45 protein-coding genes and 1 tRNA gene are annotated in these 57671 nt (G+C 63.7%); 19 read left to right on the top strand and 27 right to left on the bottom strand.

Features of this window, described 5'->3' with window-relative positions:
• Positions 1–80 precede the first annotated feature (80 nt).
• The 3 genes from GTP41_RS21875 to GTP41_RS21865 are packed head-to-tail and all read left to right on the top strand — an operon-like array spanning position 81 to position 1742.
• Positions 81–896 carry a class I SAM-dependent methyltransferase gene (locus GTP41_RS21875; RefSeq protein WP_161027710.1) on the top strand — a complete coding sequence of 272 codons (816 nt, stop codon included), beginning with the start codon at positions 81–83 and terminating at the stop codon, positions 894–896.
• Complete coding sequence (locus tag GTP41_RS21870; RefSeq protein ID WP_161027709.1) at positions 897–1181, top strand: hypothetical protein; 285 nt, start codon at positions 897–899, stop codon at positions 1179–1181.
• Between the two features lie 36 nt (positions 1182–1217).
• The gene (locus tag GTP41_RS21865) at positions 1218–1742 is read left to right on the top strand and encodes a transporter substrate-binding domain-containing protein (protein WP_161027708.1); all 525 of its coding nucleotides are present in this window, start codon (positions 1218–1220) and stop codon (positions 1740–1742) included.
• Positions 1743–1932: 190 nt separating this feature from the next.
• On the opposite strand, the gene GTP41_RS21860 is transcribed toward GTP41_RS21865, so the two are convergent.
• The 3 genes from GTP41_RS21860 to GTP41_RS21850 all read right to left on the bottom strand — a co-directional run bounded on the left by GTP41_RS21860 (position 1933) and on the right by GTP41_RS21850 (position 14161).
• Complete coding sequence (locus GTP41_RS21860) at positions 1933–3546, bottom strand: serine hydrolase (RefSeq protein WP_161027707.1); 1614 nt, start codon at positions 3544–3546, stop codon at positions 1933–1935.
• The gene (locus tag GTP41_RS21855) at positions 3543–5384 is read right to left on the bottom strand and encodes a M1 family metallopeptidase (RefSeq protein WP_161027706.1); all 1842 of its coding nucleotides are present in this window, start codon (positions 5382–5384) and stop codon (positions 3543–3545) included. Before GTP41_RS21855 ends, GTP41_RS21860 begins: the two co-directional genes overlap by 4 nt.
• 122 nt (positions 5385–5506) lie before the next feature.
• Positions 5507–14161: a GH36-type glycosyl hydrolase domain-containing protein gene (locus tag GTP41_RS21850; RefSeq protein WP_161027705.1), complete on the bottom strand. Its 8655-nt coding sequence runs from the start codon at positions 14159–14161 to the stop codon at positions 5507–5509.
• 281 nt (positions 14162–14442) lie between these two features.
• Between GTP41_RS21850 and GTP41_RS21845 the strand changes: the two genes are divergently transcribed.
• Positions 14443–16641, top strand: coding sequence for a TonB-dependent receptor plug domain-containing protein (locus GTP41_RS21845; RefSeq protein WP_161027704.1), 2199 nt, complete (start codon positions 14443–14445; stop codon positions 16639–16641).
• Positions 16642–16741: 100 nt separating this feature from the next.
• Here GTP41_RS21845 and GTP41_RS27200 read toward each other — a convergent pair whose 3' ends face one another.
• Complete coding sequence (locus tag GTP41_RS27200; protein ID WP_202419838.1) at positions 16742–17326, bottom strand: PEP-CTERM sorting domain-containing protein; 585 nt, start codon at positions 17324–17326, stop codon at positions 16742–16744.
• Between the two features lie 176 nt (positions 17327–17502).
• Positions 17503–19464 carry an aminotransferase class V-fold PLP-dependent enzyme gene (locus GTP41_RS21835; RefSeq protein WP_161027703.1) on the bottom strand — a complete coding sequence of 654 codons (1962 nt, stop codon included), beginning with the start codon at positions 19462–19464 and terminating at the stop codon, positions 17503–17505.
• A gap of 100 nt (positions 19465–19564) precedes the next feature.
• On the opposite strand from GTP41_RS21835, the gene GTP41_RS21830 reads away from it, so the two are divergent.
• Together GTP41_RS21830 and GTP41_RS21825 are read left to right on the top strand one after the other, a co-directional pair.
• The gene (locus GTP41_RS21830) at positions 19565–20050 is read left to right on the top strand and encodes an Lrp/AsnC family transcriptional regulator (protein WP_161027702.1); all 486 of its coding nucleotides are present in this window, start codon (positions 19565–19567) and stop codon (positions 20048–20050) included.
• A gap of 31 nt (positions 20051–20081) precedes the next feature.
• Positions 20082–21272 (top strand): HPP family protein, encoded by a 1191-nt coding sequence (locus GTP41_RS21825; protein WP_161027701.1) that lies wholly within the window; start codon positions 20082–20084, stop codon positions 21270–21272.
• Here the strand turns inward: GTP41_RS21825 and GTP41_RS21820 are convergent.
• Positions 21214–21843 (bottom strand): retropepsin-like aspartic protease family protein, encoded by a 630-nt coding sequence (locus GTP41_RS21820; protein WP_161027700.1) that lies wholly within the window; start codon positions 21841–21843, stop codon positions 21214–21216. The two genes, GTP41_RS21825 and GTP41_RS21820, sit on opposite strands and share 59 nt — an antisense overlap.
• A 91-nt stretch (positions 21844–21934) precedes the next feature.
• Here GTP41_RS21820 and GTP41_RS21815 point away from each other — a divergent pair, with 91 nt between their 5' ends.
• A complete protein-coding gene (locus GTP41_RS21815; protein ID WP_161027699.1) occupies positions 21935–24142 on the top strand; it encodes a DUF1631 family protein in 2208 nt (735 codons plus the stop codon).
• A 1-nt stretch (position 24143) separates the two neighbouring features.
• Here GTP41_RS21815 and GTP41_RS21810 read toward each other — a convergent pair whose 3' ends face one another.
• Genes GTP41_RS21810 through GTP41_RS21800 form a run of 3 tightly spaced genes read right to left on the bottom strand, consistent with a single transcriptional unit; the run spans position 24144 to position 25876 of the window.
• Positions 24144–24488 carry a DUF3703 domain-containing protein gene (locus tag GTP41_RS21810; RefSeq protein ID WP_161027698.1) on the bottom strand — a complete coding sequence of 115 codons (345 nt, stop codon included), beginning with the start codon at positions 24486–24488 and terminating at the stop codon, positions 24144–24146.
• Entirely contained in the window at positions 24485–24961 is a 477-nt protein-coding gene (locus GTP41_RS21805; RefSeq protein ID WP_161027697.1) for a cupin domain-containing protein, read from the bottom strand. The genes GTP41_RS21810 and GTP41_RS21805 overlap by 4 nt, the downstream gene beginning before the upstream one ends.
• Positions 24962–25876 (bottom strand): ADP-ribosylglycohydrolase family protein, encoded by a 915-nt coding sequence (locus GTP41_RS21800; protein ID WP_161027696.1) that lies wholly within the window; start codon positions 25874–25876, stop codon positions 24962–24964.
• A gap of 120 nt (positions 25877–25996) precedes the next feature.
• Between GTP41_RS21800 and GTP41_RS21795 the strand changes: the two genes are divergently transcribed.
• From GTP41_RS21795 to GTP41_RS21765, 7 genes are all read left to right on the top strand, one after another.
• Positions 25997–26242 carry a hypothetical protein gene (locus tag GTP41_RS21795; RefSeq protein WP_161027695.1) on the top strand — a complete coding sequence of 82 codons (246 nt, stop codon included), beginning with the start codon at positions 25997–25999 and terminating at the stop codon, positions 26240–26242.
• A 633-nt stretch (positions 26243–26875) separates the two neighbouring features.
• The gene (locus GTP41_RS21790; RefSeq protein WP_161027694.1) at positions 26876–27511 is read left to right on the top strand and encodes a DUF1877 family protein; all 636 of its coding nucleotides are present in this window, start codon (positions 26876–26878) and stop codon (positions 27509–27511) included.
• Between the two features lie 138 nt (positions 27512–27649).
• Positions 27650–28084 carry a hypothetical protein gene (locus GTP41_RS21785; RefSeq protein WP_161027693.1) on the top strand — a complete coding sequence of 145 codons (435 nt, stop codon included), beginning with the start codon at positions 27650–27652 and terminating at the stop codon, positions 28082–28084.
• Between the two features lie 126 nt (positions 28085–28210).
• Complete coding sequence (locus tag GTP41_RS21780) at positions 28211–28600, top strand: DUF6367 family protein (RefSeq protein WP_371867381.1); 390 nt, start codon at positions 28211–28213, stop codon at positions 28598–28600.
• 108 nt (positions 28601–28708) lie between these two features.
• Entirely contained in the window at positions 28709–29314 is a 606-nt protein-coding gene (locus GTP41_RS21775) for a hypothetical protein (RefSeq protein ID WP_161027691.1), read from the top strand.
• A 131-nt stretch (positions 29315–29445) separates the two neighbouring features.
• The gene (locus GTP41_RS21770) at positions 29446–31263 is read left to right on the top strand and encodes a DUF885 domain-containing protein (RefSeq protein WP_161027690.1); all 1818 of its coding nucleotides are present in this window, start codon (positions 29446–29448) and stop codon (positions 31261–31263) included.
• Positions 31264–31357: 94 nt separating this feature from the next.
• The gene (locus tag GTP41_RS21765; protein ID WP_161027689.1) at positions 31358–31915 is read left to right on the top strand and encodes an outer membrane beta-barrel protein; all 558 of its coding nucleotides are present in this window, start codon (positions 31358–31360) and stop codon (positions 31913–31915) included.
• On the opposite strand, the gene GTP41_RS21760 is transcribed toward GTP41_RS21765, so the two are convergent.
• The 3 genes from GTP41_RS21760 to GTP41_RS21750 are packed head-to-tail and all read right to left on the bottom strand — an operon-like array spanning position 31912 to position 34462.
• Positions 31912–32565, bottom strand: coding sequence for a porin family protein (locus GTP41_RS21760; RefSeq protein ID WP_161027688.1), 654 nt, complete (start codon positions 32563–32565; stop codon positions 31912–31914). The genes GTP41_RS21765 and GTP41_RS21760 overlap by 4 nt on opposite strands.
• Complete coding sequence (locus GTP41_RS21755; RefSeq protein WP_161027687.1) at positions 32565–33188, bottom strand: response regulator; 624 nt, start codon at positions 33186–33188, stop codon at positions 32565–32567. Before GTP41_RS21755 ends, GTP41_RS21760 begins: the two co-directional genes overlap by 1 nt.
• Positions 33185–34462 (bottom strand): sensor histidine kinase, encoded by a 1278-nt coding sequence (locus tag GTP41_RS21750; RefSeq protein ID WP_161027686.1) that lies wholly within the window; start codon positions 34460–34462, stop codon positions 33185–33187. Before GTP41_RS21750 ends, GTP41_RS21755 begins: the two co-directional genes overlap by 4 nt.
• A 124-nt stretch (positions 34463–34586) precedes the next feature.
• Here GTP41_RS21750 and GTP41_RS21745 point away from each other — a divergent pair, with 124 nt between their 5' ends.
• Positions 34587–35330, top strand: coding sequence for a hypothetical protein (locus GTP41_RS21745; protein ID WP_161027685.1), 744 nt, complete (start codon positions 34587–34589; stop codon positions 35328–35330).
• Position 35331: 1 nt separating this feature from the next.
• Here the strand turns inward: GTP41_RS21745 and GTP41_RS21740 are convergent, their stop codons facing one another.
• Positions 35332–35775: an acyl-CoA thioesterase gene (locus GTP41_RS21740; RefSeq protein WP_161027684.1), complete on the bottom strand. Its 444-nt coding sequence runs from the start codon at positions 35773–35775 to the stop codon at positions 35332–35334.
• A 144-nt stretch (positions 35776–35919) separates the two neighbouring features.
• On the opposite strand from GTP41_RS21740, the gene GTP41_RS21735 reads away from it, so the two are divergent.
• Positions 35920–37341, top strand: coding sequence for a sensor histidine kinase (locus tag GTP41_RS21735; RefSeq protein ID WP_161027683.1), 1422 nt, complete (start codon positions 35920–35922; stop codon positions 37339–37341).
• On the opposite strand, the gene GTP41_RS21730 is transcribed toward GTP41_RS21735, so the two are convergent.
• Positions 37285–37596 (bottom strand): Mpo1-like protein, encoded by a 312-nt coding sequence (locus tag GTP41_RS21730; protein ID WP_161027682.1) that lies wholly within the window; start codon positions 37594–37596, stop codon positions 37285–37287. The two genes, GTP41_RS21735 and GTP41_RS21730, sit on opposite strands and share 57 nt — an antisense overlap.
• Positions 37565–38200: a winged helix-turn-helix domain-containing protein gene (locus GTP41_RS21725; RefSeq protein WP_161027681.1), complete on the bottom strand. Its 636-nt coding sequence runs from the start codon at positions 38198–38200 to the stop codon at positions 37565–37567. Before GTP41_RS21725 ends, GTP41_RS21730 begins: the two co-directional genes overlap by 32 nt.
• Positions 38201–38342: 142 nt before the next feature.
• Between GTP41_RS21725 and GTP41_RS21720 the strand changes: the two genes are divergently transcribed.
• Together GTP41_RS21720 and GTP41_RS21715 are read left to right on the top strand one after the other, a co-directional pair.
• Positions 38343–41114, top strand: a complete 2772-nt coding sequence (locus GTP41_RS21720) for a M16 family metallopeptidase (protein WP_161027680.1) — start codon at positions 38343–38345, stop codon at positions 41112–41114.
• Between the two features lie 27 nt (positions 41115–41141).
• Positions 41142–41513, top strand: coding sequence for an MmcQ/YjbR family DNA-binding protein (locus tag GTP41_RS21715; protein ID WP_161027679.1), 372 nt, complete (start codon positions 41142–41144; stop codon positions 41511–41513).
• A 7-nt stretch (positions 41514–41520) separates the two neighbouring features.
• Here GTP41_RS21715 and GTP41_RS21710 read toward each other — a convergent pair whose 3' ends face one another.
• Both GTP41_RS21710 and GTP41_RS21705 read right to left on the bottom strand, forming a co-directional pair.
• Positions 41521–43125: a M64 family metallopeptidase gene (locus tag GTP41_RS21710; protein WP_161027678.1), complete on the bottom strand. Its 1605-nt coding sequence runs from the start codon at positions 43123–43125 to the stop codon at positions 41521–41523.
• 97 nt (positions 43126–43222) lie between these two features.
• Complete coding sequence (locus GTP41_RS21705) at positions 43223–44116, bottom strand: helix-turn-helix domain-containing protein (RefSeq protein WP_161027677.1); 894 nt, start codon at positions 44114–44116, stop codon at positions 43223–43225.
• Positions 44117–44309: 193 nt separating this feature from the next.
• Between GTP41_RS21705 and GTP41_RS21700 the strand changes: the two genes are divergently transcribed.
• A complete protein-coding gene (locus GTP41_RS21700; protein ID WP_161027676.1) occupies positions 44310–45170 on the top strand; it encodes an endonuclease/exonuclease/phosphatase family protein in 861 nt (286 codons plus the stop codon).
• 94 nt (positions 45171–45264) lie between these two features.
• Here GTP41_RS21700 and rpoC read toward each other — a convergent pair whose 3' ends face one another.
• The 10 genes from rpoC to GTP41_RS21650 all read right to left on the bottom strand — a co-directional run.
• Entirely contained in the window at positions 45265–49488 is a 4224-nt protein-coding gene (rpoC, locus tag GTP41_RS21695) for a DNA-directed RNA polymerase subunit beta' (RefSeq protein WP_161027675.1), read from the bottom strand.
• Positions 49489–49624: 136 nt separating this feature from the next.
• On the bottom strand, positions 49625–53734 hold the full coding sequence (gene rpoB, locus GTP41_RS21690) for a DNA-directed RNA polymerase subunit beta (RefSeq protein WP_161027674.1): 4110 nt from the start codon (positions 53732–53734) through the stop codon (positions 49625–49627).
• Positions 53735–53924: 190 nt separating this feature from the next.
• Positions 53925–54299, bottom strand: a complete 375-nt coding sequence (rplL, locus tag GTP41_RS21685; RefSeq protein WP_161027673.1) for a 50S ribosomal protein L7/L12 — start codon at positions 54297–54299, stop codon at positions 53925–53927.
• 64 nt (positions 54300–54363) lie between these two features.
• Positions 54364–54861, bottom strand: coding sequence for a 50S ribosomal protein L10 (rplJ, locus tag GTP41_RS21680; RefSeq protein WP_161027672.1), 498 nt, complete (start codon positions 54859–54861; stop codon positions 54364–54366).
• 243 nt (positions 54862–55104) lie between these two features.
• A complete protein-coding gene (gene rplA, locus GTP41_RS21675; protein ID WP_161027671.1) occupies positions 55105–55794 on the bottom strand; it encodes a 50S ribosomal protein L1 in 690 nt (229 codons plus the stop codon).
• A gap of 2 nt (positions 55795–55796) precedes the next feature.
• Positions 55797–56228 (bottom strand): 50S ribosomal protein L11, encoded by a 432-nt coding sequence (gene rplK, locus GTP41_RS21670; RefSeq protein WP_090436078.1) that lies wholly within the window; start codon positions 56226–56228, stop codon positions 55797–55799.
• 89 nt (positions 56229–56317) lie between these two features.
• Positions 56318–56917 carry a transcription termination/antitermination protein NusG gene (gene nusG, locus GTP41_RS21665; protein ID WP_161027670.1) on the bottom strand — a complete coding sequence of 200 codons (600 nt, stop codon included), beginning with the start codon at positions 56915–56917 and terminating at the stop codon, positions 56318–56320.
• Positions 56917–57300, bottom strand: a complete 384-nt coding sequence (secE, locus tag GTP41_RS21660; RefSeq protein ID WP_161027669.1) for a preprotein translocase subunit SecE — start codon at positions 57298–57300, stop codon at positions 56917–56919. Before secE ends, nusG begins: the two co-directional genes overlap by 1 nt.
• Before the next feature lie 36 nt (positions 57301–57336).
• Positions 57337–57412: transfer RNA gene (locus tag GTP41_RS21655), tRNA-Trp, on the bottom strand.
• 80 nt (positions 57413–57492) lie between these two features.
• Positions 57493–57671: EF-Tu C-terminal domain-related protein (locus GTP41_RS21650; protein ID WP_161027668.1), on the bottom strand; the 179-nt coding region annotated here is incomplete at its 5' end.

The raw sequence follows: 57671 nt of genomic DNA, 5'->3' as shown, positions 1-57671 counted from the left end.
GGCGGACGGCTTGCCCGATCATCAAGGCCGGACGACCGGACCCGCCGCGTCGTCTGTCCAACGAAAAAGGAGACTCCTGCATGAAACAGTACGTCCTGGCCGGCCTGCTGGCCGTTGGCTTCACCAGTTTTTCCGGTGCGGCCCTGGCCGATCCTGCCCTGAAAGCGGCTGTCGCCAGCCCGACCCGCAATGCGGATAACGTCAAGCGCGACCAATACCGCCATCCCTACGAGACCCTGACCTTCTTCGGCATCAAGCCGAACATGACCGTGGTCGAGCTGTCGCCCGGCGGCGGCTGGTACACCGAAATCCTGGCGCCCTACCTGCGCGACCAGGGTAAGCTGATCACCGCCGGCGCCACCCCGGATTCGGCCAGCGAGAACGTGCGCAAGGGCGCGGCCCGCTTCCAGGAATTCCTGGGCAAGCAGCCGGGCCGCGACAAAGTGGTGCTGGGCGCCTTTGAACCGGGCAACGGCGTGTACAACTACGCGCCGAAGGGCAGCGCCGATATGGTGCTGACCTTCCGCAACATCCACAACTGGATCGGCACCGGCGACGAGAACATGAAGAAGCTGATGGCCAGCATTTACGACAGCCTGAAACCGGGCGGCGTGTTCGGCGTGGAAGAGCACCGCCTGCCGGCCGCCATGACCCAGGATGCGAAAGCCAGCAGCGGCTATATGCACGAGGCCTATGTGATCAAGATGGCCGAGCAGGCCGGCTTCAAGCTGGTGGCCAAGTCCGAAATCAATGCCAACGCCAAGGACACCGCCAACCACGAGAACGGCGTGTGGGCGCTGCCGCCGACCTTCACCAACAAGGACAAGGACCGCGCCAAGTACGCCGCCATCGGCGAGAGCGACCGCATGACCCTGAAGTTCGTCAAGCCGCAGTAAGTGCTACGGACGTTGCAACGCGCTGCCGCCGGCCTGCTGCTGGCGGCGGCATCCACCCTGGCCACGGCGGCCGCGCCGCCAATGCGCTTCGTCCTGCCCTCTGTCGCGCCGGGCGCGGAAGCGCAGGCCAACTATTTTCCGCAATTGCTGCGCCTCGCGCTGGAGAAGACCGAAGGGCCTTTCAGCATCGAGTTCTACCCGCACGGGCTGACCACCCCGCGCCGCGCGCTGGAAATCAAGCGCAATGGCGTCATCAACATCATGTGGGACGGCACCGACGCCTAGCGCGAACGCGAGCTGCTGCCGATCCGCATTTCGCTGGTGCGCGACCTGAACGACTACCGGGTATTCCTGATCCGCAAAGAAGACGCGGCGCGCTTCCGCTCCGTGCAATCGCTGGACGATCTGCGCCAACTGAGCGCCGGCGCCGGCGTCAACTGGCCTTCGGTGGCGGTGCTGCGCCACAATGGCCTGAAAGTGGAAACCGCCATCAACTACAACTCGCTCTTTCCCATGCTGAAGGCGAAGCGCTTCGACTACATGCCGCGCGGCGTGCATGAGGCGTGGGCGGAGGAGCAGCAGTACGGCCAGCAGGGACTGATGGTCGAGCCGACCATTTTCCTGCACTATAAGGTGCCGTTTTATTTCTTTATGAGCCGGGAAAACCGGCCGATGGCGGAGCGGGTGGAGCGGGGATTGAAGCTGGCGATGGCGGACGGCAGCTACGACAAGCTATTGAACGGCTACCCTGCTTTCCGGCGCGCCCTGACGGAAATCGCGGCGCGCAAGCGCAAGGTGTTCGAGCTGGAACTTCCTAGCGCGACTGCAAATGGCTCATCAAGGTAACAAAGCCATACACAGTGACAAACAGGCCGCCGCACACGACGGCAATCGACAGGATGAGGCTACTCATTGGGACTCCCAGAAACAGGACTGGCGCCATTATGCTGCATCGCCCACAAAAGAGCCTCTCCGAACCTCACCCCTTTGTATAAAAATTGTCAGGCGCCGTGCGCAGCGCCTGCTGGTAAAAAAGTCAAGGCTTCTTGGCTGGCGTGAACGACAAGTCGGCGAAGTCGTAGCTGAAGTCGGTCTCGGTCGACACCGGCGCCATCTTCATGCGCTCGATGCTGCCGTCCGGGTTGAGCGAGAAGGTCACGTAGGCATCGGCGTTGAAGTTGCGCTCCTTCCAGCGCACGATGAAGGTGTCGTGCTGGAAGTGCTCCATGGTGCCCGTCAGGTCCGGCGTGCGGCTGAAGGTCATCACCTGCTTGCCGCCTTCCTGCTTGATGTTCACCGTGCCGTACCAGGCGTCGTTGTAGTCGCCGTTGTAGGACGCCAGCGGCAGCGAAGGCTTGGAGGCCGCCGCGCGCGCCGAAGTCAGCTTGCCCTGGCGCGCCAGTTCCGCCTTGTGCATTTCCGCTTCCATCTCGGCGTAACGCTTGATCCAGTCGGTCGGTGCCGCGCCCATGTAATGGTCCAGGATGCGCCACTGCAGCGCCGTCATCGCCGGGCCGTTCTCCGCGTTGGTGAAGATCGCCACGCCCAGCTTCTCTTCCGGCACCAGCACGATGCGCGAGTAGAAGCCCTGCAGCGCGCCGCCGTGCATGGCCAGCTTGCGGCCGCGATAATCGCGCAGCTGGAAGCCCAGGCCGTAGGCCGCGAAATTCGGCTTGGTGGCGGCCAGCGGCGGCTTGGGCTCGCTGATTTTCATGGGCGTCTGCTGCGTCCACATCTCGCGCGCCTGCTTCACGCTGAACAGCTGCTTGCCGTCCGCCAGCTTGCCTTCGTCCAGCAGCACCTGCATCCACTTGGCCACATCCTCGGCGTTGGTCTGGATGCCCACCGCGCCCACCGCGTTCTGCACCGGCATCGGCTTCACCGCGGCGGCCTTGCCGTTGATCTTGCTGTGCGGCGCGGAGTAGTCGGCGCTCTTCAGCATGTCCGCCACGTCGGTGGTGGAGCCGTGCATGCCGACAGGCGCCAGCAGGCGTTCGCGGGTCGCCTCTTCCCAGCTCTTGCCGGACTTCTGCGCGATGATCTTGCCCGCCACAATGTAGAGCAGGTTGTCGTAGGCGTAGTTGTTGCGGAAGCTGGTGGCCAGCTTCACATGGCGCAGGCGGTCGATGATCTCGTCGGTGCTGAAGGTGGTGGTCGGCCACCACAGCAAATCGCCGGCGCCCAGCCCCAGGCCGCTGCGGTGCACCAGCAGGTCGCGCACGGTCATCGCGTGGGTCACGTACGGGTCGGCCATCTGGAAGTTGGGCAGGTGCCTGGTGACCGGGTCGTCCCATCCCAGCTTGCCCTCGTCCACCAGTTGCGCCAGGGCGGCGGCGGTGAAGGCTTTGGAGTTGGACGCGATCTCGAACAGGGTCTTGGCGGTGACCGGCGCCGGCTCGCCCAGCTTGCGCACGCCGAAGCCCTGGGTCGCCACCACGTTGCCGTCCTTGACGATGGCAATGGCGATGCCCGGCACATCGAAAGTCTTCAACGCCAGGTTGACGTCGCGCGCCAGGTCGAACGCGGGCGCGGTTTCCGCGCTGGCGGCGAGCGTGCCCGCCGGCGCCGCATGGGCTGGAGCGGCGATGGCGGCGCTGGCGGCAAAGGCCAGCACCAGCAAGGTGGCGAGTGGTTTCTTCAGCATAGTCATTTCTTCATCAGTTTATCGACGGAGCCCTGGGTCTCAGGGTGGTAGCGCGGGCGGGCCTTGGCGAAGACCGCCTTGGCCCACGCGGCCTCGTTCGGGTTGGCCAGCAGGGCTTTGTACAAAGGCACCACGAACTTCTGGCGGCCCACGCTCATGAGGAAGGCGTTCAGCGGCTCGCGCACGCCGTAGCCGGCATGCACCGACGCCAGGTAGAAGCGGAAGCCGATCTCGTTGTTCCCGGTCGCGCGCAGTTTGAAGGCCTCATCCAGCTCCTTCATTTGCGCCGCGTTGGCCTTGCCGTCGATGCCGTTCAGGAAGTGCATCCATTCCAGCGCGATCCAGGCTTGCGGCTCCAGCGCGCTGGTGGCCAGCTCGCCCTTCAGCCAGGCGTCACGCTTGGCGTCCAGCGCGCTCAGGCGCGGCGAATCGACGCGCTGCGCGCTGGCCGGGATGCCGCTGCCGTGCAGCCACTCTTCCAGCTCGGCGTCGCCCATGATGGCGGGATTCTTCGCCAGCAGGTTCTTGCGCAGGTAATCGACGAATTGCTCCGTCGTCGCCGACTTGAACGCGTGCTGGTCGAACCAGCCGCGCAGGAACGGATCGAACACCTCGCGCCCGGCGCGCTGCTCCAGCGTGTGCAGCAGCCAGGCGCCTTTCGGGTAGGCCAGGCCTTCGTCGGTATAGGTATCGGGATTGTCGTCGGCATCCTTGGTCAGCAAGGCTTGCTTGGCGGCCGGGATATCCTTCAGCGAGGCCAGGGCCTCGGCCTGCTCGACTTGCAGGTTCAGCTCCGCCACTTCCTTGCCGTACAGGCTTTCCAGGATGCGCGTGGTGACGTAGGTGGTGAAGCCCTCGTTCAGCCACCAGTGCTTCCACGAGGCGTTGGTGACCAGATTGCCGGACCAGCTGTGCGCCAGCTCGTGCGCGATCAGGTCGTTCAGGCTGCGGTCGCCCGCGATCATGGTCGGGGTCAGGAAGGTCATGCGCGGGTTTTCCATGCCGCCGATCGGGAACGACGGCGGCAGCACCAGCATGTCGTAACGCCCCCAGCGGTAGGGGCCGTACAGCGCTTCGGCCGCGTTCACCATTTTCTCGGTATCGGCCAGCTCCCAGGCGGCGGCATCGATGCGGCCCGGCTCCGCGTACACGGCGGTGCGCGGGCCCAGGTTGCGCAGCTCGATCTCGCCGATGGCGATGGCCAGCAGGTAGGCCGGGATCGGCTGCGGCATCTTGAACTTCCAGCCGCCCTTGCCCGTCGCGTGCTGGTCGCCTTCCGCGCTCATCACCACGCGCAGGCCGGCCGGCGCATCGATGCGCGCGCTGTAGGTGAAGCGCACGGCCGGCGTATCCTGCACCGGCGCCCAGGAGCGCGCCTCGATCGCCTGCGACTGGCTGAACATGAAGGGACGCTTGCCCGACAGCGTTTGCGCAGGGTTCATCCACTGCAGCGCGCTGGCGCTTGGCGCGGTGCGGTAATGGATACGGACTTTGCCCGGCTGCTCTTGCAGGGCGATGCGCAGCGCGCGGCCTTTTTTCGCATCGGTCTTGTCGAGCATGAAGGACGCCGGCGCCCAGCTGCCATCGGCGCGCTGCACCTGCACCCGCGCGATCTTCAGCTCGCGCGTATCGAGCACCAGGGTGCGCGCCGACTTGTCGAGCCAGTTCAGGGACAGCTCGGCAAAGCCACCCAGCGTCTTGCGCGCGAAATCGGCTTTCAGGTCCAGGTGCAGGTCGGTAGTGCGCACCTGGTCGTAGCGTGCATAACTTAGTGGATCCTGCGCCCAGGCGGGCAGCGCGAACGCTGCAGCCAGCGCTGCCGCAGGCAAAGACAGTCGGAACATGGCATCTCTCTGTTGTTACAAGCGCGCAGAGGATAGCACACCAAATTCGGGGTCAGGTCTGACAATCGGACAAATGGTGCCTCAAGGCACCATTTGTCCGATTGCCAGACCTGACCCCGACTTTACGCCTTGATGTCGAGCTCGTAGGTGGCGCCGTCATCCAGCAAGGTGATCTCGGTTGGCGTGGCGCGCTGCTCGCCGCGCGTGATGCGCAGGATGTAGGTGCTGCTGCCGTGGCGGTAGCGCAGGGTGAAGCCGGGCCAGGCGGCAGGCAGGCGTGGCGCCAGCAGCAGCTTGTCGCCGCGCTTGGTCACGCCGAGCAGGGACTCCAGCAGCAGGCGGTACATCCAGCCGGAGGAGCCGGTGTACCAGCTCCAGCCGCCGCGTCCGACGTGCGGTTCGACGGCGTACACGTCGGCCGTCACCACATACGGTTCGACCTTGTAGCGCGCCACGCTGTCGGCATCGGCGCCGTGCCGCACCGGGTTGATCATGCGCATCAGCTCCCAGGCGCGCTCCACATCGCCCATGCGGGCGAAGGCCATCACGGTCCAGATGGCGGCGTGGGTGTACTGGCCGCCATTCTCGCGCACGCCCGGCACGTAGCCGCGGATGTAGCCGGGATTGAGGTCGGCCTTGTCGAACGGCGGGTCGAGCAGCTGGATCAGGCCGAAGTCGCGCCGTACCAGGCGCGCTTCCACCTGCTCCATGGCGCCGGCCACGCGCGCCGGGTCGGCGGCGCCGGTCAGCACGCCCCAGCTTTGCGAAATCGAGTCGATCTGGCATTCCTCGTTCTGCGCCGAGCCCAGCGGGGTGCCGTCGTCGAAATAGGCGCGGCGGTACCACTGGCCGTCCCAGGCGTTGGCTTCGATATTGGCCGCCAGCCGCGTGGCCTGTTCGCGGCATTCGACGGCGAAGGCGCTGTCGTTGCGCCCTTCGGCCACTTCGGCGAAGCGCTGCAGGACGTCGATCAGGAACCAGGCCAGCCACACGCTCTCGCCCTTGCCATGCTCGCCCACCTTGTCCATGCCGTCGTTCCAGTCGCAGGAGCCGATCAGCGGCAGGCCATGCGCGCCGAAACGCAGGCCGTTGCGGATGGCGCGCACGCAGTGTTCGTACAAGTCGCCCGAGTGTGCCGAGCGGGCCGGCATGTCGTAGTAGGAGTCCTCCTCCGGCGCCACCGGACGCCCTTCCAGGTAGGGCACCATCTCATCCAGCACCGACATGTCGCCGGTGCTGAAGACATAGCGCCAGGCGGCGAGCGGCAGCCACAGATAGTCGTCCGAGCAGTGCGTGCGCACGCCGCGGTCGGACGGCGGGTGCCACCAGTGCTGCACGTCGCCTTCCACGAACTGGTGCGCGGCGGACAGCAACAGGTGCTCGCGCAAAATATCAGGGCGCGTGTGCACCATGGCCATCGCGTCCTGCAACTGGTCGCGGAAGCCGAAAGCGCCGCCGCTCTGGTAGTAGCCGCTGCGCGCCCACATGCGGCAGGCGATGGTCTGGTACATCAGCCAGCCGTTCACCAGCACGTCGAGCTCCGGCTCGGGCGTCTGCACCTGCACCGCGCCCAGCACGCTCTGCCAGTGCGCAGTCACCTGGGCCAGGGCCTGCATGGCGGCGCCGCGCCCGCCGTGGCGCTGCACCACATTGGTCACGTCGGCGTTGCGCCGGCCGCCGATGCCCAGCACGAACACGATTTCGCGCTCCTGCCCCGGCAGCAGTTCGAACGGTGCCTGGATCGCGGCGCAGGCATCGAGTCCGGCGCCGGCCTTGCCCGACAGGCGCATGCGGCGCAGGGCCGCCGGCCGCGCCAGGCTGCCGTTGCGGCCGATGAACTCCGCGCGGTCGCAGGTCACGGTGCGCACCGAGGCGTCGGCGTTGAAGAAGGCCACGCGCCCGGAGAACTCGGTGTTGTAGGCGTTGCGCGCGAACAGGGCGCCGCTCACCGGGTCGATCTCGGTCACGATGTGCATGCCGGACTTGGAGCGCATATCGCCCAGCACCCATTCCACATAGCCGGTCACCGACAGCTTGCGCGCGGCGTCCGACTGGTTGCGCACGCGGATCACGGTGTAGCGCACCGGCGCGTCCAGCGCCACGAAGGTGGTCATGCTGCTGGCAATGCCCGCCTCGGCGTACTCGAAGGTGCTGTAGCCGAAGCCGTGGCGCGTCAGGTAGCTGCCGGCGCCGGGCGCGGGCAGCGCGCTGGGCGACCAGAAGCGGCCCGTGGCTTCGTCGCGCAGGTAGAAGGCTTCGCCGCTCAGGTCCGACACCGGGTCGTTATGCCACGGCGTCAGGCGGAATTCATGCGCGTTCTCTTGCCAGGTGTAAGCCTGGCCGCTTTCCGACACCACGCTGCCGAAGTGCGGGTTGGCCAGCACGTTCGACCAGGGCAACGGCGTGCGCTGCCCCGCCCCGCTGGCGATCACGTACTCCTTGCCGTCCGCGGTGAAGCCGCCCAGGCCGTTGGCCAGCAGCAGGTCGGGCGGCAGCGGCACGCCGGCGGCGGCATCGCGCGCCGCTTCCGGACGCGGTTCGGTCAGCAGCGGCGGCATGCGCAAGGTGGGCGCCACGCCGCGCTTGAGCTGCTCGGCCAGCGTGCCGCGCTCGTCGCTCAGGAAGGCGCGCGCCACCGTCTGCAGCAGCACCCGGTCTTCCGGCGCAATGCCATCGGTCGGCCGCACAAAGATGCCGCCCGGGCGGTCGATGGCCTGCGCATCCAGGCCGGAAGCGATCAGGCCCATGATCTGGTCGTGCAGGGCCTGCCGGTAGCCGGAGCGGTCCTCGTACCAGATCACCAGGTCCACCACCAGCCCTTTCAAGCGCCAGTAGGCGTGCGCCTGCACCAGCTGGCGCGCCAGCTCGATATTGGCCGCGTCGCGGATTTCCATCAGCACGATCGGCAGGTCGCCGGAAATGGCGTAGGCCCACAGGCCCGACTGGCCGCGCTGGTTGCGCGCCAGGATGCCCGGCTCGGCGCGCAGGGCGGCATTCGGGTAGATCACATGGTTGGCCAGGCGCGCGTACAACTGCGCCTCGGCCTCGCTGGCATTCAGTTGGCGCAGCACCACTTGGCTGTGGGTCCAGGCCAGCTCGAACACGCGGTCGGCCATGTGGCGGTCCTGGTACTTGTCGATCAGGTATTGCGCCGCCTCGCGCGTGTCGGTCATGCCGGTCGCCACGTCGATCACCGAGACCTGGCCCGGCTCCAGGGCAATGCGGTAGCGGATCGCCACCACCGGGTCCAGCACCGAGCCCTGGCTGCCGGACAGCGGGCCCGCCTTCTGCAGCGCCAGCGGATTTTGCGCCGTGTTGCCGCGCCCGATGAAGCGCGCGCGGTCGGTTTCATACGACACCTGCTGGACCTGGGCGTCGTGCACCGTCGTCACATGCAGCAGATAGGGCGTCTGCTCACCCTTGCCGCGCGGGCGGCGCGTACACAGGATGGCGCTTTCGTCCGGCACCACCTCGGTCTGCACGAACAGCTTGCTGAACGCCGGGTGCGCGGCGTCGGCCGGCGCCGGCGCCATCACCACTTCGGCAAAGCTGGTGATCTCAATGATGCGGCGGCGGTCGGAATGGTTGCTGATGCGCGTGCGGCGCATTTCGATATCGTCCTCGGGCGACACCACCATCTCGGTGTACAGCTCGATCTCGTGGTCGCTGCGGCGGAATTCGGCGCGCCCTTCGGAGAAGATCACCTCCAGCCGCGCCGGCTCGGCCAGGGTCGGCTGGTAGGTGGTGGACCAGAAGGCGCCATCCTCCACGTCCTGCACATAGCAGAACTGGCCCCAGTTGTCGCGCGTGCTGTCTTCGCGCCAGCGCGTCACCGACAGGTTGTTCCAGCGGCTGTAGCCGCCGCCGGCGCTGCTCACCATCACATGGTAGCGGCCATTCGACAGCAGCTGCGTCTCCGGCACCGGCGGCGTGTGCTGGTGCAGCAGACGCATGGGCGCCGCCTGCTCCGGCACTGCGCTGCGCACCGAGGCCTGCTCCGCGCTGGCGGAGTGGAAGGCGCCGATGCGCGGGCTGCGCTCCTGCAGCACCAGCAGGGTCGATTGCAGCAGCGGGTCGGCCTCGAAGCGGCGCTGCATGGGGCGGTCGTTCAGCACATAGCTCAGGGCCAGCAGGCCCATGCCCTGGTGGTGCACCATGAAGGACTTGATGATGGCGAACTGCTGACCGCGCGGCAGGCGCGCCGCCGTGTAGTCGATCGCCTCGTAGAAGCCGTAGCGTCCCATGAAGCCCAGCGCGGCCATTTTCTGCAGGTTCTGGCAGGACGCATCGGGATCGACCATCAGCCCCAGCATGGTGGCGTAGGGCGCGATCACCAGGTCTTCCGCCAGGCCGCGTTTCAGGCCGATGCCCGGCACCCCGAAGGCGCGGTACTGGTAATTCAGCGCGGCGTCGGTGGTGTTGTAGCCCGATTCGGAAATCCCCCACGGCACATTGCGCTGGCGCGCGTACTCGATCTGCGCCGCCACCACCGAGCGGTAGGTCTGGTCCAGCAGCGTGCTGGAGTACGTCGGCATCACCAGCAGCGGCATCAGGTACTCGAACATGGAGCCGCTCCAGGACAGCAGCACCGGCTGGCCGTGCACCATGCACAGCTGGCGCCCCATGGCGAACCAGTGCTCCTGCGGCAGCTGGCCCTGGGCGATGGCGACAAAGCTGGCCAGCCGCACCTCGGAAGCCAGCAAGTCGTAGCAGCTGGCGTCGAGCCGGCGCTCGCTCAGGTTGTAGCCGATGGCCAGCAATTTGGTGGTGGGGTTGTACAGGAAGCCGTAGTCGACCTGGGCGAACCCGTTGGCCTGGTGCGACAGGCGGTTGAGCATGTCCAGCCGCTCGCGCGCACGCGCCGCGCCCTGCGCCACCAGCGCCGCGATGTGCTGCTGGCGTTCGCGCTCGTCCGGTGCCAGGTCGCTCTGCGCCGCGCCGGCCACCGGCCAGGCGGCCAGCTCGCGCAGGGTCGGCACACGGTCCAGCACGGAATCGTACAGGTCCTGCGGCGCACTGGTGATCCACGGCGCCAGCTCGTCCAGTTCATCCAGCGCGGCGCGGCATTGGCCGTGCAGCGCCGCGCCCCACGCCGCCAGTTGCGGGTCGAGCGGGGCCGTGCACTGGCGCAGGAACTGCTCGCAGCCTTCGCAGGCGCGCAGCAGCCAGGCGCGCTGCTGGCGCAGGCTGGCCGGCTGCGGCTGCGGCGGCGGCGGCGGCGGCGCGATAGCCTGCTCCAGCGCCGCCAGGGCATCGGCCGCCGCGCCGCCGGCGGACACCGCCGCCTCGCGCAGCAGGGCGCACGTGGTGGCCAGGCCGCGCGCCAGCTGCGGATGCACGATGGGCTGCTCGCCCACGGCCACCAGGCCGGCCTGCAAGGTCAGCAAGTGGCCGGCCAGGTTGCCGCTGTCCACCGTCGAAATATAGATCGGGTGCAGCGGCTGCATGCTCTGCGTGTCGTACCAGTTGTAGAAGTGGCCCTGGTGGCGCTCCAGCTGGGCCATGCTGTCCAGGGTGCTGGCGGTGCGCGCCGCCAACTGGCTGGCCGTCAGGTAGCCGAAGTCGAACGCCGTCAGGTTGGCCAGCAGGGTCATGCCCATATTGGTGGGCGAGGTGCGGTGCGCCACCACCTGGCTCGGGTGCTCCTGCATATTATCGGGCGGCAGCCAGTTGTCTTCCGGCCCGACAAAGGTTTCGAACCAGAGCCAGGTCTTGCGCGCCAGCTTGTGCAGGAACAGGCCCTGCTCCTCGTCGAGCGGCTTGTGCAGGCGCGCGATGGGCAGGCTGATCCACCATGCCACCAGCGGCGCGGCGCCCCAGGCCACCAGGAAGATCAGGGCCGCCTCGAAGGCGCGCGGGCGCAGCAGGGCCAGCGCGGCGCCCGCGCCCAGCGCCAGCAGCGGCGAAATCCACATGGTGCGCCAGTTGCTGGCCAGGCTGGTGCCGGCGCGCGACAAGGCGGAGGCGCGCCACTGCAGCAGGCGGCGGCGCGTGACCAGCAAACGCCAGCCGGTGCGCACCACCGCGTCCAGGCTGACATACGCCTCGTACGGCAGGAACACCAGCGTCAGCACGGCGTGCGCGAAATGCAGGCCGCTGCGTTCCAGCGAGGCCGGCAAGTGCTGGCTCCACAGCGTGTCGTCCGGCTTGCGCAGCAAGTCGACCAGCGCGCTGGCCAGCGGCGGCAGGAAGATGATGGCCAGCACCGCGCCGGTCCAGAACCAGGGGTGCGGCAAGGCGGCGAAGGCCATCAGCAGCGAGACGGTCAGCACCGGCGCCACCAGGCTGCGGCGCAGGTTGTCGAACAGCTTCCAGCGCGACAGGGCCGACAGCGGGTTGGGCTCGCGCCGCCCGCCGCGCAGCGGCACCTTGCGCAGCAGCCATGGCAGCAGCTGCCAGTCGCCGCGCATCCAGCGCTGGCGCCGGCTGATGTCGTCGCGGTAGCGCGCCGGGTAATGCTCGTACAGCTGCGCGTCGCTCAGCAGACCGGCGCGCAGGTAGCAGCCTTCCAGCAGGTCGTGGCTGAGGATGCGGTTGTCCGGCAAGCGCTCGCCCAGCACCTGCTCGAACACGTCGATATCGTAGATGCCCTTGCCGATGAAGGAGCCTTCGGCAAACACGTCCTGGTACACGTCGCTCACGGTGCGCGTGTAGGGGTCGATGCCCGGCTCGCCGCCGCACAGCTTTTCGTAGCGCGAGGCGTCGCGGCTGGGCAGGCTGACCGCCACCCGCGGCTGCAGGATGCCGTAGCCGGCCACCACGCGCCGCAGGCGCTGGTCGACGCGCGGCAGGTTGAGCGGGTGGCGCATGGTGGCGATGAACTGGCGCGCCGCGTCGCGCGGCAGCTGGGTATCGCTGTCCAGCGTGATCACGTACTTGAAGGACGCCAGGTCGTCGATCTCGCCCACCACCAGCGCGAAGGCGTGCGCCGCGCCGCCGCGCATGAAGCGGTTCAGGTCCGACAGCTTGCCGCGCTTGCGCTCCTCGCCCATCCAGGCCCGCTCGGCCGGGTTCCAGCGGCGCGCCCGGTGCAGCAGCAGGAAGGGCGCGGCGGCGCCCGGCTCCGTGTATTTGAGGTTGAGGCGCGCGATATTGGCGGCGGCGCGCTCGGTCAGCGCCGCATCGGTGGGCAGGCTTTCCTCCGGCGCGTCGGCGAAATCGGTCAATAGGCAGAAACGCAGGTTGGGGTCGCGGTTGGCCAGGAACCGCACTTCCAGCTGCTCGCACAGTTCGTCCACGTTTTCGCGGCTGAAGAGCAGGGTCGGCACCACCACCATGGTGCGCGCATCGGGCGGCACGCCGTGGCGGAAGTCCAGGCGCGGCAGCGGGCGCGGCTCCACAAACAGGGTGGCGGCCCAGTTCACCAGGGCCAGCGCCAGCTGGCTGCTGCCCATCAGGCCGAGGATGGCCAGCACCAGCAGGGCCCACGGCGCCACGCCGTCGCGCCAGGCGCGCTCCAGCATCAGGGCGGTGGCGATCACCGACAGCGCGCCGATGGCGCCAAGGTAGGACAGCAGCGGCGCGGTGCGCAAGGTGCGCTTGAGCGAACGCAAAGGCGGCAGGCGCACGCCCACCTGGCGCTCCAGCAGCAAGGCGCCCTCGCCCACCAGGTAGTAGCCGACATGGTGCAGGCGCGCGTCGTGGTCGCCGGCGCGCGCTTGCGCCAGCGCCAGCGCCTGCTGCGCCACCTCCTGTTCGCTGGCCGGCGAGTAGCGCGCCATGCGCTCGACGCAGTGGCGGTACTGGTCGCGCGTGGAAAAGTCCATGTCGGAATAGGTGCGCGAGGGATCCTGGCGCAAGACCTGCTCCACCACGCTCATGGTTTCGACAAACTCCTGCCAATCCATCGTGCCGAGGAAACGCAGGCTGCCGATGCTGTTGGCGATCGAGACCTGCTCCGCCGCCTGCATATGGATCTCGGCCTGGATTTGCTGCTCGATGGTCTGGCCCGACTCCGCCAGGCGGTAGGTGATCCAGTTCAGCGCCAGGGTCAGCACCGGGCTCTGGCCCTGCAGGCGGCGCGCCAGCTCGGCCACGAAGGCACTGGTGATGGGCGGCTCCGAGCGCGCCATATCGGCGACCAGCAGGATCAAGCCGCTCGGGTTCTTGTCCGCGATCTCGATCATCTGGTCGGCCCAGCTGTTGGCCAGGTCGCGCTGGAAGCGGTTCTCCGCCACGCGCGCCGCCACCCGCCGCAGGTTCTCGATCAGCGCCAGGCGCAGCATGATGGGGATGGCCCACAGCTCGCCCAGCTTGAGGGTGGCCTGCTCCTGGTAGGCCTCGACGAACCGGCACAGGCTTTCGGGATCGACGCGGCCGTCGCCGTGGGCAATGATTTCCAGTGCAATCTGGTAGACGCGCGGCGTGCCCTCGGGCGCCCCTTGCGCCAGGCGCGGCAATTCCTTGCTATAGCCCTTGGGCAGGTGGCGCCGCGCGGTGCGGATGTGGTCTTCGATCAGGTAGAAGTTATCCAGCAGCCACTCGGACGCCGGCGTCACCTGGCGCCCTTCCTTCACCGCCTCGGTCAGGCCCTCGCAGGTCGAGCTGATCAGCGCGGCATTTTCGCTCAGGCGCGCCAGCAGGCGGTCGCCGCCGCCGCGCGGGCTCAGCGCATGGCTGGCGGCCAGCGCCCGGCCATGGTGTTCCATTTGCTGCGCACTGAACAGCTCCGCACGGAGCGGTGAATCATCGTCTTCGCCCCCCTGCTGCAGGGAGCCCGACTCCGATTCCTTGAAGCCGGCAGTTGCTGCCGGCCATAAATAATGATGCTCTTTCAAGGGAGGCCTCGCGTTATTCTTGGCGCTGCCGCGCAGACAGGCAGTATGTTCCAAGCAATGTTATGCAGGCGCACGGCAGCGTACTGTTCGCTTGCGAACATTGCAGCTCATCCCGTGAAAATGACCGTCTGTCGCATTTGACTCATGGAAACAGTTGCCACTCTGTACAGTGCCAACCTCGAGCCATGTTATGTATTTGTATCCAGGTCCCCCTAACTGAACGGACAGGCTGCGCTCCGGTGTATCCTGTCGCGTTTCCAAGAAAAGCCATCGCTATTTGTATGAAGAAAATCGCCCTGCCCCTGCTGTTGATCGTGCAAGCCCTGAACACCGCCTACGCCCAGGAACCGGCCGCGCCCGCCCCGGAGAAAGTAATGCCGAAAGTGGAAGTCAAGGGCAGCGCGGCCATGGACATCCGCCGCAACGACACCGCCACCAAGATCGTGGTGACGCAGGAGGAAATCCTGAAGAATGGCGACACCAGCATTGGCGAAGTGCTCAAGCGCCTGCCCGGCGTCACCGTGGACGGCGTGCAGGGCCGCGGCGGTGCGATCCGCATGCGCGGCCTGGGCGCCGGCTACACCTCCATCATGCTGAACGGCGAACCGGCGCCACCGGGCTTCTCGCTTGATTCGCTGACGCCGGACATGATCGAGCGCGTCGAAGTGATGCGCGCCGCCACCGCCGAGTTCAGCACCCAGGCCATTGCCGGCGCCATCAACATCGTCCTGAAGCGGGCCATCACCACCGCCCAGACTGAAATAAAGACCGGCCTGCAGACCGATAACGGCAAGCCCGGCGTCAGCGTCAACCTGCAGATGTCCGACCGCAAGGGCCCCTGGTCCTACTCGATTGGCGGCGGTTTCCTGCACAACGACTTCGACCGCACGGCGCGCAGCATCACCGAGGCGAGCGGCACGGAAGCGCTGCTGCACCGGGGCGAAAACGGCAGCCGCGGCTGGTTCCGCAACTTCAATATTGCACCGCGCGTGAACTACGCGATCAAGCCGGGCGACGTGATCACCTCGCAAACCTTCATCGCGGTCAACCGTTTCCGGGGCACGAACACCGAGCGCATCCAGACCATTGCCGGCCTCGACCCGATGTTCAGCAGCCTGGACCAGGACATCCGCTCGCAAGCGGAAATGTTCCGCACCGACCTGAGCTGGGCGCACCCGCTGGCCGACGGCGCCAAGCTCGACCTCAAGCTGGGCGCCAACTACAACCAGCGCAGCAGCGAAGTGCCGAACCGCCAGAGCGGCAAGGAGTGGGAGCGCAGCCGCCGCGTCGACTCGTCGGCCAGCGACAAGGGCTTCACCACCACCGGCAAATACTCCAGCCCGCTGATCCCGGGCCACGCCCTGGCCACCGGCTGGGACATCGGCTACAGCAAGCGCGATGAGGACCGCATCCAGCGCGAGACCTACTTCCGCGCGCCGCCGCTGCCCGGCCCGGATGGCACGCCGGTGCCGGCCGACCTGTCCAAGCTGCCGAAGAACCTGGACGAGGTGTTCGCCGCCGACGTCACCCGCGTCGCCGCGTATGTGCAGGATGAATGGAATGTCAGCGAGCGCTGGTCGGTCTACTTCGGCCTGCGCTGGGAAGGGGTGAACATCAAGAGCAGCGGCAGCGATTTCGGCAGCGTGGACAGCAACTCCAGCGTCCTGAGCCCGCTATTCCAGACCCTGTACAAGCTGGGTGAAAAGAAGAAGGACCAGGTGCGCCTCGGCCTGACCCGCACCTACAAGGCGCCCAACGTGGGCGACCTGATCCCGCGCCGCTTCACCGCCAACAACAACACCGCCACCACTCCCGACTTCATGGGCAACCCGGACCTGAAGCCGGAACTGGCCTGGGGCCTGGACCTGGCGTACGAGCACTTCCTGGGCGAAGGCGGCGGCCTGCTGACCGCCAGCACCTACGCCCGCCGCATCGACGACGTGACGCGCCGCCGCGTGGACTTGATCGACGGCGCCTACGTTTCGCGCCCGGTCAATGCCGGCAACGCCGACACCTACGGCATCGAACTGGAAGCCAAGCTGCCGCTGCGCTCGCTGATGAAGGACGCGCCGGGCGTGGAAATGCGCGCCAACCTGACGCGTAGCTGGTCCAAGCTCGACACCGTGCCCGGCCCGAACAACCGCCTCGACCAGCAAGTGCCGATCAGCGGCACCGTCGGCGCCGACTGGAAGCTGGACAGCATGCCGCTGACCGTCGGCGGCTCCTACAGCTACCAGGGCGGCGGCGAAGTGCGCATCTCCGACAAGCAATATGCCTACTCGGTACCGAAGCGCGCGCTCGACATGTACGGCCTGTGGAAGTTCACGCCGAAGACCCAGTTGCGCGTCTCCGCCTCCAATATGCTGCACCAGGACAACCTGTCGCAATCGACCTACGTCGAAGGCCTGAACCGCCGCAGCGACACCAGCATCAACCCCACCAGCGTCGTCTTCCGCGCCATGCTGGAAATGAAGCTCTAAAAACAAATCGGGGTCAGGTCTGGCAATCGGACAAACTATGCGCGAAGCGCATAGTTTGTCCGATTGCCAGACCTGACCCCGATTCTTTAGCTACGTCCGATTACGCGGATTTGCGGCGGCGGCGGGCCAGGGCGACCAGGGCCAGGCCAAGGCCGGACAGGGCCAGCGAGGTCGGCTCAGGGACTGGCTCGAACTTCAGGCTTGCGCTGACGAAGTCGGAACCCGCATATTTGTAATTGTTGACTTGCGCGCTGTTCTGGACGGTGAAGTTGAACGTCTTGTCAGCGGCAAAAGTCTTGAACAGGCTGTCGGTCAGGCTGAATACCCAGGAACGCTGGATATCGTCGCTGTGACCAAGGTTGGTGACGGTGTAGCTGTCCACGCTCAGGCCGGCCACGTTGTTGAGGGCAACACCTTTGGCATTGTCCCACGCGCCGCCCAGCTTGAGCGGGCCAAAGCCTTCCAGTACCAGGGTCGCGAATTCCGAGGTCACACCGGTGGTGTAGTCGCCGTTCAGCACAACGCTGAACTTGGCTTGCTTGCCGGCGGCCGGCAGGCCGCCCAGCGAGAAGCTGAAGCCTTGATGGGAGCCGGTGATGGTTTCGGTCTTGCTGATGGTGATTGGCGCGGCGAAAGCGGTTGGTGCGGCCAGCATGAGGGCCAGGAGGGTGGTACGGAATTTCATTAACTTATATCCAAAATTAAACAGTTTTTACTATAAAGCAATTAACATGCCAGCATAGTAACGTTATGATTTGTCTAGCTTTTTGAAATTGACGCGCGACCCGCTGTAAAGTTTTCCGACAAAAAAACGGCGACCCGAGGGCCGCCGCAAACAGGATACAACTTTCAAACTTGGTGTCAGGCTGCCAGGGCCAGCCCCGGCGCGGCGAGGGCGATGCCGCCGCTCAGATGGTAGGCCTGGCGGTAGCCAAGGCGGCGCAGGCATTGCGCGGCTTTGGCGCTGCGGTTGCCGCTGCGGCAGAAGAACACCAGCGGCGCCTGTTCGGCGGCGCCCAGCCAGGCCGGCACAAACGCGGCCAGGCGGCTCAGGGGCACGCTTTGCGCGCGGCGCCCGCCCGGGATGCAGGCCGCCTGCTCATAGGCTTCGCGCACATCGACCAGCACGGCGTTCGGGTGCGCTGCCAGCAGGCGGGCCAGCGTGACGCTGTCCAGGTTGACGTCGGTGCTGATGGCTGCGGCTTGCGCTTCGGCGCGCAGACTGGTGCAACAGGCATTCACCTCTTCCCGCCCGGCGCAGAGCAGGGCGTCGGCCGGCACCCGGCCTTCCAGGGCGGCCAGCGGTGCCAGGCCGGTGAAGGCGTAATCGACTTTCTCGCCGCTACACAGCAGGTAGGCGTACCGCCCGCCAGCGAGCGCCACCCGGCGCAGCGTGTGCGGGCCGAAGGCGATGCTGTCGCCCGCTGCCGCCCAGCCTTCGCCGTCGCGCGTAGTAAGGCGTGCGGCCAGCTGGTAGCCGTGGCTGCGCAGCAGGCTGTCGATGCGTTCGGCCAGTTCGGCCTGGTGGTCGATCGCGATGCATTGGCGCGTGGCGGCGTCCAGCAGCAGCCAGCTATGGTTGCCGCCCAGGCTCAGTTGCAGCACGCCTTCCGGCACACTGGCGCCGGAGGTCGGCGTGTCCAGCATGCCGGCCTCGCGCAGCGCCTGGCCACAACGTTCGATGCGGGCGCAGGCTTCGTTGATGACTTCCGCGCTGGCCAGCGGGCCGAAGGACATGCGCACGGCGCTGCTGCTGCGCCAGGCCGGCAGGCCCATGGCGTCCAGCACATAGCTTGGCGCGGCCTTGGCGGCGGAACAGGCGCTGCCGGCGCTGACGCGCACATTGGCGGCGTCGAACACGTCCAGCAGCTCCTTGCTCGACAGGCCGGGGACGGAGAAATTCAGGGTGGTCGGCAGCGCCTTTTCAAACGGCGCGTTGAACACGATACCGGGCAAGGCTTTGCGCAGGCTGGCCGCCAGCTTTTCACGGAAGCCGTGCAGTTCGGCCGGCGAGCGGAAGGTGTCGCCCTCCTCCAGCGCGGCCAGCACGGCGCCCAGGGCGGCGATGCCCGCCATGTTTTCGGTGCCGGAACGCAGGCCGGCTTCCTGGCCGCCGCCCATCACCAGCGGCGTGTACGGCGCGCCTTCGCGCACATACAGCATGCCGATGCCTTTCGGCGCGTACAGCTTGTGGCCGGAGAACGGCGCGTAATCAATGCGCGTATCCCCCAGGTCCAGCGCCAGCTTGCCCAGGCCTTGCACGCAATCGACCATCCAGAGGGCCTGGCTGCCTTCCAGGGCGGCGGCAATGCCGGCCAGGTCACTTACCACACCGGTTTCATTGTTCGCCGCCATGGTACAGACAAAGGCGGCCTGCGGCGCCAGCGCGCGCAGGGCATCCAGGTCGTGGCGGCCGTCGCCGTCCACCGCCAGTTTTTTCAGTTCGAGCTGCAGTCCCAGCAGGCGGTTCCAGTGCGCCAGCGCTTCCGGCACGGCCTTGTGCTCGGTGGCGCCGTAGACCAGCAGGCGGCCGATGCTCTCGCCGCGCTCGCGCCGTTCACGCAGCGCGCACAGGGCGGATAGCACGGCGGTCTGGATGCCTTCCGTGGCGCCGCTATTGAACATGATGCGGCCGCCGCCCACGCCCAGCAGGCGTTTGGCGCGCTGGCGCACCGTGTCCATCATGGCCTTGGCTTTGAGGCCGGTGGCGTGGGTGCTGCTGGGATTGCCGAAACAGTCACGCATGGCCTGAACCGCCGCGTCGATGGCAGCCGGCAGCACGCAGGTCGTGGCATTTCCGTCGAGGTAAATTTCTTTGCTCATGCTAAATAGTGTACGAAATGGAGCCGAATCGCTTATGCCAAAATTACCCCAAACTCGTCCCAATGTAGAATAAGCATTCCAAATATCGATATAAACAAAAATGAACGATCTCGACCGCTTTGACTACGCCATCCTCGGTGCGCTGCAGGTGGACGGCACGCTCTCGGTCGCCGAGCTGGCGGAAAAGGTGGGCTTGTCGACCACGCCGTGCTGGAAGCGCCTGAAGCGGCTGGAGGAGGATGGCTATTTCGACCGCCGCGTCGCCATCGTCAACCGGCGCAAGGCGGGCTTGCCGGTGACGGTCTTCGTCAGCGTGCGCACCAGCCAGCACGACGAGAAGTGGCTGGCCAAGTTTGCCGCCGCCGTGGTGGCGCTGCCGGAGGTGCAGGAATTCCACCGCATGAGCGGCGATGTCGATTACCTGCTGAAGGTGGTGACCACCGATATCGAAGGGTATGACCGTTTTTACAAGAAGCTGATCAAGGCGGCCCAGCTCACCGGGGTGTCCTCGGCGTTTTCAATGGAACAGATCAAGTACACCACCAGCCTGCCGCTGGACCTGGTGTCGCACGGCGCGGGCGCCTGAAAGCCTGGCGCGGCCGTGGGATAATGGCGGAATGCTGAAATCCTGGCTCACCTCCCTCCTCCCCGCGCGCAGCAATACTTCCCAACGCGAACGCCTGCGCGCCAGTGCCGGCGCCCTGCTCGGCCTGGCCCTGACCAGCGCGGTCGCGCACTACCTGCTGGGCGACCACGCCATCTGGCTGGTGGCGCCGATGGGCGCCTCCGCCGTGCTGCTGTTCTGCCTTCCCGCCAGCCCGCTGGCCCAGCCCTGGTCCGTCATCGGCGGCAATGTGGTGTCGGGCCTGATGGGCGCGGCCTGCGTGCAGTACCTGGGCGCCGGCCCGCTGGCGGCCGCCCTGGCCACGCCGCTGGCCATTGCCGCCATGTTCGCGCTGCGCTGCCTGCATCCGCCCGGCGGCGCCACCGCCCTGATGATGGTGATCGGCGGGCCCGCCGTGCATGCGCTGGGCTACCGCTTCGCCCTGGGCCCGGTGCTGCTGGACTGCGTGCTGATGGTGCTGGCCGCCATGGTCTACAACAACCTGAGCGGGCGCCGCTACCCGCACCAGCAGCAGCCGGCCCAGCCGCACCCGCATGCGACCAACGACGCGGCGCCAACGGCGCGCTTCGGCTTCCAGCCGGAAGACCTGGACGCCGTGCTGCGCCAGTACAACCAGGTGCTGGATATCAGCCGCGACGACCTGCAAGCCCTGTTCCTGAAAACCGAGGAGCGCGCCTACCAGCGCCGCTTCGGCATCATCACCTGCGGCGACATCATGTCGAAAGATGTGGTGACGGCGGAATTCGCCACCCCGCTGGCCGAGGCCTGGCGCGAAATGCGCAAGCACCGCGTGGCGGCGTTGCCGGTGCTGAACCGGGTGCGGCGCGTGATCGGCATCGTCACCACCAGCGACTTCATGACGCACGGCGGCCTGGACGACTACCACGGCATGCGGCGCCAGTTGCGGGAGTTTTTGCGCCCGTCCGGCACCAGCCACTCGGAGAAGCCGGAAGTGGTGGGGCAAATCATGGTGCGCCAGCCGCGCACCGCCAACGTCGACACCCCGATCACCGAGCTGGTGCCGCTGATGGCCGATTCCGGCTTCCACCACATTCCCGTGCTGGACCACGAGGACCGTTTCGCCGGCATCGTGACGCAGTCCGACGTGCTGGCCGCGCTGTACGCTAGAAACGCTTGGACAGCGTCAGCATCCCCGACTCCGTCTTCATATCAAGGCGCTTGAGGACCGAGTTCCCGAGCAGGACCACCGGTAGGCCGGCCTCGTTGATCGAGGCTTCCACATTGGCGAACTCGAATTCGCCGACGCGCACGCGGTCAAGCTTGACGATCCACACCTCCGCCGGGCCGGCCGCGGTTTGCGAGAAGGCGCGGCGGCCCTTGAGGCGGTAGTCGATGCCGAACTGGCGCGCCATCGGCGCCGGAATCGACACCAGCGAGGCGCCGGTATCGACCAGCATCTTCACCGGATTGCCGTTGATTTCGCCCACCACCGAGAAATGGCCGTTGGCGTCCGGCGCCAGCACCAGCGCGTTGGCGGGAGTGCCCCCGCCCGCTGCGGCAAACTCGCCCAGGCGCACCGTGTAGCGCTTGCCTTTATCCTCCAGCGTCGCCGATTCCGGGCTCACCGCCACCAGCTTGCTGCCGTCCGGCAGGGTCGCGCCCACCGCGAACGTGCGCGGCGCGCCGCCATTTACCGACAACAGCGCCTTTTCTTTCATCGCCGCCACCAGCGAAACATCGGCCTGCGCCGACGCCGCAGCGCACATTGCTGCCGCCATCAATGCTAAACGCATGTAAAAAACTCCATTCAAATGTACATTTTGACACATAATCTTTCTTCAAATTACCCCTTTTTGATGCAACATTTGGATAGAATCGAGTCCTATGCAAACATTGAAACGGGTGCTTGCACTCGCCATTGAAGAAGCCCAGACCGGGTTCACCACCCTGTGCCGGCGCATGACCGACCGCGCCGACGAGGTCCTGGGCGAAGCCGTGCGCACCGCGCCCGCTGCCGACCAGCGCGGCGCCGCCGCCTGCCGCGTATTCCTGCGCGAGCAGGGCGCCACGCTGCGCGCACGCATGGAGCGCGCCTATGCCAGCCTGCTGGCGCGCGCCATGCAGACCATGCACACCGACCTGCGCACCGGCCTGCACGACTTCCGCGCCGACACCCTGACCCTGGTCGACGACGACGTGATGACGCGCCAGATCGAGGTGGAGCGCCTGCTGCTGCGCCTGCGCGACGCCGACGAACTGAGTCTCGGCCACCTGAACCTGATCATCGCCCAGATGCACGGCGACAGCGAAGTGCGCGAGCGCGAGAACCCGTTCCGGCCCTACCTGCTGGCGCGCACCCTGTACGACGCGCTGCATTCCATGGTGGAGGAGGAGGCGCACAGCAAGCTGCTGTTCGACACCCTGTCGCAGACGATGACGGCGGAGCTGGGCGACTTCTACACCCGCCTGCGCGAAGTGTTCGAATCGCGCGGCATCCGTTCCCGCCTGCTGGCCCGCCCTTCCGCGCTGGGCCGGCGCGAGCGCGAACGGCGCGACTGGCAGCGCGCCGCCGCCGGCCTGGCCGACGCCGACCAGGCCATGCGCCGCCGCGTGGCAGCCCTGGGCGCGGTACGCCAGCACGTGGAGCCCAACCAGGAATTGCAGGAGCTGGTGTTTAGCCTGTTCAACCCGGCCGGCATGCGGCGCGGCGCGCGCCCGGCGCAGGCGCCGGCGCCGCTGCAGATCGATGGCGCCCTGCGCCAGCTGCAAAGCGAGCACGCCGCCGCCGCGCAAGCCTCCCACGCTCCGCTGGCCCTGCGCGAACGCCTGAGCGGCCTGCCGCCCGGCCCGCAACGCGTGGTGGCGGAACTGGCCGGCATGCTGTTCGAATTCATCCTGAACGACGAGCTGCTGCCGCCGCCGCTGCGCACGCAGTTGTGCCGCCTGCATACGCCCTTCCTGCGCGCCGCCCTGCAAGACCAGTCGGTGCTGCAAAACGCCCACCATCCGGTGCGCCGCCTGCTGGACCGGATCGGCTCCGCCGCCGCCGGCATCGGTGCCGACTCGCCCTTGCTGCAGCCGCTACAAGGCGAGGTGCAGCGCCTGGTCGAGCGCGTGCTGCAGCAGTACGAGCACGACCCGGCGGTATTCGCCGACGCCGAACTGGAGTTCGACGGTTTCCTGGCCGGCCTGCTGCGCGAGTGCGAGCCGGCGGTGCGCCGTTGCATGCCGGCGTTCGAGCGCGCGGTACAGGTGGCGCCACAGGTGGCGGCCATCGCCGACGCCCTGCGCGGGCAACTGGAAACGGTCAGCATCGACCGCCGCATGGTGGACTTCATCAGCGGCACCTGGGCCCAGGTGATGGCGCACACGCAGGGGCGCGAGCCTGACCACAGCCAGCTGCTGCCGGAGCTGGTGTGGAGCGGGCAGGAGAAGATGCTGCCGGAGGAGCGCGCCGCGCTGATGAAGATGCTACCCGGGCTTGGGCGCCAGTTGCGAGCCGGCCTGGCCATGATCGGCATGCCGGAAGCGACCGCGCAGGCGGCGCTGGACCAGCTGGTGTCGCTGCATATGGATGTAATGTCGAACAAGCTGCCACCGGCCACCACGCCGCGCCTGGGCATCGCCGCCTTGCGCGAGCGCCTGGGCGCCACGGTGGCGCAGGCGCTGGCGGCGCGCGATGCCGGTGGCGCCGATGCAGGTGCGGCCGCTACTGCCGCTGCGCTGCCCGGCCACAGCCACTTCCGCGCGGAGTTTGCGCTGCACGGCCAGCAGGTCGCGGTGCAGCCCGACCCCGCCCTGTCCTCCGCCGCCCACGACGAGGACTGGCTGCAGTGGGCGCGCGCCGGCAACGGCTTTGAACTGCTATCCGGCGAAAACTATATGCCGCTGCGCCTGGACGCGGTGGCAGCACGCAATGCCGGCTTCCTGTTCACCGCCAGCGGCTCGCCAACCCCGCTGGTGTATTCGCGCGCCGCCTTGCTGGCGGCCCTGCGCGAAGGCAGCCTGCGGCCGCTGGAATACGCGCCGCTGTTCGAGCGCGCCGTGGAATCGCTGATGACGGGCGCCGAATCGCTCGACGCCTCGCGTTAAGTCAGGACGAAGGCGGCTTGCCCGCCTGGTCGATCTCATCCTGCAAATCGGGCGGCACCGGCAAGCGCTTGAACATGCTGATATCGCTGCCGCCGGTATTCCCGGTCGGCACCACGCCGACCGCCGAACCCAGCGCGCCGAGCACAATGCGCACCAGTTGCCCCAGCACCGCCAGCGGACGCCCGCGCCGCACTTCGATCTTCAGCATCAGCCAATGCGACAGCACATGCGGCCACACCTGCAGCTGCCCGATCACGTGGGCGCGCTCCAGGTGCCGCAGGGCCGCCTCCAGCTCGCCCGCCGCCATGCGCGTGCGCGCCGCCGCAATTTCCGCCTCGAAGCTCATAGCGGGCCGAATTCCTGGCCTTCGGACAGCTTATAGATCTTGATCTTGTCACCGGTGCGCACCATGCGCCGGTCCAGCGCCGGGAAATCCGCCACCTCGCACGGCAAGTCCTCGCCGCCCATCAGGTAGACCAGGTCCTCGCTGCCACGGTTGATCAGCTGGTGCGCCTTGGACGGCGTCGGGAAGCCGACAAAGTCGCCCGCCTCCAGCGTGTAATCCTCGCCGTCGATATGCGCTACGCCCTGGCCGGAGAGGATGTAGATCCACTCTTCTTCGTTATGGTGCAGGTGGTAGGCAAACGACTCCTTGCCCGGCTTCAGGCGCCCGATGCTGACCATGCTGCGCTTCAGCCCCGCCATGCGCGCCAGCTGCGAGCCGGTGATTTCAGAGGCGGGGTTCCATGGATGCGAGAAGGTACCTTGCGCCTCCTCGGCCTGCTGGCGTTTCACGATATGCTTGTATTGCTCGCTCATTCAATGCCTTTCCGCAGCGCGCCGCAACAGGGCGCTCGCCATCGATTCAATGTCATCCCGCATGTGAAGCTGGTCCAGCCAGGCGGCGGGAATGTGCCTGGCGCCGTAGTATGCCCCCGCCAGTTGGCCGACGATTGCCGCCGTGGTGTCGGCATCATCGCCAAGGTTGGCAGCCGCCAGAATAGTCGATTCGAGATCATCGTGCTTGGCGAAGCACCACAACGCCGCCTCCAGCGAGGCCACGCAGTAGCCCGACCCCGTCACGTCGCCTATGCCTTTGCCCGCATACGCGCGATCCGCGAGCTGCGCCACTTTCACTTCCGCGAAGCCTGCCGCGCCGACATCGAGCAGTGCATCGCGCGGCATGCCTTGTAATGCGCGCGACAATAACAGGCCAAACAAGCGGCAGCACTCCACCGCCTCCGACGCCGCATGCGTGGTGCGCGAACTCAATGCCGAGAACTCCAGCACGTCCGACTCGGATGGATGGAAGAACAGCGCCACCGGCGCCAGTCGCATGAGGGAACCGTTGCCCGCCGACTGCGGATCGCTGGAACCGGCGAAGGGATCGCCGTTGGCCTGGAAGCGCGATAGCGCCTGCCGCACCGTCATGCCGATATCGAAACACTCGCCGGTCGAACTCAGGTAGCCCCACTGCCACCAGTTCAGGTAGCGCGCCATCTGGTCATGCGCATCGAAGCCGCCCTTGGTCAGCAGGCTCTCGGCCAGGCACAGCGCCATCGACGTATCGTCCGTCCACTGGCCCGGCGCCAGCCCGAACGGCCCGCCGCCGCGCATGTCCTTCACCGGCACAAACGACCCGCGCGGCATAAACTCCACCGTCGTCCCCACGGCATCCCCGCAGGCCAGACCAAGCAGGCAACCACGATAGCGTTCCTCAAGCGTTGGTATCATGTCCCGGCATTCCTGGTATTTGTCGAAATCGCAACAGTGTAGCAGGCAACGCAGCGCGTCTGGGGCAGCCAAGACCAGCCTTTGTAGATGATTTAGGAAGCATCATAAGGATGAGTGTTCGTGGGAATTGAGTACAAAATTAAGTTTGCCATGCCGATGGACTTCGAACCGTCGGCATTGTTCAGAAAGTTACCGAGCCCAATCGAGCGCTCTGCTATGGCTGAGATTTACAACTACGCGGTTGAATCGGACGGATTCTATTTTGTCGACCACCTGGTGAATCGGGAGATTGCCTCAGTGGCGCTGCGATTGTTCATTGACGAGGCACTAACCCATTCTCCATCGATCCAGATCATCGAACCATGAAAACATGAGACGTGCCTTAACGGCCAGATGCGGCTGTCTGAGCATCATGCAAGTTACGCTCTTATCGCTGGTTTTTCCATGAACGAGACTTCTAAGTATGACTATTCGCACAAGGCGCAGCGATCTCCTCGCCCACGCAACTACAGGCTCTGGTTTCACCGATGACGACGTCGTCAGCGAGTTTGAGACGTACCAAACCAGCTATAGCGCGGAAGCTGCATTTTGCGGATTCCTTGGCATGGCATGTGAGATTGCAATTTAACGTCCGCAACTCATGGAAAAACTGCTCCCAACAGTCATAGATCCGGCGCATGCAATGGGAATTGATTCGTCAGAGGGATTCATTGAATATGCGAAGGTCTTGATTGAGCGCGACGCGTTAAAAGCCCCCCAATATCGGGAATTTTCGAAAAGCGGAACTGACTACTTCCAACAATTTATGAGCAGGCACCTCGCGGCAATACAGAATCTCCTAAACAAATTGAGTACACTTCCTGGTGCGTAATACGCCGGCCGGCCCGATGCGACCGCGTACAATCGGCCAAGAGCAGAAGTTCGATGAATTAGCGTTACAGATGCTAAGTTGTATGAAAAATGGAGCGAAAACTCTCCGACTTTTGAAACGGAAATTTGATGGGAATCGTAGCTTATTATCTCGATGTAGATGCAACTCAACTCGCCACGTTGAAGGCAACGCCAGCTCTTGTTTGGAATATCCACAGCGATCCAAGATTTGCAAAGGCGAGCATGATCGACAATGACAAGGACTGGGAAATTTTGTCTTGGCTTACTTCGCCAAAGAAGCGCGTTGAAAAGTGCCATGAAGCGGCGTGGGGACGGGCGCGTGACAAGGACGTAGACCAAAAAGCATCGCGAGAAGAGTTCAAGCAACTGGTCGCAAAGTCAATTGAAGAACTCGGCTGCCCCCCAGATACCCAGGAATCTGATTCACTTTTAAAGGCAATCGAGGGGCGCGGGGCCGCGAATGAACGAGAGCCGTCGTTGAACTTTGGACTTGGTGCTGCAAGAGTATTTCGGCCCGATGAAGTCAAACTGCTGGCGGTCTCGTTTGCGAAGTTCGATCTCACTGCGCTTCGAAAGCAGTTTGACCGAAAGGAGATGGCTAGATTTGAAGTCGGTGGCATGGATTGGGAAACTGAGCCCGACCAGGTGCTTGAGCAATTTCTCGTCCCATCCTTTAGAAAAATCAACGACTTCTATCAGCGAGCTGCACGCCTGAATCACTACGTGCTGGTCGTATATCAGTAGTCGCCTTGCGGATAACTTTGAATAGCTGAAGAAACGTTGGCTGCGACCGGCCAGAAGCGGACTACTCCGACGACGTTAGAATGATTTTCCTGAAATCGTATTTGGCTCGCCGTAAAGCATCGCCTTAAGTTGGACAGAATGAAAACCTGGATCGTAAACCTTACTGTTTCGCCCCCATTTGAACGTGCACATCAATGGGGAATGTATCTTCGTCTTGAGCTAAATGATTCATCTGGCTCGCATGCTCGCCTTTGGTCGCGTCGTTTTCAGGGGATGGATTGGATGCAGGAGCCACCATTGTCGGAGCTTCGTATAGGCAACCCTATCTTGTTAAGCGATCAGCTGAGCCAATCAATTTTGGAAACACTCGCTCAAGCGAAATTACAATTCGCTCCGCTCGAAAAAGTGGCGTCGATCCATCCGACGAGCTATCAGCTACAAATTGAGTCCGGCAGCCATTCATGTCAATTCAACTGGTTTGATGCTCTACCTCGCGAATGGTACGATTTGTCAGAATTGGTAAGAATTCTAGAAGCTCTGGGCAGGGAGCACTCAGTTCAGAATCCCGAGTGATCTTTTCTGCGTTTAACTTGCCGCCTTACGGGCTAAACGGCATTTGATAGGCTGGCTGCCCTCGGCCAACACCAGACTTCCAATTTTATTTGAGAGACACCATTGAGCTTGGTAATTCTTCAATTAGTGACTACGCGCATCGGGGACTGGACTGTATCGGTTCATTCTCGCCACGGCTCGAAAGAGCATGATAGAAAACACGTGCACATCAAGAAGCGTGGCTTGGGAGGGGAATATTCTTGGAACGTAGACGGTACCCGCCATGACAGTCATCGTTTCCCTGCGGGAGAGCAATGTATAAAAAGAGCAAAAGAATTAGCCGCAAATGCACTGAATATTCCTGCTAATACTATGCAGCTTCTTACAGGATTTGAAGGTGGCGTTTTTCTAAGTGTGCAAGATCACCTAGATGCGACTAACTCAGGTAAGGTATTTAATTCCTATGTTCATAAAGGAAAAATCGTTACAATATTTGGAGGGCATAGCGCGTTGGTGATCGTAATTGATAGCCCTTGAGCCCGCGATGAAAAATTAAGCCTGCACTCGGCTGCGGACAGTCATGCCAGTGTTGAAAATACAATGAATCAGACGGCGATACGGATTACCCTAAATGTGGAGGGTCCTTTGAACTCTGAACTCGAACGAGCAAAGAAATACAGCAATTCTCTCAATGAAATACGACTGAGGCTTGCCGTCCTTGAATCTATGTGCCAGGGATCCTTAACTACTGGAAGTGAATATTTTGATTACGAGTTAGCAGCTGTAAACCTTAGGAAAATATTAGAGAATATTGCTTTCGGTTCGCTCACAGCTAACAGTAGGGCTTACGAAGGCGTTTACGCCGGAATAGAGAAAATCTGGCGCGCGAAGGAATTATTAGACAAGTTGGAGCGGATGTACGTTGATTTCTATCCAAAACCGTTGGAGCCACCCGTCATAACTGATGGCATCCCGCGCAAACTTCATTTTGAATTGCTCACTTCAGGTTTCTTAACGCGTGTCGAATTCGTTGAGCTATACGACCTCTGTAGCAGCGTGATACATAGCCAAAACCCTTTTAAACCTAGCGCTACTATTAACTTCAGGCTGTCAGTTATGGAATGGGTGCACAGAATCCGTTCATTGTTAAGATTTCATTTTTTTAGGCTTTCTGGTCTGCCTCAGCTTTGGCTTGGGGAATTGGAAGGGCCCGATGGCTTTTCGCATGTACAAATAGCGTCACCGACCTAGATAATGTCTTTCGGTCTTAGTTATAGTCCGCAAAGGGGTGCGGAAGCAGCCTCCCGACTACCCAAGTCCATATTGAAGCGCCGGAACCCTTCGCGTATGCTTGTCGCTCCTTCATTTAAACGGACCGACAAATGAAACATCGTATTACCCTCGGCGCGCTGACCGCTGCCGTTTTGCTGGCTTATGCCCCTGCCTACGCCACCGCCGCTGCTGCCAAGCCGGCCGCTGTGGAAAAGGCGCCGGCCAAGAGCGATGAGGCGGCGAAGAAGCAGTTCTGGACCCTGGCGGACGAGTACTACGATGCCATCGCCAAATACGACCCGGTGGGCGCGACCCAGAACGGCGATAACCGTTTCGACGACCAGATCGGCAGCGCCATCGCGCCCGCCACGCGCGCCAAACAGTTCGACCTGTACCGCGCCTTCGCCAAGCGCCTGCAAGCCGTCCCGCGCGCGCAGCTGAATCGCGGCGACCGTATCAGCTACGACGTCATGGCCTTCGAGCTGAAAACCTACCTGGCCTACGAGCCGTTCCCGGAGCACCTGCTGCCGATCGACCATATGGGCAGCATGCCGGTCACCCTGGCCAACTTCTCCAGCGGCGACGCGTCGCAGCCGCTGACGACCGTCAAGGAATACGAGGCTTACCTGAACCGACTAAACCAGCTGCCGGCCTGGGTCGAGCAAGCCATCGCGAACATGAAGGAGGGCGTGGCCAAGGGCATCACCCAGCCGAAAGCCATCATGACCGCTGCCCTGCCGCAGTTCCAGAAACTGGTCAGCGAGACGCCGGAAAAGAACATCTACTTCACCCCGGTGAGCAAATTCCCAGCCAGCTTCAGCGACGCCGACAAGCAGCGCCTGGCCGCCGCTTACCGCGCCACCGTGGCTGACAAGGTCAATCCGGCCATCGCCAAGCTGGCGGCCTTCGTCGAGAAGGAATACATCCCGGCCTGCCGCACCAGCACCGGCTGGAACGCGCTGCCGAACGGGGAAGCCTGGTACAAGGCGCGCATCGCCGATTCCACCACCACCAGCAAGACCGCCGAAGAAATCCACCAGACCGGCCTGCGCGAAGTGGCGCGCATCCAGTCGGAGTTCGCCAAGGTCGGCCCTAAGCTGGGCTACAACGGTCCGGCCGCCGGCCTGCCAGGCTGGATCGCGCAGCAGCCGCAATTCTTCCCGTTCAAGACCGATGAGGAAGTGTTGGACGTGTACCGCAAGCTGGACAAAGTGCTGGACACCAAGCTGCCCGCCATGTTCACCCTGATCCCGAAGGCTAAGCTAGACCTGCGCCTGGAGCCTGAACTGAGCCGCGACACTGCGTCCGACCACTACACGGCGCCGGCGCTGGACGGCTCGCGCCCTGGCGTGTTCTGGTCCGTGGTCACCGATCCGAAAAAATACGGCAGCACCGGCATGAACACCCTCTACCTGCACGAGGGCAAACCGGGCCACCACTTCCACATCGCCCTGATGCAGGAGCTGGACATGCCGAAGTTCCGCAAGTTCGGCGGCAACACCGCCTTCACCGAAGGCTGGGCGCTGTACGCCGAAACCCTGGGCAAGGAAATGGGCATGTTCGAAGATCCGGCCCAGTACTTCGGCCACCTGAGCGACGAAATGCTGCGCGCGGTGCGCCTGGTGGTGGACACCGGCATGCACGCCAAGGGCTGGACGCGCGAGCAGTCCATCAAGTACATGACCGAAACCCTGGGCGACGAAGCCGTGGCGCGCAACCAAACGGAGCGCTATATGGTGTGGCCGGCGCAGGCACTGGCTTACAAGACTGGCTCGCTGAAGATCCAGGAACTGCGCGCCAAGGCCGAGCAGGCGCTGGGCAAGAAGTTCACGCTGGCGAAATTCCATGCCATCGTGCTGGGCGACGGTACTGTGCCGCTGGCCCTGCTGGAAACCAAGGTCGACGCCTGGATCGCCAGCGCCAAGTAAGCAGCAGCATGACTTTCGGCAGGTGCGCGTGCGCCCTGTCTTCCCTAAAGTGATGGCACGGCATGCACAGCGTGCCATCACTGAAAGGGATTCAATGAAACACCTCGTCACCATCATCGCGCTGGCCGCCGCCAGCATTGGCACCGCTAAGGCGCAGGACTACTTTGCCGGCGCCGCCATCATCGCCCCCGGCAACACCCACCTGGACACCGCCGCAGGCCGCGTCGAAAGCAAGAACGATCCGCTGCGCTTCAAGCTGTATGGCGGCATGAACTTCAGCGACAGCCTGGCGCTGGAAGCCGGCTACGCCCGCTTTGGCAAGGACCGCTTCAGCACCCCGGGTGCCGAGGTCGGCATCGCCACCGACACCCTGTACGTCGCCGCGCGGGGCACCTGGCACCTGAACGACTCGTTCGAACTGTTTGGCCGCGTCGGCGTGTCCGCGCAACGCTATAGCATAGACCAGCTGGCCGGCGCGCCTGGCCACAAGAGCGGCTTCTCGCCCCTGCTCGGCGTGGGCCTGGGCTACAAGCTGACGGACAAAGTGACGCTGACACTGGAGGCCGAGCACTTCGGCCGTATCGACATCAACAAGAACGGCCAGCGTTTCGGGCGCGGCGGCTACTCTGCCGGCCTGAAATACGCCTTCTAAAAACTGTACAGCAGCCCGGCGCTCCAGGCCACGCTGCTGCGCCGCTCCACGCCGGGCGCATGGGCGCTGCTGCCGGCCAGGCGGATGCCGGTGACGGACGTCATCAGCGTGTGCCGCCGGCCCAGGCGCCAGTACCAGCGCGCGCCAAGGCGATTGCTCCACAACTCGTCTTTTGCGGTGGCGGCCTGCAGCACCATGGTGTGGTCGGCATCCACCGGATAAAACCAGTTCAGCGCCAGCTCCGCCTTGACCGCGCCATCGCGCACCCCGACGCCCGTCAGCGCCACCAGCTCGACGTCGTGCAGCACGCGCCACTGCACAAAGGCACCCGGCGTCGGCTGGGTGCCGCCCACGCCTTGCGCGCGGCGGCTGAACGACAGCAAAGGGCCGTACTGCAAATGCTGGTCCTCCGACAGCTTCCAGCCCGCAGACAGCCCTTCGACAAAGGCGCCGTTACTCCACGCCATGGAAAGCCAGGGATAGACCGACGTCTCGCGCGTATTGCTGCCCTGCCGCGTCCACGCCTCGCCATAGGCGAAGCCGAAACTGCCTTCTCGGCTGCCCTCCGGCATCAGGGTGACGGGCGACTGGGCGCCGGCTTGGCCCGCTGCAGCGAGCAGCAGGGGCAGCAAGAGTATCGCGGCGCGCATCAGATCAGCCCCATTTCCAGGCCGTGCAGCACGGCGCGCACGCGGTCGCGCACGCCCAGTTTGGCCAGGATGCTCGACACATGGTTCTTCACCGTGCCCTCGCTCAGCGCCAGCGCCGCCGCGATTTCGGCATTGCTCAAGCCGCCGGCCATCAGCGCCAGCACCTCGGTCTCGCGCTCGCTCAGTACACTGGCCGCATCCGGCACGCCGCGCGCGCTTTCGAAGGCGGCGCGCGTGCGCTCGGTCAGTGCGGGGCGGAACAGGGTGCCGCCCTGCGCCACCGTGCGGATGCCTTCCGCCAGGCGCTCCAGCGAAATATCCTTCAGCAGGAAGCCGCGCGCACCGGCGCGCATGCCGTCGAACAGGGCCTCCTCATCATCGAAGGTGGTGAGCAGGATGGCCGGCGGCAGCGGCTGGCCGCTGCGCAACAGGTCGATGCCGGAGCAATGCGGCATGCGCACGTCCAGCAGCAGCACGTCGGCCTCGGTGCGCGCCAACAGCGCTGCCGCCTGCGCGCCGTCCGCCGCTTCCGCCACCACGCGGATATCGGGCGTCATATCGAGCAGGCCGCGAATGCCGCTGCGCACCAGCATCTGGTCGTCCACCAGCACCACGCGGATCATGGCTGCGCTCCCGCGTACGGCAGCGAGATGCGCAGGCCAAAGCCGCGCCGTGGCAAGTCGTCCGCCTCCAGCGCGCCGCCCAGCATGGCCAGGCGCTCGCGCATGCCGCGCAGGCCGTTACCCTCCGGCGCCGTGCCGCGTCCCGCGCCGTCATCCTCGATCACGGCATGCAGCCGCCCTTCGCGCACGGCCACGTCGATGACCAGGCTGGCGGCCTGCGCATGGCGCACCGCATTGCTGACAGCCTCCTGCACGCAGCAGAACATGGCATGCGCCACCGCCGGTTCCGCCGCCGGCAAGTCGTCCGCCACACGCAGCGTGATCGCCGGCTGCGGGATGCCTGCGCACAGGCGTTGCAGCGCCAGCCGCAAGTCAACGCCGGCCGCCGCCCGTTCGGACGCCACCACCGTGCGCACCTGCGCCAGCAGGTCGCGGGAAAGCTGGTGCGCCGTCAGCAGCGAGGCGTCGGCCTGCGCGCCGGCTTTGCGCCGCGCAATATCCAGGTGCAGGTTGAGCGCGGTCAGGTGGTGGCCGGTCGAATCGTGCAGGTCGCGCGCGATGCGCATGCGCTCGGACTCACGGATGGTATCGGCCAGCAGCACCTGGGTCGCCAGCAGTTCCGCATGCTTGGCGGCCAGCGCCTGGCGGCTGCGCCGCTCGCGCGACGCCAGCCAGCCCAGCGCGAAGGTGAGCAGCACGACCAGTTGTTCCAGCAGCACATACAGCACCGTGGCCGTGGCATTGCGGTCGTTGGCGGCCACGTCGCCCTGCAGCGCCAGCGCCGCCATCACGCCAATCGTCAGCGTATTCAATCCCAGCATGGCCGCCAACGCCGCCAGCGCGCGGCGCGGCGCCAGGTGGCTGGCCAGCATGGCCGCCAGCACCATCGACAGCACCACCGAATGCAGGGCGCAGGCCGCGCCCAGCTGCAACGCCAGCACCAGGCGCTCGGCGCCCGGCCCCAGCCTGCGGCGCGCCTGCAATTGCAACGCGGTGGCCGCGACAAACAGCGCGCACAGCAGCGCGGCCAGCAGCAGGAAGATGTGCAGTGCCACTGCGGCATGCTCGGAACCGGCGCGCAGCAGCGAGGCCGGCGGCGCAAACCAGCCGGCCAGGCGGCGCGCCAGCACGCCGGCAGGGCTGAACAGGTCGGCGCTGCCCGGCCCCAGGTACCAGGGCACCAGGATTTCGATGGCGGCGCCGGCCAGGCTGGCCAGCAGGATAACGCCGGCAGCACTGCCCGGGCGCAGGCGGAAGGGAAGAATGGCCGGCATAGGTAGCAAAAAGTAAATGGCGCCGCAATTCTACCCGGCCCCGGGGCGCGCCGGCAGTGGCGCCAGTCACGGCCATGACTTTCGGCAGGGGTGGCGCGCGCGGCCTGCACTACAATGGCGCCTCATGAATCGTCGAACCTTGCTGATAGTCGCCGCCCTCCTGTTCGCAGGCGCCGCGCGCGCGGAACAGGAACAGGAAATGCCCGTGGTGCAGGTGGTGGCGCCGGCCGACGCCGAGTGGCACAGCTACCGCCATGCCTACAAGGCGGCCAGCTTCTTTGCGCCCTATGTCGCCAAGCGGCCCCTGATCCAGGCGCACATGCAAATCCGTCCGCTCGATCCGGACACGCCGATGGACGGCCTGCGCCTGCAGCTGCAGGGCGAAAGCACCAATATGGAAATTGCGGTCGACGCCCTGGGCCGCGCCACCCTGCCCATGCTGAAACAGGCCTTTGACGAAGACGCCGTGCTGCGCCTGAACCGGCGCAAGGGCCACTACCAGTTCAGCGGCCGCTACTCGATCCGCATGCGGGACGACGGCGTGTACCCGCTCGCCATGCTGCGCGAAGCCTGCGAGCAGCTGATTTCCGCCCAGCGCGCCTCTGGCTACCGCCTGCGCCTGTTGGGCAAGGACTGCAAGGGCATCAAATTCATTTACGCTCCGGGCGACACAGCGGCGGCGGTGGAGCTGCGCCGCGACGACGGCACGACCCAGCGTATCGCCGCCCAGCCCGGCCTGCCGTTCGAAAACCGCAGCATGGGCTTGTACCAGGTGGCCACGGTGCGCCTGGACGACTGGCCGGCGCAAGCGCAGCTGCGGGTGGTGCCGCTGCCTGGCCTGCTGGGCATCGGCACGGTCTACGAATAAGCTACCTTTTCAGTGCATAGCGCTTGATGCGCTTGAGCACGATCTCGGGCAGCGGCGCGATCTGCTTGGCGTGGTTGGCGAACACGATCTGCTGCCGCCCCACCGACACCGGGTGACCTTCCGCATAAAAGCGGAATTCGAGCCAGAACGAGCAGCGCCGCACGTCGTAGGTATTCACCTCGCACGATACTTCCTGGAAGGGGAAGGTCTCCTGCAGGTAGTCGTTTTGGGCGTGCTTGGTGATGAACACCCCTTCCGCCTGCAGCATGTCACGCGAGATGCACTCGTAAAACCACTTCTCCCGGCAAATGCCCTGCCACTCGAAATAGCGCGCAAAGTAGGTATTGCCATAGGCGTTCGAGTCTTTCAGGAAGATGGACAGCTTGTGGTGGAAAGTCATCTCAGCGGCGGCAGAGGCATCGGAGGCGGGGGCGTACATATACATGAATCATTTCTCCTAAAAAGTAAGCGGCTTGTGCCAGCCACTACTTTTTACGATTGGCGCGCAGCACTCTTGATATTCCTCAATACTTGTCCATTTTTTACCAATAAGCTAATAAGAAATCGCAACCATCGCTGAGGATAATCAATGTACTCGCTCATACCGGCAGTGGTCTCCGCCCTGTTTATCGGGTATGGCCTGTACGTCCTGCGCTCGCGCGGCCCCAGCCGGGTCGGCCTGAGCTTCTTCGCCGTATGCGCCACGACTTTTTTCTGGCAAGCCAGCTGGTCGCTGCTGTTCATGACACACGACGATGCCACCGCCCTGGCCCTGGCGCGCCTGGGCTACCTGCCCATCTTGTTCCTGCCGACCACGCTCTACCACTTCATCATCGAACTCACCGGCAGCCAGGACGACCGCCCCGGCCTGTACCTGAGCTACGGCCTGGCCTGCCTGCTGGGCCTGCTACTCCCCACCACCGAAGCCGTGCTGTCGGGCTTGCAGCACTACTTCTACGGCAGCTATCCCAAGGCCGGCTGGCTGCATCCCCTGCACCTGGTGCAAACCGTGCTGGTCATCGGGCGCGCCGTCTGGCTGCTGTACCGCCGCCAGCAGCGCGCCGTCTCCACCGAGCGCACACGGCTGCGCTATGTGCTGGTCAGCATCCTGATTTACTTCGGCGCCGCCAGCGACTACCTGTGCAACTACGGTGTGGAAATGTACCCGCCCGGCGTGGCCTTCATCCTCGCCTCGCTGGGCCTGATCGCCCAGGCCATGGTGCGCCACAACCTGCTGGCCGACCCCATGGCGGCCGCCGCCACCATCGCGCACGAAATGCGCACGCCGCTGGCCAGCATCCGCAGCCAGACGCGCATGCTGTCGCGCTGCCTGCCCGAGCTGATCGCCGGCTACCGCCCCGAGCACAAGGGCGCCCTCGGCGCGCGCCAGCTGCAGCACCTGGGCGACATCGCGCGCAGCATCGATGCCGAAGTCTCGCGCTCAAACTTTATCGTGGACATGCTGCTGGCCTCGGCGCGCGACGGCGTCATGCAGCGCGAAACCTTTGCCGTGCACTCGGTGGCGGTGTGCGTGGACGAGGCGATGGCCTGCTATCCTTTTACCGGCGCGGAGCGGGCCCAGGTACGCGTGACGATCAGCAATGAATACAGCTTCTACGGCTCGGACGTGCTGCTGATGTTCGTGCTCTACAACCTGCTGAAAAATGCGCTGCAAGCGCTGCAGCTCAACGGGCGCGGCACGGTGGACGTGGAATGCTATTCGCGCGGCATGCAGAACTGGCTGGTGGTCACCGACACCGGCCACGGCATCGAGCCCGACGTGCTGCCCCACGTGTTTGAACCGTTCTACACCACGCGCCGCAACGGCTGCGGCACCGGCATGGGCCTGGCGTTCTGCAAGCGTGTGGTGAGCGCCTTTGGCGGCGAGATTGCCTGCGAATCGGAACCGGGGCGCTACACCCGCATTCTGATCAGCCTGCCGCGCACCACCGCCTCACCACGCGATCCGGCCCGTAAGCATATCGCGGAACATTACCCAGTCGCCCAGTAGGCTGAAAAAGGGGTATTTGAAGGTGGCGGGACGGTTATGCTCAAAGAAGAAGTGACCGACCCAGGCGAAGCCGTAGCCGACCACAGGCAGCAGCCACAGCAGCTTGAGTTCCCCGGTGATCATCACCACCGCCACTAGCAGCAGCACGATGCTGGAGCCGACGAAATGCAGGCGGCGGCAGGTGCTGTTGGCATGCTCCTGCAGGTAGAACGGGTAGAACTCCTTAAAAGTCCGGAAGCGCGTCTCCATGGTCATCCTCCGCGTGGATATCTTTAATGATGTTATCGAGGTCGGTATCGTCGCCCAGCACAAACACTTTGCGGTCCTCCAGCATCTTGACGATGAAGGGCTGCTGCTCGCGCAAGCGGCGCTGGAAGTCATCCACTGAATACAGGTTGGGATTAATTTTGCGGCGCAGGATGCGCTCGGCCACCGGCAGCCGGTTCAGCAGCTCGCCATAGGTGGTGTTCTCGCCGATCAGCAACAACTCGACCGCGCCGGTCGAATCTTCCGCTTCCTTGACCGTGGTGCCATAGACGAACGCCACACTGAGCTGGCGGCGCATGGGCGCCAGGGCGGAATTCAGCACGCTGACCAGGCCAAAGGTCTTTTTGACCAGGCTGGCCAGCTCGGCGTAAACCAGATTGTCTTTGTTAGGGCGGAACTGGCGTACATTACCAATGCGTTCGGAGACGATCAGTCCCGATTCATGCAGGCGTTTGAGCTCGCGCTGGGCCGAAGCGCTGCCCAGCCCCGTGAGGCGCATGATTTCATTGAGGTGGAACCCCTCATTCACGCGCACAAACAATAAACCCAGCAGCTTTTGCTGGGCAGGGGTAAACAAGGCGGAAGCGATCATATGCCAAATATTAGCATGATCTGCCGTGACTGAGTGACAAGCCAGATATCAGCATAAGCCAAGTCCGACTACTAGCCAATTGGAAAAAAAGCATGCATGCTTATGCGTGAAGCCCTTACCCATCCAAACGCATAGGACCTCCATGAGCACTATCCTCCGCCTTGCGGTTGCCGCCGCATTGGCCGGCGCCGTCGCTGCGCCAGCGTACAGCGCCCCTGCTGCCAAGCCGGCCGCCAGCGCCGCCGCCTTCGACCTCAAACCCTACACCATCCCCTACAAGAAGTTCACCCTGCAAAACGGCCTGACGCTGATCGTGCATACCGACCACAGCGTGCCCGTGGTCGGCGTGAACATGTGGTACCACGTCGGCTCGCGCAACGAGAAGCGCGGCAAGACCGGCTTTGCCCACATGTTCGAGCACTTCTTCTTCAACGGCTCGGAGAACTACCCGCACGGCTTCCGCGAAGCGATGGACGACCTGGGCGCCACCAACCGCAACGGCACCACCAACTACGACCGCACCAACTTCTTTGAAGACGTGCCGGTGTCGGCGCTGGAGCGCACGCTGTACCTGGAAGCGGACCGCATGGGCTTCCTCGGCAACTACATCAACAAGGAAATGCTGGAACGCGAACGCGGCGTGGTCTCCAACGAAAAGCGCCAGGGCGAAAACCAGCCGTACGGCCGCGTGTACAGCGAGATCGTACAGCGCATGTACCCTTACTCGCACCCGTATTCCTGGCCGGTGATCGGCTACATGGAAGACCTGCAGGCCGCCTCGCTGGAGGATGTGAAGGAGTGGTACCGCACCTACTACGGCCCGAACAACGCGGTCATTTCGCTGTCCGGCGACATCACGCCCGAGCGTGCGCTGGAGCTGGTGAAGAAGTACTTTGACGGCATCGCCCCCGGCCCGGCCCTGACCCGCACCGACGCCTGGATTCCCACCCTGGACCGCAATATCCGCGACACCATGGAAGACCAGGTGCCACAAGTGCGCATCTACCGCGCCTACCACATGCCGGGCTGGGGCACGCCCGACGCGCAGCGCCTGCAGCTGTTTGCCGACGTGCTGGCCGGCTCCAAGAGCGCGCGCCTGAACAAGCGCCTGATGTACGACAAGGGCCTGGCCACCGCCGTGGGCGCCGGCGCCCGCCCGTCCGAGATCGCCGGCATCTTCCAGGTCACCGTCACCCTTAAGCCAGGCGCCGACCCGGCCGAAGTGGAACGCGAGATCGACGCCGTGATGAAGGAGCTGCTGGACAAAGGCCCGACCGCCGCCGAACTGGCGCGCGTGAAGACCGCCAGCTTCGCCGAATTCTCGCGCGAGATTGAACGCCTGGGGGGCTTCGGCGGCCGCAACGACGTGCTGGCGCAAGCCATGACCTACGGCGGCTCGCCCGACGCCTACCTGGCCAACCTCAAGCTGATGGCCGACGCCACCCCGGCCGAGGTGAAAGCCAGCGCCGACAAATGGCTGCGCGCCAACCACTACACGATGACCGTCACGCCGGCCGCCAAGCTGGCCGCCGGCAAGACCAGCATCGACCGCAAGGTGCTGCCGGCACTGGGCGAAGCGCCGCAAGTCGGCTTCCCCGAGATGCAGCGCGCCACCCTGTCCAACGGCCTGAAAGTTATTTTGATGGAGCGCCACGGCGCACCGATCGTCAACGTCACCCTGGCAGTGGACGCCGGCAGCGCCACCGACAGCGGCGCCAAGTCCGGCCTGGCCTCGCTCACGCTCGACCTGCTGGACAAAGGCAGCAAAACGCGCGACGCCTTCCAACTGTCGGACGCGCTGGAATCACAAGGCGCACGCCTGCTGACCGCCACCACCGCCGATATGTCGCTGGTGCGCCTGGGCTCCACCACGCTCAACCTGCAAGCCTCGCTTGAGCTGATGGCCGATGCCGCCCTGAATCCAGCCTTCCCGGAAGACCAGTTCAAGCTGCAAAAGCAACGCCGCCTGGCGCAGATTGGCCAGGAAAAAGCCAATCCCCTGGCACTGGCCCAGCGCATGGCCGCCTTCGCCGCCTACGGCAACGACAGCGCCTACGGCCGTCCCGCCAGCGGCAGCGAGAAATCGGTGGAAGGCCTGACCCGCGGCGACCTGGCCAAATGGCACGCCGACTGGTTCAAGCCCGGCAACGCCACCCTGGTGGTGGCTGGCGACACCACGCTGGAGAAGCTGAAGCCGATGCTCGAAGCGGCCTTCGGCAAATGGCGCGGCGACGCAGCACCGAAGAAGGAAGTGGCAGCAGGCAGCAGCCTGTCCAACAAACGCATCTACCTGATCGACAAGCCCGAAGCGCCGCAATCGGTGATCGTCGCCACCCACCTGTCGCAGGCCCAGGGCCAGGCCGAAGACCTGGCGATGGAACCGGTGATGCAGAACTTCGGCGGCATGGCCACCTCGCGCCTGAACCGCAACCTGCGCCTGGACAAGCACTGGAGCTACGGCGTGCAAGGCCTGCTGACGAATGTCCGCGGCCAGCGCGCGTTCATGATCCAAGCCCCGGTACAGACCAACAAAACCAAGGAGTCCATGCTGGAACTGGCGAAAGAGATCAAGGACATCGCCGGCGCCCGCCCGATCGCCGGCGAAGAATACAAGAGCATCATGCGCAACATGACCTCGCGCCTGGCCGGCCGCTTCGAGACCCTGGCCTCATTGGAAAACGCCGCCCTGCAGACGATCAACCTCCAGCTGCCGGCCGACCACTGGTCCCGATACGCCGGCAACATGCGCGCGTTGAGCGAGCAGCAGCTGGGCGCCGCCGCGCCGAAATACATCAAGCCCGACGAGGTGGTATGGCTGGTGGTGGGCGACGTGAAGAAGATCGAGCCCGCGCTCCGCGAGCTCAACTGGGGCGAAATCATCCGCCTCGACAACGACGGCAAACCCCTCAACTAATTGTCCGTTTTGGGGTCAGGAAGAAAAGTGGACATTTCTCAGCTTCAAGCCCACTGCGCCGGCCTGCCCGGCGCGGATAGCCTGCTGCACCCGCCGCCGGTCAACGTACTCAGCTACAAGATCGGCGGCAAGACCTTTGCCTACTTCAAGACCAGCGAGCCCGAGCAGTGGCGCTTCAGCTTCCGCGCCACGCCCGACCGCTTCCTCGAGCTCACCGGCATGCCCGGTGTGAAACCGGCCCGCTATATGGGCCGCTTCCACTGGGTCACCATCGTCGATGTCAGCCGCTTCCAGGAAGACTACCTGGTCGAGCTGGTGCAATGGTCCTACGACAAGGCGCTGGCCAGCCTGCCGAAGGCGCACCAGCGCGCACTGCGCCCCGCCGCCGCCCAGGGTTGATACGCGCTCAGGGCTTGGGAAATGCGTAGGTCAGCGAATAGCTGCCCGCGCCAGAGTAGGACTTCACCTGCGCGTAATAGTAGCCGGCCGTGCCGTTGTAGCTGATCGACTCGCTGGAGGTGGTGTCTTCGCTGGCGGCGACCTTGGTCCAGGCGTTGTTGCTCCATTTGTACAGGTAGAGGTCGAAGTCGGTCCCGGCCGCTCCGCTCAGTTTCAGGCTGAAGGTGCCGGCGCCGGCCAACACATAGCCCGGCGATGCGCTCGGAGCGTAGGCGCTGCCGCCGTTCGCCAGCGTGCCAGTCTGGGTTACGCCGCCGCTGCCGGTGCCGGTGTACTTGGCAAAGACTTTCTGCACCGCGCCTTCGTTCACCGCGTGCCATGGATAGCCCAAAGTGCGCATGCGCGAGTTTTCTGTCGGCCGGTATTTGCCCGTCGCGCAATACTGGCCGCCCTGGAAGGCGCCCACCGTGCCGTTCGGATAGGCGCCAAGGCCGGTCGGCACCGCCGTGCTGCCGGAAATCAGGCCGCCCCATTTGACGCTACGCGTACCGTTCAGCGACACATTCACCTCGCTCGGTTCGCCGCTCGTGCTGCAGCTGCCGTATTCATACTCGTCCGCCAGCGCAAAGGCGGTATGGCCGATTTCGTGCAGCGCCACTTCGATCGATTGCGCGTGCATCGACAGCGTCGCCACCGCGCCGCCCGAGCCGCCGTAGCGCGTCGAGTTGGCGATGACGATGATGACATCGTGCGCATCCGGCGCCAGGACCGAGGCGGCGATATTGGCGGCCTTGGTGTTGTTCACGCACAGCAGGCGCTCGATGTTGTAGCAGGCGAACTCGCCGTCCATCGCGGTATCGCGATAAATGCCTTTGTCGATTTCATCCACCCCGGACTGGTTGCTCGCCACATCCACGCGATGCACGTTCATCGATGCGCGGTTGGCGTTGAACAGCGGGTCGGCCAGGAAGCCGTTGATCACTTTCTGCGCATCCGCGCGCCATTTATCCATCTCAGCCGCCGTGTAGCCGTCGCCGATGAACACATAGTCCATGCGCGTGCCCGCGCTGCCGCTATTGAGGATGGTGGTGGCCGTGGCAGCCGGTGCGGCGGCAAGTTTCGCCGACCGCGCATTGCCGACCGCCTGCTCCAGCGCAGCGCGCCCGAAGCGCGCCAGCGCAGCAGGCGCAGCCGCCGACTTTGCGTTCGCCCCGCCGGCCGGCTTGGGCAGCACTTCCACGCTCGCCGTGGCCTGGTCATAGGGCAGCGACACCTCGAAGCTGCCTTCGCGCTGCTGCACGGTGGTCGACTGCTCGATCGCGCCGGTGCGCGGGTTGAAGGTCTCCACATGGCGCCGCAAGCCGTTGTTGATGCTTACCTCATGCAGCACCCTGCCCTGCGCGTCCTTCGCCACAACCAGCCACTGGTCGCCCGCCGCGCCCTGGCGCACGTTCGGCGTCAGCGCGAATTTGCCCACCTCCGCGTGCAGGGGTTTGAATTCCGCGCCGCTGCGGCCCTCGCTGAAACCGATGCGCAGCGAGATGTTGTCCGCCTGCGCCACGCCCGCCGCCAGCAACGCCAGCAGCGCCGCGGAATATCGTATGAATGCCATGTCAGTCTCTCCATTCTTGTTTTAGGGTCTGGAGATTCTGTGGCCGCCGGCCATGCGCACGCTTGCACAAACGCGCGCAAATTGCACAAACCTGCTTTTAACAATTGTTACTGTGGTGCGCGCGCCATGCGGCCGGCGAGCGGCCGTATTCCGCAGTGAAAGCGCGCGTGAAATGGCTGGCACTGTGGAAGCCGAATTCGTCGGCGATGTCGCCGATGCGCGCAGTCCCGCCCGCCAGCGCCTTGCATGCCTGCTCCAGACGCTGGGTCAGCACGTAGCGGTGCGGCGGGGAGCCGACCGCGCGGTGGAACTCGCGCGAAAAATGCGCCGCGCTCATGCCGCACAGCGCCGCCAGTTCCGCATTTGCCAGCGGCGTGTCCAGGTGCTGCGCGATATGCCGCAGCACGCGGCGCAAGCGCGCCCCGCCCAGGGTGCTGGACGCCGCCGCGCACGGCTGCGAATAATGCTCCAGCAGGTAGCACGCCAGCGCGATCACGAGATGGTCGCACAGCTCGCCCGCCAGCGGCCCGGCCAGCGCCTGCGCGTCGAGCATCTTGCGCACCAGCTCGCACACCATGCGATCGGACGTGAAGGCGCTGGCCGCCAGGGTGGCCGCCGCGTCCTCGCCGCGCTGCAAGGCCAGCCGGTCCACCAGCGGCACCGGCAGGAACAGGTTCACGATATCGCAGCCGCTCAACTGGCTCCAGCGCCCCTGCTCGCCCGGCGGGCAAAGGCGGAAGCGGTTGGCCCCGATGGTGCCGCCCCACACCGGCGTATCGCCGTGCCAGATGCGCGCATCGAGCGGCTCCATGATGAGGGCCAAGCGATAGGTGCCCGGATGCGGGCTCACCGACATGACCGCCTGCGCCGGCACCTCGCTCGACCAGCGCGCCAACGCCGCCCCCGACGCCGGAAGCGGACCCACGCAAGAGCGCAGCGCCTCCACGCCCGCCCGCCTGAACCACTGCCGCAGCTCGTCTGTGTTCTCCATCGCCCCATCATATGTCCACTTCGGGGTCAGGAAGAAAAGTGGACATTTTTGCGCGGCAAGGGTGCGGGAATGGGCACAGGATTGTGGCGTGGAAGTAACGCCTGGCCGTGTTGATTAGTCGCCCGCGACGAAACTTGCGGCGCTCCTTCGGCCTTTGCGCGAATGCTATCTCGGCTCCCCTATACTCGTGGGCATGATGAGCTTCCGCCACCTTCTGTCGCTGCTCGCGCTCTTGGCGCTGGCGCCCGGCGCCTTTGCGCAGCCAGCTACCACGCTGAATGTCGCCACCTATAACCTGCGCATGAATACCGAGCGCGATGGCGCCAACGCCTGGCCGCACCGCAGGGAGCTGGTCAAGAGCCTGGTGCGCTATCACGACTTCGATGTGTTGGCGACGCAGGAGGGGTTGCCGGACCAGGTGGCGGATATGGCCGCCATGGCGGAGTACGCGCACGTGGGGCGCGGCCGCGACGACGGCAAGCACGCCGGCGAGCACTCGGCCATCTTTTACAAGCGCCAGCGCTTTAAGCTGCTGCGCAACGGCGACTTCTGGCTAAGCCAGACGCCGGACCAGCCTTCGCTCGGGTGGGATGCGACGTGCTGCCACCGCATCGTGTCGTGGGCGCAGTTGCAGGATCGGCAGAGCGGGCGCACGTTCTACTTCTTCTCCGTCCATTTCGACCATGAGGGCCAGGTGGCGCAGCGCGAGTCGGCCAAGCTGATGTTGCGCAAGGTGAGGGAAATCGCCGGCGCGGAACCGGTGATCGTGGCCGGCGATTTTAATTCGGTGCCGGAGACGGAACAGATCGGAACCATGAAGTCGCTGCTGGCCGATGCCTTCGAGATCAGCGCCACGCCGCGCTATGGCCCGGTGGGCACCTTCAACGCCTTCAAGATCGACAGCCCGCTGGACGAGCGCATTGACTACATCTTCGTCAGCCCTCGGGTGAAGGTGCTGAGCTATGCGGCGCTGACTGATTCGCGCCAGGGCCGCTTCCCTTCCGACCATCTGCCAGTGCTAATCAAAGCCCGGATCGCCGCGCCAAACCGCTGACCCTGCACCAAAGGGTCTGACCCCAAGGTTGCCACGGGCTGAACCATAAAAAAAACGCCACCCGAGGGTGGCGTTTTCGTTAGCGGGGTGAAGCTTACGCTTCGTCGCTGTGGTGCGGTTCGTCCGCTGGCAGTTCGGCCACGATGGCGGCGCGTTCGGCTTCCAGCAGCGCTTTGCGCTCTTCGGCTTCCCACACTTCCTTCTCTTTGCGGGCGCGGTGGAACGCGAGACCGGTACCGCCTGGGATCAGGCGGCCGACGATGACGTTTTCCTTCAGGCCGCGCAGTCCGTCGCGCTTGCCCATGATCGCAGCTTCGGTCAGGACACGGGTGGTTTCCTGGAACGATGCGGCCGAGATGAAGGAGTCGGTCGACAGCGATGCTTTGGTGATACCCAGCAGCACGTTTTCGTAGGTTGCCGGGATCTTGTTGGCGGCATTCATACGGTCGTTTTCTTCCAGCAGCTCGGAACGCTCCACCTGCTCGCCGACGATGTAGTCGGTGTCGCCGGCGTTGACGATCTGTACGCGACGCAGCATCTGGCGCACGATCACCTCGATGTGCTTGTCGTTAATCTTCACGCCCTGCAGACGGTACACGTCCTGCACTTCGTCAACGATGTAACGTGCCAGCGCTTCGATACCCAGCAGGCGCAGGATGTCTTGCGGATCGGCTGGGCCGTCCACGATCATCTCGCCCTTGTTCACCACCTGGCCGTCGTGCACCAGCACTTGCTTGTCCTTGGTAATCAGGAACTCGTGCTTGTTGCCGTCCATGTCGGTGATTTCCAGACGCTGCTTGCCCTTGGTTTCTTTACCGAAGGCCACGGTACCGGTAACTTCCGCCAGCATGCCCGCGTCTTTCGGCGAACGTGCTTCGAACAGTTCCGCCACGCGTGGCAGACCGCCGGTAATGTCTCGGGTTTTCTGCGATTCGGTCGGGATACGCGCCAGAACCTCACCCACGGACACTTGCTGGCCGTCTTTCACCATGATCAGCGCGCCGACCTGGAAGCCAATCGCCACTGCGTGTTCGGTACCGGCGATCTTCACTTCAGCGCCGTCTTCGTTCAGCAGTTTCACCTGTGGACGCAGGGCCTTGCCTGGCGAACCACGACGCTTGGCGTCGATCACCACCAGGGTGGCCAGGCCGGTCACTTCGTCGACCTGACGGGCCACGGTCACGCCTTCTTCGATGTTCTCGAAGCGGATGGTGCCACCGTATTCGGTAATGATCGGACGGGTCAGCGGATCCCAGGTTGCCAGTGGAGCGCCGGCCTTGATGGCCATGCCGTCCTTGACGATCAGGGTCGCGCCGTACGGCACCTTGTGACGCTCACGCTCACGGCCGTGGTCGTCGGTAATCAGCACTTCACCGGAACGGGAAATGACGATCTGGGCGCCTTTGCCGTTGGTGACGTAACGCATGGTGGCGGTGAAGCGCACCACGCCGTTCGACTTGGCTTCCACCGACGATGCCACTGCTGCACGCGATGCCGCACCACCGATGTGGAAGGTACGCATGGTCAGCTGGGTACCCGGCTCACCGATCGACTGCGCTGCCACCACACCGACTGCTTCGCCGGAGTTGACCAGCATGCCGCGGCCCAGGTCGCGGCCGTAGCACTTGGCGCACAGGCCGTAGCGGGTGTCGCAGGTCAGCGGGGTGCGGACTTTGACTTCGTCCACGCCCATGCGTTCGATCTCTTCGACCATGTCTTCGTCCAGCAGGGTGCCGGCTTCGTACACGGTTTCCTGGGTTTCAGGATTGACGATGTCGGTGCCTGCCACGCGGCCGAGGATACGGTCGCGCAGGGCTTCGATCACTTCACCGCCTTCGACCATCGCCTTCATCAGGGTGCCGTTGGAAGTGCCGCAATCGTCTTCGATCACCACCAGATCCTGGGTCACGTCGACCAGACGACGGGTCAGGTAACCGGAGTTCGCGGTCTTCAGCGCGGTGTCGGCCAGACCTTTACGAGCGCCGTGGGTCGAGATGAAGTACTGCAGAACGTTCAGGCCTTCGCGGAAGTTCGCGGTAATCGGGGTTTCGATAATCGAGCCGTCAGGTTTTGCCATCAGACCACGCATACCGGCCAGCTGGCGAATCTGTGCGGCGGAACCACGCGCGCCGGAGTCGGCCATCATGTAAATCGCGTTGAACGATTCCTGGGTCGACTTGGTGCCGTCGCGACGGATCACGTCTTCGACTTTCAGCTGGTCCATCATCGCCTTGCCGACTTCATCCGAGGTCTTGCCCCAGATGTCGACGACCTTGTTGTAACGTTCGCCGGCGGTGACCAGACCGGAAGCGTACTGCTGCTCGATCTGTTTCACTTCCGCTTCGGCGGTGGCGATCATGGTCTTCTTGACGTCCGGCACCAGCATATCGTCCACGCAGATGGAGATACCGGCGCGGGTTGCCAGGCGGAAGCCCGACTGCATCAGCTGGTCGGCGAACACCACGGTGGCGCGCAGGCCGCACTTGCGGAAGGACGTGTTGATCAGCTTGGAGATCTCTTTCTTCTTCAGCGGACGGTTCAGGACGCTGAATGGCAGGCCTTTCGGCAGGATCTCGGACAGGATGGCACGGCCAACGGTGGTTTCGTAACGGGTCAGGGTGCGCACGAACTCGCCGGTCGCTGGATCTTTTGGATTCTCAACGATACGGACGGTGATGCGGGTCGCCAGTTCGACTTCCTTGTTGTCGTAAGCACGGATGACTTCGGACACGTCCGGGAACATCATGCCTTCGCCCTTGGCGTTGACCGCTTCGCGGGTCGCGTAGTACAGACCCAGCACGATATCCTGCGAAGGAACGATCGATGGTTCGCCGTTCGATGGGAACAGGATGTTGTTCGACGCCAGCATCAGGGTGCGGGCTTCCATCTGGGCTTCGATCGACAGCGGCACGTGGACTGCCATCTGGTCACCGTCGAAGTCAGCATTGAATGCTGCGCAGACGAGCGGGTGCAGCTGGATCGCTTTGCCTTCGATCAGCACAGGCTCGAAGGCCTGGATACCGAGACGGTGCAGGGTTGGTGCACGGTTCAGCATGATCGGGTGTTCGCGGATCACTTCTTCCAGGATGTCCCACACCACCGGCTCTTGCACTTCGACCAGCTTCTTGGCGGCCTTGATGGTGGTCGCCAGACCCATCAGTTCCAGCTTGTTGAAGATGAATGGCTTGAACAGTTCCAGGGCCATCAGCTTTGGCAGACCGCACTGGTGCAGTTTCAGCTGTGGACCCACCACGATCACGGAACGGCCGGAGTAGTCGACGCGCTTACCCAGCAAGTTCTGACGGAAGCGGCCGCCCTTACCTTTGATCATCTCGGCCAGCGATTTCAGCGGACGCTTGTTGGCGCCGGTCATCGCTTTGCCGCGACGGCCGTTGTCCAGCAGCGAGTCCACTGCTTCTTGCAGCATGCGCTTTTCGTTACGCGTGATGATCTCTGGAGCGCGCAGCTCCATCAGGCGTTTCAGACGGTTGTTACGGTTGATGACGCGGCGGTACAGGTCGTTCAGGTCGGAGGTCGCGAAGCGGCCGCCATCCAGCGGCACCAGTGGACGCAGTTCCGGCGGCAGCACCGGCAGCACTTCCATGATCATCCAGTCCGGCTTGATGCCGGAACGCTGGAACGCTTCCAGCACTTTCAGGCGCTTGGCGTACTTCTTGATCTTCGCTTCGGACTTGGATTCCTTCAGTTCCACGCGCAGGGCTTCGGCATCGCGGTGGATGTCGATCGAGCGCAGCAGTTCACGGATACCTTCCGCGCCCATGTAGGCGGTGAAGTCGTCGCCGTACTCTTCGTACTTGGCGGCGTAGTCGTCTTCCGACATGATCTGGCACTTCTTCAGCGGGGTCATGCCTGGATCGGTCACGACGTATGCTTCGAAGTACAGGACGCGTTCGATATCGCGCAGGGTCATGTCCAGCACCATGCCCAGGCGGGATGGCAGGGATTTCAGGAACCAGATGTGCGCGGTTGGCGACGCCAGTTCGATGTGGCCCATGCGTTCGCGACGCACTTTGGCCAGGGTCACTTCAACGCCGCACTTTTCGCAGATGACGCCGCGGTGCTTCAGGCGCTTGTACTTGCCGCACAGGCATTCGTAGTCCTTGATCGGGCCAAAGATCTTGGCGCAGAACAGGCCGTCGCGCTCAGGCTTGAAGGTGCGGTAGTTGATGGTTTCTGGCTTTTTAACTTCGCCATAGGACCAGGAACGGATTTTCTCGGGAGAGGCCAGACCGATCTTGATCGCGTCGAACGACTCGTTTTGCTGTACTTGCTTGAATAAATCGAGCAGGGCTTTCATGTATCACTCCAGATGGTGACGAATTCTTTACTTTTAACCCCGGTAAACCCGGGTCAGACCCGAGGGTCAGACCCGCTCTACGCGGCGGTCGCGGACCTGGGTCAGGCCCTTGGGCCTGACCCTGACTTGCCGGGTCTTAGTTGCGCTCGAGGTCGATATCGATACCCAGCGAGCGGATCTCTTTCACCAGCACGTTGAACGATTCCGGCATGCCGGCATCGATCACGTGGTCGCCCTTGACGAGGTTTTCGTACACTTTGGTACGGCCGTTCACGTCGTCGGACTTCACGGTCAGCATTTCTTGCAGCACGTAGGAGGCGCCGTACGCTTCCAGTGCCCACACCTCCATCTCACCGAAGCGCTGGCCGCCGAACTGGGCTTTACCGCCCAGAGGCTGCTGCGTCACCAGGGAGTAAGGACCGGTGGAACGGGCGTGCATCTTGTCGTCGACCAAGTGGTGCAGCTTCAGCATGTGCATCACGCCCACGGTGACTTTGCGCTCGAACGCTTCGCCGGTGCGGCCGTCGTACATGGTGACCTGGTTCTTGGACGGGGTCATGCCCAGGTGCTTGGCGATGTCGTCCGGATACGCCAGGTCCAGCATGCGGCGGATCTCTTCTTCATGCGCGCCGTCAAACACCGGAGTCGCGAATGGCACACCCTTCTTCAGGTTGGCGGCCAGCTTCATGATCTCGTCGTCGGACAGGGAAGCGATGTCTTCCTTGGCGCCGGACTCGTTGTACACGGTGGTCAGGTACTTGCGCATCTCTTCGACCTTGATCTGCGCTTGCAGCATTTCGCCGATACGGATGCCCAGGCCCTTGGCGGCCCAACCCAAGTGGGTTTCCAGGATCTGACCCACGTTCATACGGGACGGAACACCCAGCGGGTTCAGCACCACGTCGGCCGGGGTACCGTCCGCCATGTATGGCATGTCTTCCACCGGCACGATACGGGACACAACACCCTTGTTACCGTGGCGGCCCGCCATCTTGTCGCCGGACTGCAGGCGGCGTTTAACGGCCAGGTACACCTTGACCATCTTCTGCACGCCAGGCTGCAGTTCGTCGCCCTGGGTCAGCTTCTTGCGCTTCTCTTCGAAGGCCAGGTCGAACTGGTGGCGCTTCTCGGCGATGGATTCCTTGATGGCTTCCAGGGCCTTGGCCATGTCTTCGTCGGCAGGACGGATGTCGAACCAGTGGAACTTGTCCAGGTCGTCCAGGTAGTCCTTGGTGATCTTGGCACCTTTCGCCAGCTTCTTAGGGCCGCCGTTGACAACTTGGTTGATCAGCATCTTTTCCAGACGCTGGAAGGCATCGCCTTCCACAATACGCATCTGGTCGTTCAGGTCCAGGCGGTAGCGCTTCAGCTCGTCGTCGATGATCTGCTGGGCGCGCTTGTCGCGCGGGATGCCTTCGCGGGTGAACACTTGCACGTCGATGACGGTACCAACCATGCCGGATGGCACGCGCAGCGAGGTGTCTTTCACGTCGGACGCTTTTTCGCCGAAGATCGCGCGCAGCAGCTTCTCTTCCGGGGTCAGCTGGGTTTCGCCTTTCGGGGTCACCTTACCGACCAGCACGTCGCCGGCTTGCACTTCGGCGCCGATGTAGACGATGCCGGATTCGTCCAGGCGAGCCAGTTGGTTCTCCGCCAGGTTCGAAATATCGCGGGTGATTTCTTCCGCGCCCAGCTTGGTGTCACGCGCCACCACGGACAGTTCTTCGATGTGGATCGAGGTGTAACGGTCGTCTTTGACGACGTTTTCCGAGATCAGGATCGAGTCTTCGAAGTTCAGACCATTCCATGGCATGAAGGCCACGGTCATGTTCTGGCCCAGTGCCAGTTCGCCCAGGTCGGTCGATGCGCCGTCGGCGATCACGTCGCCTTTGGCCACACGGTCGCCCACTTTGACGATTGGACGCTGGTTGATGTTGGTGTTCTGGTTGGAACGGGTGTACTTGATCAGGTTGTAGATGTCGACACCGACTTCGCCAGCCTGGGCTTCTTCATCGTTCACGCGGATCACGACGCGGCCGGCGTCGATGTAGTCCACCACGCCGCCGCGCAGGGCCTGCACGGTGGTGCCGGAGTCGACTGCCACGGTGCGTTCGATACCGGTACCGACCAGCGCCTTTTCAGGACGCAGGCAAGGCACGGCCTGACGCTGCATGTTGGCGCCCATCAGTGCACGGTTCGCGTCATCGTGTTCCAGGAATGGAATCAGCGAGGCTGCCACGGACACGATCTGGCCTGGGGCCACGTCCATGTACTGCACGCGCTCTGGCGACACCAGGATGGTTTCGCCCGCTTCACGGGACGATACCAGCTCGTCGACCAGCTTGCCTTCATCGTTCACTTTGGCGTTTGCCTGGGCGATGATGTAGCGGCCTTCTTCGATGGCGGACAGGTAGTCGATCTTGTCGGTGACCTTGGAGCCTTCAACCTTGCGGTATGGGGTTTCCAGGAAGCCGTATTCGTTCAGGCGGGCGTACAGTGCCAGCGAGTTGATCAGACCGATGTTCGGGCCTTCAGGCGTTTCGATCGGGCACACGCGGCCGTAGTGGGTCGGGTGCACGTCACGCACTTCGAAGCCGGCGCGTTCGCGGGTCAGACCACCAGGGCCCAGTGCGGAAACACGGCGCTTGTGGGTGATCTCGGACAGCGGGTTGGTCTGGTCCATGAACTGCGACAGCTGGGACGAACCGAAGAACTCGCGGATGGCAGCCGAAATCGGCTTGGAGTTGATCAGGTCGTGCGGCATCAGGTTGTCGGCTTCCGCCTGGCCCAGACGCTCTTTCACGGCGCGCTCAACGCGCACCAGGCCGGCGCGGAACTGGTTCTCGGCCAGCTCGCCCACGCAACGCACGCGACGGTTACCCAGGTGATCGATATCGTCGACTTCGCCGCGGCCATTGCGCAGTTCCACCAGGATCTTGATCACGGCCAGCACGTCTTCGTTGGACAGGGTCATGGCGCCGGTCAGTTCATCGCGGCTGATGCGGCGGTTGAACTTCATGCGGCCCACGGCCGACAGGTCGTAACGGTCCGGGCTGTAGAACAGGCCGTTGAACAGGGCTTCCACCGACTCTTCGGTTGGCGGTTCGCCAGGACGCATCATGCGGTAGATCGCCACGCGCGCGGCGGTCTGGTCGGCGGTGTCGTCGATCCGCAGGGTTTGCGAGATGTAGCCGCCCTGGTCCAGGTCGTTGGTGTACAGGGTCTGGATGGTGGTGATGTTGGCGTCGCGCAGCTTGCCCAGGGTTTCCTCGGTCAGCTCGTCATTCGCCAGGGCCACCACTTCGCCGGTTTCCTGGTCAACGATGTTCTTGGCCAGGACGCGGCCCAGCAGGTAGTCTTCCGGCACGGAAATGTGCTGGATGCCGGCTGCTTCGATTTCGCGCACGTGCTTGGCGTTGATACGCTTGTCTTTGGTGACAATGGTCTTGCCCGACTTCGGATCGACGATGTCGAAGCGCGCGACTTCGCCGCGCAGGCGTTCGGACACGAACTCCATCTCCGCGCCTTCCGAGCGCAGGTTGAAGTTGTCGAAGACGAAGAAGTTCGCCAGGATTTGTTCCGGGGTCATGCCGATCGCCTTCAGCAGGATCGATACCGGCATCTTACGGCGGCGGTCGACGCGGAAGTACAGGATGTCTTTCGGGTCGAACTCGAAGTCCAGCCAGGAACCGCGGTAAGGGATGATACGTGCCGAGAACAGCAGCTTGCCGGACGAGTGGGTCTTGCCGCGGTCGTGCTCGAAGAACACGCCTGGCGAACGGTGCAGCTGCGAGACGATGACACGCTCGGTACCGTTGATCACGAAGGAGCCGGTGGTGGTCATCAGGGGCAGTTCGCCCATGTAGACTTCCTGCTCTTTCATTTCCTTCACGACTGGCTTGGTTGGCGATTCCTTGTCCAGGATCACCAGGCGCACCTTGGCGCGCAGCGGCGACGCAAAGGTCAGGCCGCGCAGTTGGCATTCCTTGACGTCGAACGCCGGGTCACCCAGGACGTAGGACAGGAATTCGAGGCGGGCAAAGCCATTGTGGGAAACGATTGGGAAGATCGACGTGAAGGCGGACTGCAGGCCTTCGTTCTTGCGGGTGGCAACGGGAGTGTGCTCTTGCAAGAAGTTCTCGTAAGACTCAAGCTGGGTAGCCAGCAAGAACGGAACGTTGTGGACGTTGGCGCGTTTCGCAAAGGACTTGCGAATGCGTTTCTTCTCAGTAAATGAGTAGTGCATGGACACTCCGTGTGAGACAGGAAAAGGTAGAGAATTCAGCGTTGCGGGCGCGCTTCGCAAGACTCAATTCACTATAAAACAACAACTTCTACTTCACAGACGACAAAGGAGCCAAGGGCGGACCCACCCTTTCGGATGAGATCCGCCGCATTGGCTTCCTAAACTAAGGCAGTTACCCGCCTTGGTTCAATTACTTCAGATCGGCCTTGGCGCCAGCTTCTTCCAGCTTCTTCTTGCCAGCTTCAGCGTCAGCTTTCGACAGAGCTTCTTTCACGGTCTTCGGTGCGCCGTCAACCAGGTCTTTGGCTTCTTTCAGGCCCAGACCGGTGATTTCGCGAACAGCCTTAATCACGCCAACTTTGTTAGCGCCGACTTCGGACAGAACCAGGTTGAATTCGGTCTGCTCTTCAGCAGCAGCAGCAGCGCCGCCGCCAGCAGCAGCAGGAGCTGCCATTGCAGCTGCGGACACGCCGAATTTTTCTTCGAATGCCTTGACCAGTTCGTTCAGGTCCATTACGGACATTTCGGACACTGCGTTCAGGATGTCGTCTTTGGAAATTGCCATTTGAAACTCCTAATTTGTTTGTAGTACTACAGAATTGGTATTGACTAAGAAACTAAGCCAGCGATTAAGCGGCTTCGGTTTCTTTTTTGGCTGCCAGGGCAGCCAGGCCACGTGCAAAGCCCGACACCGGAGCCAGCATAACGCCCAACAGCTGCGAAATGAGGACTTCACGGGAAGGAATGCTCGCCAGCGCGGTAACAGCGGCTTGATCCAGCTGCTTACCTGCGTAGTTACCGGCCTTCAGAACCAGTTTGTCGTTGGTTTTAGCGAAGTCAGCGATGACTTTAGCTGCGGCAACGGCATCATCCGAGATCGAGTAGATCAGCGGACCGGTCATGGAATCGGCCAGGGCGGCGAATTGCGTGCCTTCTACTGCACGACGTGCCAGGGTGTTCTTCAGAACACGGATGTACACGCCTTGCGCACGCGCATTAGCACGGAGTTTAGTCAAGTGACCAACCTGGATGCCACGGTATTCGGCCACGACGATAGTTTGCGCAGTTGCTACTTTTGCGGAAACTTCGGCGACAACGGCCTTCTTGTCATTCAGATTGAGACCCACGGTCTTCTCCTTAAATAATGCTCGGCTTTCGCCTCGCATCGGTTCGAACAACGGCGTCCGAGGTTTAGGAGTCTATAGGACTACATAAACTTGTTCGGGATCACCATCTGCGTTGGGAGCCTCTCAGCTATTAACCGGTTGCCTACCTGATGCATCCGGCCCAACGGTCTTTGAAGGTTTGGCGACGGCTTGCGCCGCCGCCAACCCAAAGATCCGCCTGGTCTTCCGACCAGGACTTAATTCTTACAGACCAGCGTGGTCCACGCGTACGCCGGCGCCCATGGTGGACGACAGGGATACTTTGCGCAGGTAAACGCCTTTCGACGATGCTGGCTTAGCCTTGTTCAGTGCGTCGATCAGGGCAACCAGGTTGCTCTTCAGATCTGCGTCAGCGAACGATTTACGGCCGATGGTGGCGTGGATGATACCTGCCTTGTCGGTACGGTACTGAACCTGGCCGGCTTTCGCGTTTTTCACGGCGGTAGCGACGTCAGGGGTAACGGTGCCCACTTTCGGGTTAGGCATCAGGCCACGTGGGCCCAGGATCTGGCCCAGGGTACCAACGATACGCATGGTGTCTGGGGAAGCGATCACGATGTCGAAAGGCATGTCGCCGGCTTTGACGCGCTCAGCCAGGTCTTCCATACCAACAACGTCAGCACCAGCAGCTTTAGCTTGTTCAGCTTTGTCGCCGGTTGCGAACACTGCAACGCGAACGGTCTTACCGGTGCCGGCTGGCAGAACCACGGAACCACGTACCACCTGGTCGGACTTCTTAGGGTCCACGCCCAGTTGAACGGACACGTCGATCGATTCGTTGAACTTGGCAGTTGCCAGTTCTTTGATCAGAGCAACAGCGTTGTCGAAGGCGTACACTTTGGTACGGTCAACTTTAGCCTTGATGGCTTGAGCGCGCTTGGACAGTTTTGCCATGATTAGATGCCCTCTACGGTGATGCCCATCGAACGTGCGGAACCAGCGATGGTACGCACAGCGGCTTCCAGATCGGCAGCGGTCAGGTCCGGGGTCTTCAGTTTAGCGATTTCTTCAGCTTGAGCACGGGTCAGCTTGCCTACCTTGTCGGTATGTGGCTTAGCGGAACCTTTTTGCACGCCGGAGTGCTTCTTGATCAGGAAGGTTGCTGGCGGGGTCTTCATCACGAAGGTGAAGGACTTGTCAGCGAACGCAGTGATCACGACTGGGATTGGCATGCCTGGTTCCATACCTTGGGTCTGCGCGTTGAACGCTTTGCAGAATTCCATGATGTTCAGACCACGCTGGCCCAGTGCTGGACCGATTGGAGGGGATGGGTTTGCCTTACCAGCTGGAACTTGCAGCTTGATAAAGCCAATGATTTTCTTTGCCATTTGGGCACTTCCTATCGTTGGATTGAGTAGTAGCGCCCCGCACGCGGCGGGGCTCCTCTTGTTTGGCTGATTAGACGCTCAGCCAGGCGTTAAACTTTTTCGACCTGGCCGAACTCGAGTTCGACAGGCGTTGCGCGGCCGAAGATGGTGACAGAGACACGCACCTTGGATTTTTCGTAGTTGACTTCTTCCACGTTGCCGTTGAAGTCGGTGAACGGACCATCCTTGATGCGGACTTGCTCGCCCACTTCGTACAGCACTTTGGGACGTGGCTTTTCCACGCCTTCCTGCATTTGCGTCATGATCTTTTCGATCTCGCGCGCAGGAATTGGGGTTGGCTTGTTCGACTTGCCGCCGATGAAGCCGGTCACTTTGCTGGTGTTTTTCACCAGGTGCCAGGTTTCGTCGGTCATTTCCATTTCCACCAGAACATAGCCCGGGAAGAAGCGGCGCTCGGTAACGGACTTCTGACCGTTACGAACCTCAACGACTTCTTCGGTCGGCACCAGGATCTGGCCGAACTGGTCTTGCATGCCGGCACGCTCAACGCGCTCGGTCAGGGCGCGCTGGACGCTCTTTTCCATGCCGGAGTAGGCGTGCACGACGTACCAGCGCTTGTTGCTGACTGGGGTCGACACTGCCTGCGCAGGCTCTTCCTTGCCCGGCTCGTCTTGTACAATTTCGCTCATTATTTCTTCCAACCCAGGATGAGGTCGTACAACACAAATTCGAGGATCTTATCCGTGCCCCACAGGAAGATCGCCATCACCACCACGAACGCGAAAACGATCAGGGTAATCTGGGTGGCTTCCTTGCGGGTCGGCCATACGACCTTCTTGGTCTCGCGAACGGCTTCTTTCGCGAAGTTCAGGAAATCACGACCTGCTGCAGAGGTGTACGCGATGCCGGCGGAAATAAGCAAACCAACCACAAGCGCAGCTGCCCGCACCAGGGTTGGTTTACCGGTCAGGACGAAGAATCCGACCACGCCTGCAATCAACGCCACAACTGCCAACACGACTTTGAACTTATCGTTCGTCGTGCTAACGGTTTGCACGGATTGATTAGACATTTAACTTTTACTTTCGGTGCCCTGCACCAGATTCGGTGGCAGGGGCGGAGGGCATCGAACCCCCAACCTTCGGTTTTGGAGACCGACGCTCTGCCAATTGAGCTACGCCCCTACGTAAAACTTAACAGTGAATCCGTAATTCTAGCACCCCTCGTCGAGGAGCGCTAGTCTTGGCTGGATTCTTTCGACTTATTAGCCGATGATTTTGGCAACCACGCCGGCGCCAACGGTACGGCCACCTTCGCGGATTGCGAAACGCAGGCCTTCTTCCATAGCGATCGGGGAGATCAGCTTCACGGTGATGGAGACGTTGTCGCCTGGCATAACCATTTCTTTGTCCGCTGGCAGCTCGATGGAGCCGGTCACGTCGG

Source organism: Pseudoduganella guangdongensis (genome assembly GCF_009857475.1).
GTDB lineage: Bacteria > Pseudomonadota > Gammaproteobacteria > Burkholderiales > Burkholderiaceae_D > Rugamonas > Rugamonas guangdongensis.
Note: the sequence above shows the minus strand (reverse complement) of the source record. Positions and strands in the feature narration are given on the sequence as shown.

Coding starts and splice junctions, on each gene's coding strand:
- GTP41_RS21875 (WP_161027710.1), top strand. CDS start 81: ATGAAACAGTACGTCCTGGCCGGCCTGCTGGCCGTTGGCTTCACCAGT.
- GTP41_RS21860 (WP_161027707.1), bottom strand. CDS start 3,546: ATGACTATGCTGAAGAAACCACTCGCCACCTTGCTGGTGCTGGCCTTT.
- GTP41_RS21855 (WP_161027706.1), bottom strand. CDS start 5,384: ATGTTCCGACTGTCTTTGCCTGCGGCAGCGCTGGCTGCAGCGTTCGCG.
- GTP41_RS21845 (WP_161027704.1), top strand. CDS start 14,443: ATGAAGAAAATCGCCCTGCCCCTGCTGTTGATCGTGCAAGCCCTGAAC.
- GTP41_RS27200 (WP_202419838.1), bottom strand. CDS start 17,326: ATGAAATTCCGTACCACCCTCCTGGCCCTCATGCTGGCCGCACCAACC.
- GTP41_RS21835 (WP_161027703.1), bottom strand. CDS start 19,464: ATGAGCAAAGAAATTTACCTCGACGGAAATGCCACGACCTGCGTGCTG.
- GTP41_RS21830 (WP_161027702.1), top strand. CDS start 19,565: ATGAACGATCTCGACCGCTTTGACTACGCCATCCTCGGTGCGCTGCAG.
- GTP41_RS21825 (WP_161027701.1), top strand. CDS start 20,082: ATGCTGAAATCCTGGCTCACCTCCCTCCTCCCCGCGCGCAGCAATACT.
- GTP41_RS21820 (WP_161027700.1), bottom strand. CDS start 21,843: ATGCGTTTAGCATTGATGGCGGCAGCAATGTGCGCTGCGGCGTCGGCG.
- GTP41_RS21815 (WP_161027699.1), top strand. CDS start 21,935: ATGCAAACATTGAAACGGGTGCTTGCACTCGCCATTGAAGAAGCCCAG.
- GTP41_RS21810 (WP_161027698.1), bottom strand. CDS start 24,488: ATGAGCTTCGAGGCGGAAATTGCGGCGGCGCGCACGCGCATGGCGGCG.
- GTP41_RS21805 (WP_161027697.1), bottom strand. CDS start 24,961: ATGAGCGAGCAATACAAGCATATCGTGAAACGCCAGCAGGCCGAGGAG.
- GTP41_RS21800 (WP_161027696.1), bottom strand. CDS start 25,876: ATGATACCAACGCTTGAGGAACGCTATCGTGGTTGCCTGCTTGGTCTG.
- GTP41_RS21790 (WP_161027694.1), top strand. CDS start 26,876: ATGGGAATCGTAGCTTATTATCTCGATGTAGATGCAACTCAACTCGCC.
- GTP41_RS21785 (WP_161027693.1), top strand. CDS start 27,650: ATGAAAACCTGGATCGTAAACCTTACTGTTTCGCCCCCATTTGAACGT.
- GTP41_RS21770 (WP_161027690.1), top strand. CDS start 29,446: ATGAAACATCGTATTACCCTCGGCGCGCTGACCGCTGCCGTTTTGCTG.
- GTP41_RS21765 (WP_161027689.1), top strand. CDS start 31,358: ATGAAACACCTCGTCACCATCATCGCGCTGGCCGCCGCCAGCATTGGC.
- GTP41_RS21760 (WP_161027688.1), bottom strand. CDS start 32,565: ATGCGCGCCGCGATACTCTTGCTGCCCCTGCTGCTCGCTGCAGCGGGC.
- GTP41_RS21755 (WP_161027687.1), bottom strand. CDS start 33,188: ATGATCCGCGTGGTGCTGGTGGACGACCAGATGCTGGTGCGCAGCGGC.
- GTP41_RS21750 (WP_161027686.1), bottom strand. CDS start 34,462: ATGCCGGCCATTCTTCCCTTCCGCCTGCGCCCGGGCAGTGCTGCCGGC.
- GTP41_RS21745 (WP_161027685.1), top strand. CDS start 34,587: ATGAATCGTCGAACCTTGCTGATAGTCGCCGCCCTCCTGTTCGCAGGC.
- GTP41_RS21740 (WP_161027684.1), bottom strand. CDS start 35,775: ATGTATATGTACGCCCCCGCCTCCGATGCCTCTGCCGCCGCTGAGATG.
- GTP41_RS21735 (WP_161027683.1), top strand. CDS start 35,920: ATGTACTCGCTCATACCGGCAGTGGTCTCCGCCCTGTTTATCGGGTAT.
- GTP41_RS21730 (WP_161027682.1), bottom strand. CDS start 37,596: ATGACCATGGAGACGCGCTTCCGGACTTTTAAGGAGTTCTACCCGTTC.
- GTP41_RS21725 (WP_161027681.1), bottom strand. CDS start 38,200: ATGATCGCTTCCGCCTTGTTTACCCCTGCCCAGCAAAAGCTGCTGGGT.
- GTP41_RS21720 (WP_161027680.1), top strand. CDS start 38,343: ATGAGCACTATCCTCCGCCTTGCGGTTGCCGCCGCATTGGCCGGCGCC.
- GTP41_RS21710 (WP_161027678.1), bottom strand. CDS start 43,125: ATGGCATTCATACGATATTCCGCGGCGCTGCTGGCGTTGCTGGCGGCG.
- GTP41_RS21705 (WP_161027677.1), bottom strand. CDS start 44,116: ATGGAGAACACAGACGAGCTGCGGCAGTGGTTCAGGCGGGCGGGCGTG.
- GTP41_RS21700 (WP_161027676.1), top strand. CDS start 44,310: ATGATGAGCTTCCGCCACCTTCTGTCGCTGCTCGCGCTCTTGGCGCTG.
- rpoC (WP_161027675.1), bottom strand. CDS start 49,488: ATGAAAGCCCTGCTCGATTTATTCAAGCAAGTACAGCAAAACGAGTCG.
- rpoB (WP_161027674.1), bottom strand. CDS start 53,734: ATGCACTACTCATTTACTGAGAAGAAACGCATTCGCAAGTCCTTTGCG.
- rplL (WP_161027673.1), bottom strand. CDS start 54,299: ATGGCAATTTCCAAAGACGACATCCTGAACGCAGTGTCCGAAATGTCC.
- rplA (WP_161027671.1), bottom strand. CDS start 55,794: ATGGCAAAACTGTCCAAGCGCGCTCAAGCCATCAAGGCTAAAGTTGAC.
- rplK (WP_090436078.1), bottom strand. CDS start 56,228: ATGGCAAAGAAAATCATTGGCTTTATCAAGCTGCAAGTTCCAGCTGGT.
- nusG (WP_161027670.1), bottom strand. CDS start 56,917: ATGAGCGAAATTGTACAAGACGAGCCGGGCAAGGAAGAGCCTGCGCAG.
- secE (WP_161027669.1), bottom strand. CDS start 57,300: ATGTCTAATCAATCCGTGCAAACCGTTAGCACGACGAACGATAAGTTC.